Origin of the sequence: Bacillus sp. NPDC060175, from assembly GCF_042728695.1 — a bacterium.
Taxonomy (GTDB): Bacteria; Bacillota; Bacilli; order Bacillales; family Bacillaceae_G; genus Bacillus_A.
Window position 1 is genome coordinate 132,823 of record NZ_JBHWYR010000003.1, and the last position, 52,098, is coordinate 184,920.

A 52,098-nucleotide genomic window follows, 5' to 3' on the forward strand; every position below is an offset into this window, starting at 1 on the left:
GATTTGTCCGTAAGCACGTAAATGAATACCTTCACGAAGATGATCCATTGCATCGATATGATCTGTCCATTTCGTATCTACAACACGGAATACAACAACCTTTTCGAATTCACGCGTCTGCTCTTCAGGTAGAAGTTTCTCTCTTTCGTTATAACGCTCTACTAATTTCGCGATAATTGATTCGCTCATTTCTTCTGGAGCAAGGCGACGTAACTCTTCTTCTTTTACATCTCCTTCTTCAAGAAGGTTTGTATTTAAGTAATCGACAAGACCTTTAATGTTCCAATCTTCTTCGATTTCTTCTTGCGTATGAAGTGCAACAGCACGTTCTATCGTAGATTTCATCATACCTTCAATAATACTGCGTAAGTTCTCTGAATCCATTACTTCTTGACGCTGTTTATAAATTACTTCACGTTGTTGACGAAGTACATCGTCGTATTGCAATAGCTGCTTACGTGCATCATAGTTATTTCCTTCCACACGTTTTTGTGCAGATTCTACCGCACGAGAAACCATTTTACTTTCGATTGGTTGTGAATCATCCATACCAAGGCGATCCATCATCGCTTTCATATTGTCAGAACCGAAGCGGCGCATTAGTTCATCTTCCATTGATAAGTAGAACTGTGTTACACCAGGGTCCCCTTGACGACCAGAACGACCACGTAACTGATTATCAATACGACGACTTTCGTGACGCTCTGTACCGATAACTGCTAGGCCAACGTTTCTAATATCGTCGCCTAACTTAATATCCGTACCACGACCAGCCATATTCGTCGCAATTGTTACAGCGCCTTTCATACCAGCTTCTGCAATGATATCTGCTTCACGCGCATGGTTTTTTGCGTTTAAGATATTATGACGTACACCTTTACGTGTTAACATTTTTGAAATAAGCTCTGACGTTTCAATTGCAACTGTACCAACAAGAATAGGTTGCCCTTGTTTATGACGAGTTACAATATCCTCAACAACTGCATTGAATTTACCTTCCATTGATTTGAAGATTAAATCAGCACGGTCATCACGAATAATATCTTTATTCGTTGGAATTACGATAACATTCATATTGTAAATACTACGGAATTCTTCTTCTTCCGTTTTCGCTGTACCAGTCATACCAGATAATTTTTCGTACATACGGAAGTAGTTCTGGAACGTAATTGTTGCAAGCGTCATACTTTCATTTTGAATTTCTACGCCTTCTTTTGCTTCAATAGCTTGGTGTAAACCTTCGCTATAACGACGACCTTTCATAAGACGACCAGTGAATTGGTCTACGATTACGATTTCGCCTTCTTGTACAACATAATCTGTATCAAGGTGCATAACAACGTGTGCACGAAGCCCCTGATTAATATGGTGAAGAAGTGCTACATGTTTTAAATCAAATAAGTTTTCAATGTGGAAAGCTTTCTCTGCTTTCGTAATACCATCTTCAGTTAACATTACATTTTTCGTTTTCACATCAAATGAATACTCTTTTTCATTTTCTAATGTACGAACGAATGCATTTGCAAACATGTATAGCTCTGTTGATTTTTGAGCTTGTCCAGAAATAATAAGCGGCGTACGTGCTTCATCGACTAAAATAGAATCGACTTCATCGATGATAGCAAAATTAAGTGGACGCTGAACGCACTGCTCTCTATATAACACCATATTGTCACGTAAGTAATCGAATCCAAGCTCGTTATTTGTGCTATACGTAATATCAGCAGCATAAGCAGCTTGTTTCTCTTCACGTGACATACTATTTAAGTTAATCCCTACAGTTAGGCCAAGGAACTCATGAAGTTGTCCCATTTCACTTGCATCACGTTGTGCTAAGTATTCATTGACTGTAACAACGTGAACACCTTTTCCTGTTAATGCGTTTAAATATACAGGTAAAGTAGATGTTAACGTTTTACCTTCACCTGTTTTCATCTCAGAGATATTTCCTTCATGTAAGGCGATACCACCCATTAGCTGTACGCCATATGGACGCATTCCAAGAACACGATTTGCTGCTTCACGAACAACAGCAAAAGCTTCAGGAAGTAGATCATCTACTGTCTCACCTTTTGTCAGACGTTCTTTAAATTCAATCGTCTTTCCTTTTAATTGTTCATCAGTTAGCGGCTTAATAGATGATTCTAATGCATCAATTTGCTCCACTGTCTTCTGCATACGTTTAATTTGGCGTTGGTTGACATCAAATACCTTTTTTAAAATACCGATCATAGGAAATACGCTCCTCTTTTATTAAAATAAAACTTCCGATTGCTTTCTTTTTCTCTTTACAATCAGTCGTTATAAAAATCAAATTTATGTTATGCCAATTTTTCTCCTAATTAAAAAAACTAAAATGTATAAACCTAATGATAATTGTAACACTTGTCTTATAACTATGACAACAATCGTCCAAATCTCGAGCCGTAGATTCAGAAAAATTTTTCATTTAATTTGTTCCAACAAACTAATATTTCAAATTCATATTACAAATTTTGTATTAAATCTAAGTAGTGTTCTTTCAAGTTCTCTTTTAAAGAAGATGGCTCAATTATTTTTATAGTTTTACCAAAACTAGCTAGATACGAGATGATAAAGTTGATTTCAGCAGGCTCATAAGTTCCTATTAAGTATGTATCTTCGTGTTCTTCCCATAATTTCATCGAAGGATATTGTTGTTGCTTGAATATCTCTATCCCCCTCGCAGTAATTGAGCATTTAAATTGAATAGCTTGTTCAGTTGCCTTCCAAAGACTATGTGCGTTATGTATATTTATGTTTTCCAAATCCAGACTATCCTGAGCACCTACCATTTCTAACGACCTAATACGATCACAGCGAAACACTCGATAAGCCGATTTATCTAAATCGTAAGCCTGGCAATACCAATAACCTTTCATTGCATAAATCGAAATCGGCTGAATACGGCGCATTGTCGTTTGTTTCGGCGTTACATAGTTTATAGTTAAAGCCCTATTTTGAACAGCAGCTAACAAAATCTCTTCTAGATAACCACATTCATGTGCTTGTTCCAAATGAAAAAAGGACACTCTTTTTTGCAAGTTTTCAATTTGCTCACGTTGTTTTGACGAAACACTATCTAAAAATTTCTTATTAATGGAACGAAACGAGATTTGAAAGGGAATACTTACAAAACTACTTAGTGCTTGCATTGCAAAATAAAGTGCAAAAACTTCATGATTTGTAAATGAAATCGGTGGTAATGTCATCGTTTTGATTAAACGATAACCTCCATACCGACCATACTCTGCAAAAAGAGGGACACCCATTTCCTCTAATGATGTAATATCACGTAAAGCTGTCCTTTTTGAAATTTGAAATTCATCCATTAAATCTTTCAATGTGAATATTTGTTTTTGATTAATAAAACGTAGCATCTGATTTAAACGTTCAACTTTTTTCATAAATTCTCCCTATAGGTGCCATATGCTGGCACCTTATATTTGTATAATAATAAGTGTAAACATATATGAAGGAGGCAATACAATGAACTTTGAAGTAATCCCTTTTTTATCATTAAATGGGCAAGGTGCTAAAGCAATTGCATTTTACGAACAGTATTTAGGCGCAAAAGTTTTATTTAAAAAGAATTATAAAGAAATGAAAGAAATAGATCCGAATTTCACGTATAAAGAAAGCCAAGAACATTATATTACCCATTCTGTTTTACAAATTGGCGCTAATAAAATTATGATTGCAGAACAGGCAGTGGATTCCACACGTCCTTGGCAATTAAGTAATAGCTCATCATTATGCATTCAATCTAAAGATTTCCAAACCATTGAAGCACTCTATCACAATCTAATTCAACATGAAGAAGTTCATATTTTAACAACTTTTGAAAAAAACTCCTTCAGCCCTGGTTATGCCATTGTTCGAGATCCTTTTGGAATTGTAATACAATTGACAGTAACAAGACATGACTTCTAAATCCCATTAAGAAATACAAAAATAAAAATATATAAAAAAGCGCAGCCTCTTCCGGCTGCGCTTTCGAATTATTATTTTGTTTCGATTAAACCATATTTCCCGTCTTTACGGCCATATACAACATTAGTTTCATTTGTATCAGCATTTGTGAAGACGAAGAAACTATGTCCTAGCATATCCATTTGTAAGATCGCTTCTTCAACGTCCATCGGTTTTAAATCGAATCGTTTTGTACGTACAAGTTCTAATTCATCCTCTTCTACCGCATCCAGAACAGCTACTGCTTCTGGAAGGATAAAGTTAGTTTTCACAGAACCCTTTTCACGTAATTTACGGTTTACTTTTGTTTTATGTTTACGAATTTGTCGCTCAATTTTATCAACTACTAAATCAATCGCAGCGTACATATCGCTATTTGTTTCTTCTGCACGAAGTAATAAATCTGTAAATGGAATTGTCACCTCGATACGTTGCTTGTCAGAGTATACCTTTAAATTAACTTTAATCTCTGGGAATGTATCAAAATAACGCTCTAATTTACTTAGTTTTTTCTCTACATATTCCTTTAATGCTGGAGTTACTTCAATATTTTCACCACGAATGTTGAATTTCATAGATGAATTCCTCCTTTCAAGCCTATGTACTATAATTTCGACATTGGCTTAAAAACTCCTTCTAACTTTTTTAAAAAAATTAGTGGAATTGCGATTTTTTTATCGTTTTTTGTTGAAATGAAAAGATGCATCGTTTCTATCTTTATTTTATCCTATTACCATCGTGAATAACGACTGTAACTGTGGACAATTAGTTACAGAAAAGAAACAACTTTTTGACAACTCCTCCAAAACAAAAAAGCCCTTGTTACGAGCAAGAGCTTTCGCCATCTATATAATGCTGCTAAAAATACAGCTCTATCTTTTCCAAAAACTTAATTTTTACAGTTTCACAACATTAGCCGCTTGTGGCCCACGTGCTCCATCAACAATATCAAACTCCACTTGTTGACCTTCTTCTAACGACCTATACCCATCTTGTTGAATAGCAGAAAAATGAACAAACACATCGTCACCATCTTCACGCTCAATAAACCCAAATCCCTTTTCTGCATTGAACCATTTTACTCGTCCTTGCATGTTCATTCCATTCCCTTCACTCTTAAAATCTGGGCATTCACCCCATATTCTGACTATAGCGAATGACAAGACTGTAAGTCAAAGAAGACCTGTCGTCTTTTTATTACTCCTTTCGACATTCACATATTAACCTCTACAAAGCGTCAAACAAGAAACATCTCTCGCTCCTCGATCATACAAAAGGCTTCCAATTTGCCTAACAGTAATTCCTGTCGTATACACATCATCCACGATTAAAACATGTTGCTCATGAAACATCTCTTCTCCCTGAAAATAAAAAGGATTAACTCCCGATATCCTTTCTTTACGCTTCTTCTTACTTTGTTTTTCTGTTTCTATTCTTCTTAATGATGTACAAAACATTTTGATAGGCAAACAAGAAGCTAGTAACTCCGCTTGATTAAAACCACGCTCGTATTCTCGCTCTTCACTAAGAGGAACCGGAATGGCAACTGAAACATTCGCAAAATATTTTTGAAAAAGACTTCGAAAAGGCTGATGAAAAATATGCACTAATTCAGCATCTCCTCGAAATTTAAACTGTGCTAATATTTCTTTCATCCCTTCATCATACACATGCAACGAACGATTTATGAGAGACGGAAACCCCTGCTCGTTCGTCCACCTTATGCAGTCCATACAAATATCCCCGTTTTTATATTCAGCTGGTACAAGTTCTAAAGGCCGACCACACTCCTTGCAAATATCTCCTATAATATAGGAAAGTTTTTGTTCACATCTATCACATATATACTTTTTATGAAGCTTAACAAAAAAAGTGTACCAACTAATCGCATATGAAATATACTCATCACAAAGTAGACAATGCATCAATCTATCAATCCTTGTTCTTTAGCATTCTTATTCATACTTTGAATATGTTTTTTCGCACGCACCATCGCCTCTGTCTTTCCATAATGAAAATAGATAACATCTCCATGCGGTTCATCAGAGCTTCTGCCAGCACGCCCTGCAATTTGAACGAGAGCACTTTCTGAAAATATTTCTTCCTCAGCTCCTAAAACTGCAACTTGTAAATTTTTCACAGTTACTCCTCGTTCCAAAATCGTCGTTGTAACTAATAAAGGGATTTCTCCTTTTCTAAAAGCTGCTACCTTCTCTTTCCTCGCTGGATCTTCTGCATGCACACCGTCAATTTGATTGTTTAATGATTTTAATAACTGGCTAATTTCTTCTACATATCGCACATGAGGAACAAATAGAAAAATGGGGTATCGTTTCGATAAGTACAGATTTAACCATTGTAATAAAGCACGAGGAATTTTTTTACGTATAAGACCCTTTTTCCAATTTCCGCACCACCGAAATATCGGAACTGGCAATGGATGACGATGGTATCGCCCTGAAATAATAACCCCTTTTTGCTTACCACTTCGCAACTTACGCTTCCACTTTTCATCTGGAGTTGCAGTTAAATAAATACGTGCTGCCTTCTCTTTCATCGCTTCGTTTACTGCATACTGCAACATCTTATCTGCATGATACGGAAAAGCATCTATCTCATCTACAATCATGACATGGAACGCCCTATAATAACGTAACAATTGATGTGTAGTTGCAACGATTAACGCCGCATCTTTTTCTCGGTCTAAACTCCCTCCGTATAAAGCAGCTACATTTATATTTGGAAACACTTCTTGTAATCTTGGTGCTAATTCAAGTACAACGTCCGTTCTCGGCGTTGCAATACAAACTCTCTCTCCCTTTTGTAGTGCCTCTGCAATTCCGCGAAACAACATTTCTGTTTTTCCAGCCCCGCACACCGCCCAAATAAAAAATGATTCTTTCTGCTTAACAGCATCAACGACACTTTGCGCAGCTAACTCCTGACCAGCAGACAAAACGCCTTCCCACTGTAACGGATTCCAATAATTTTCTCCGCTTATTTCAGCAATCCCGCGAACAAGTACAGCACATTCACTTACCCTGCCCATCGTTATACATTTCCGGCAATACGTACATACTTTATTGCACCTTTTGCATAGAAATGATGCAAATAGTCGCTGCTCTATATTTCCGCAGCGCTGGCACATATATTTTGAAGCTTTCTTACTTATCCCTTGTACACAAATGACGTCTCGATTCTTTTTCAAATGATCCAAATTATCCTGCAAATCTGAAGAAAGTTCTTCTAACAGTAACTGTCTACCAGCTAACATCATCAATAGCCACCTCCAGCACTACTATAAATCCTTCTCTTTATCTCGTAAAAACTCAAAAAAGCCGATAACCTACTTATAAAATAGTAAGCTATCGACTTTATACACATTTTTTATTCAATTATAAATCCTAGAATCTACCGTATCCTAAGAAATGTTTTTGGTTGTACGAACTGTTAATATCACCGTACGCAATCCCTTTATCACTCGCATGAATCATTTGTCCATTCCCAACATAAATACCGATGTGAGACGGACCTGCTTTATAAGTACCTTGGAAGAATACTAAATCTCCAGGCTGTGGGCTACTTACTTTAGAAACTGAATTCCAATATCCATTAACATCTTGACGTCCTACACCAAAGATGTAAGAAATGAATCCACTACAGTCAAAACCACCGTTTGATGGAGATGCACTTGCCCAAACATAAGGCATACCTAAGTATTGTTTTGCTTTACCAATTACGCCAATATCCGGAGTTGGAGTTGGAGCTGGTGCTGGCTTTTCTTTTTTAGGTTCTTCTTTTTTAGGCTCTTCTTTTTGAGCTTGTCCAGCATTGTTTGCTGGAGCAGCTTGCTCTGCAGGCGCTTGCGCTGGTGCAGCTTGTTGTGCCTGTACTTCTTTAGCAGCTTGTTCTGCTTGTTTTTGAGCAGCAGCTTCTTGTGCTGCTTTTGCTTGCGCCTCTTCTTCCGCAATACGTTGTAATTGCAGTGCTTGTTTCTCAAGATCCTTCAATTGACCTTCCGTACTTGTCATTGTAGTTACAACTGTATCCATTTTACCGCTTAAATCGTTTACTGCTGTTGCTTTTTTCTCTTTTTCAACGTCAAGTTCTTTCTTAGCAGTTTCAATTTGAGATTGTGCTTCTTTTAATTCTTTTTGTTTTTCTTTTACTGTCTCAACATCTTTTTTCACGTTCGTTTGATCTTCTTGTTGAGTTTTCATGATATCTTCGTCAGATTCCATAATTTTAGACACAGAAGCTAAACGATCAACTAAATCTGCAACGTTTTTAGAGTTTACAAGAACTTCTGTTACAATGTTCGTGTTCGGTTGTTCTTGTAGTGCAACTAAACGTTTTCTTAATAACTCTTCACGTTTTGCGATCTTTGTTTGTAGTTCTGCAATATCTTTATTTTTATTTTCGATTAATTGCTCAGTATCAGAAACTTTTTTTGTTGTTTCATCAAGTTTTGAAGCGTTCTCTTGAACAGACTTATCCAAACCTTGGATTGTTTTGTTTAAGTCATTCATTTGTTTTTGTAATTCATCACGTTCTTGTTGTTGTTTATGTAAAGTATCATTTTGTGTGTTAATTTGTGATTTCACGTCAGAAATTTTATCTTCTGCAAATACATTTGGTGTTAGCCCTGAAAACATTAACCCTGCAACTAATGCGCAAGATGCCATTTTTAGCTTTTTCATTTTATTTTTTACACCGCTTTCTTTTTTCATTTTCCGTATATAACCTATTAAAATTTATACCATAATTCGGGAGTTTTTTTGCTAATGTTACGGTTTTGTAAAATAAATGTAATATTACATTTATCTCTATAGCAAAGTATATCTAAATTTGTATATATATGTAGAATTTCAAGAGCCTTATGCCGTTTTTTATAGAATTGAAAAAAACGTAAGGGAATCCCTTACGTTTTGAAAATACTCCAATATGAATGAGATAGAAACGTTACTTCATCCATTTCTCAGCCCAATTTTGGACCTCATCCATAACACTTTCTAACGCTTTCCCTTTATCAGTTACACCGTACTCGATTCTAACTGGTACTTCTGGGTAAACACTACGAGTTACAATGCCTTCACCTTCTAATTCCTTTAAACGTTCTGACAACATACGATCGCTCATATTCGGTATAATATCTGCGATTTCTCTAAAACGTTTCGGCTCTTCAAGCAAAGATTTAATAATTAAGCCAGTCCATTTCTTACTAAGCATTGTAAAAGCTGACTCAAACTTTGGACATAAACAAGAATTATGCTCCATATGTTTCACCTCTCTTCTATTATAAAATAGTTTCTTGTAAAAAGTAAGTAATAAAACTTTCCTCATTATTTAATTTTACGTACATTTTACCATTCCCAAATATTAACTTGTCAAATCTACGTAAAATATCCGTAAAAAAACCCTCTTCAAGTAAGAGAGCTTTTATATCTTTATCACTTCGTATACCAGCCTAAACCAAGCGCACCTTCACCTAAATGCGTCCCAATTACAGCTCCGAAATAACTCGTGCGAATTGTAACATGAGGGTATATCTCTTCTAATTCTTGTTTCCATTCATTAGCTTCCTCTTCACGATTCGCATGAATAATAACAGCTTCCATAGGCACACCTTTATTTGCCTGCTCATCAAAGATTTCAACGATACGCTTTAACGCTTTTTTACGCGTACGAATTTTTTCGAATGGAATAATTACCTTATCTCTAAAGTATAATACTGGTTTTACTTGTAACAAACTACCGATGAAAGCTTGCGCGCTATTTAATCTTCCACCACGTTGTAAATGATGTAAATCATCCACTACAAAATAAGCATCCATCGTTTGCTTCATTTCATCAAAGCGAGCGATAATCTCTTCTGGGGCTTTCCCTTCACTTACTAATTTCGCCCCTTCACGCACGTAAAATCCTTGTACTTCACAACTAATTTCAGAGTCGTACGTATATACATCAATACCATCTACCATCTGTCCAGCTGTCGTCGCTGTTTGGTATGTACCACTAATTCCACTGGAAAGGTGAATACTAATAACTGCATCATATTCTTTAGATAACTCTTCATATAGCTCTAAAAACTTTCCAATTGCTGGTTGCGAAGTTTTCGGAAGATCTTCTTGTTCACGTACTTTTACATAAAAATCATTTGCTGAAACTTCAGCCTCTTCTTGATAAGATTCCGTTCCAAACACAACGTTTAATGGAATCATATATATATTGAGTTCATCACGAATATGCTTCGGTATATATGCTGTACTATCGGTAACAATAGCTGTTTTCATTTTCGTACCTGCCTTATAAAAAATTTTTATCCCCTAATTTTACACGAAAACTAGAAAAGGTGCATCCATACATAAAAATGCCGGTTAGAAACTACAATCACCCGCTCGACAAATTACAACAAAAAGATCAAATACTCACCAAAAATTTCAACATATTTGTAAAAAATGTTTGAATATAAAAACGCTCGCTTTTAAAATGTAAAGTACTAGTCATTTTGAAAGATAGGGGCGTATACCATTGTTATTACAATATTTAACAATTAAAGGCTACGGCGAGCACGAAATTGTCATTCAAAAATCAAGATTCATTTGCTATGTGAGTCGCGCCACAACGGAAGAGGAAGCTCAAGCATTTATACAAAAAATAAAAAAACAGCATTGGAATGCAACACATAATTGTTCCGCATATTTAATCGGCGAACAAGATCAAATTCAAAAAGCAAACGATGACGGTGAACCAAGTGGCACAGCTGGTGTACCTATGTTAGAGGTATTAAAAAAACGAGGTCTAAAAGATACTGTCGTTGTCGTTACGCGCTATTTTGGCGGCATTAAACTTGGTGCTGGCGGATTAATTCGTGCATATGGAAAATGTACAAGTGAAGGTCTTAACCATGTAGGCGTTGTTGAACGAAAACTAATGCGCGTTATGCAAACAGAAATTGATTACACTTTACTTGGCAAAGTTGAAAATGAATTACGTAATTCAGAATATGCCATTAAAGATATACATTATTTAGAAAATGTCACATTTGATACGTATGTAGAAGAGGACAAAAAACAACCATTCATAAATTGGATGATTGAATTAACAAACGGGAAATGTACAATTAAAGAAGGGGATATGTTGTACTTAGAACAAGACGTTATCTAAGAATAGCTAACTTATCGCCTTTAAAGATTAATGTAGTGAATTAATTCCCTACAAATGAATAAGGAGATTATATATGGAAGAACGTTATTATCATCTCCAAAATAGCAGAATAAAAAAGAAACGTAGAAGAAAGTTTTTCTTCTTTCTTATTTTCGCATTTTTATTTGGTAGCGTAGGACTTTATATGTTAAATTCCTACACTTCTCTCATGGGGATGTACAGTGGATTTAGCCGTGAAAAATCTAAATTACGAGCAGAAGATGTGGAAATCACAAAAAAACCTTTCACAATACTCATTATGGGTATTGAAGATTATGCAACTGACGGTCAAAACGGTCGAACAGATTCACTTATGTTCGCGACAGTTAATCCAAACTCAAAAAAGGTTTCACTTATGAGTATCCCGCGCGATTCTCGTGTTAAGATTGTTGGCAAAAATAAAGAAGACAAAATTAACGCTGCTCATGCTTACGGTGGAGAAAAAATGACAATCGACACCGTCGAAGAGTTTTTAAAAGTTCCTGTTGATCATTATATTAAAATTGATTTCCAAGGCTTTAAAGGTATCGTTGATGCTGTTGACGGTATTACCGTTGATGTCCCCTTCGATTTCTGGGAACGCTCTGACGTGGATTACTATAAAAAAATCCAATTTAAACAAGGTCAACAGAAATTAAATGGTGAAGAAGCACTCGCATACGTCCGTATGCGAAAGCAAGATCCTAACGGTGATTATGGTAGAGCTGCTAGACAAAGACAAGTACTGGCTGCTGTTGCCCAAAAGCTAAACTCTGCTTCTACCGTATTTAAAATTAAAGATTTAACAAAGGTAGTTGGAAAATATATAAAAACCGATATTCCTATTTCAGACGGACTTGCTCTTTACAATAAAATCTCTGGATTCGATCCTTCTACAATACAAACGTTAAAACTTGAAGGAGAAGACAGAAAAATTGGTGGTATTTATTACTTCCTTCCAGATCCAATCAGTGTAGAGACTGTACGTAACGAAATTGAAAAGGAAATAGGAGAAAAAGCAAAAGTTCCAACAGAGACTACGAAAAATGAGAATACAAATTCCGATTCAAATTCTAACTCCAGCGCAAAAGCAAAGAAGGAACCGAGTGAGAACAAACCTCCTCCTCCTCCCCCTTCTACAAATGCTCATGCAGAGTGGATTATGAGGAATCATGAATAAAAAAAGAGCCAAATCGTATACGATTTGGCTCTTTTTATTTCCCGCAATTGTTGTGGACCAATAATAAACAGAAGATGAAAACCCCATTTATTAAAGTTTCACTCTACTTGTTGAAGTGTTGTAAAATCGCTTCTACAATACGCTCTGATGCACGACCATCGCCGTAAGGGTTAGATGCTTTCGTCATCTTATCATGAGCTTCTTTATCAGATAACAACTCATCAGCAAGACCAAAGATTGTCTCTTCATCTGTTCCTGCTAATTTCAACGTACCTGCTTCGATACCTTCTGGGCGTTCTGTCGTATCACGAAGGACAAGAACTGGCACACCTAGTGATGGTGCTTCCTCTTGTACACCACCAGAATCAGTTAACATTAAGTATGAACGAGCTGCAACGTTATGGAAATCGATTACATCTAGCGGCTCAATTAAATGAATGCGGCTATGCTCGCCTAAAATATCATTCGCTATTTCGCGAACAACAGGATTCATATGAACAGGGTATACAACTTGTACATCTTCGTGTTTATCAACAAGACGCTTAATTGCACGGAACATATTGCGCATTGGTTCTCCTAAATTTTCACGACGGTGTGCTGTCATAAGTACAAGACGATCATTTCCAAGTTTCTCTAACACCGAATGGCTATAAGTTTCTTTTACAGTTGTCTTCAGTGCATCGATCGCTGTATTTCCTGTTACGAAAATGCGTGACTCATCTTTATTTTCTTTTTGTAAGTTCGTTGCTGATTTTGTTGTAGGTGAGAAATGAAGATCCGCCATTACACCTGTTAGTTGGCGATTCATCTCTTCTGGATATGGAGAATACTTATCCCATGTACGAAGTCCTGCTTCCACATGTCCTACTGGAATTTGATTATAGAAAGCAGCTAAGCTTGCAATAAATGTCGTCGTTGTATCACCATGCACAAGTACGATATCAGGCTTAGCTTCTTTCATTACTTTATCTAAACCTTCTAAACCACGTGTTGTAATATCAATTAAAGTTTGACGATCTTTCATGATATTCAAATCGAAATCTGGCGTAATTCCAAAGATATTTAATACTTGATCTAACATTTGACGGTGTTGTGCTGTTACAGTCACAATTGATTCAATCTTTTCTGGGTGCTTTTGCAACTCTAATACAAGAGGTGCCATTTTAATTGCTTCTGGTCGTGTCCCGAAAATTGTCATTACTTTTAAACGTTCAGTCATTTCATTGCCTCTTTTCTTTCACTAGTTAAAACTTCTATTATCGCATATAAAAATATGCATGTAGACATACACTTTTTTAACGCACCTGAGAAACATTACTATTACAGACGCCTTTTCGCCCAACTGAGTAATAATTTAATCCATGCTTCTCGGCATCCTCATTAGTATAACAATTTCTCCCATCGAATAGAATAGGTTCCCTCATAAGCTGTGCATACTTTTCTAGCGGGTAATTTCGAATTGATTCCCATTCTGTTACGATAAAAACTGCATGCGCCTCTCTAATCGATTCATCTATACACTCAGCGTATCGTATCGTATTCCCAAATAAACTTCTTACATTTTGAATAGCTTGCGGGTCATATAAAACCACATCCGCACCTACATTAATTAATTCTTCTATTATAATAAGAGATGGTGCTTCCCTAATATCGTCAGTATTCGGTTTGAATGCTGCACCAAGAACCGCAATTCGCTTCTTCTTCATATCTATAATTTTCTTCGCTTTTTCAACTAACAACAACTGTTGTTTATTATTCACTTCAATGACTGCTTTCAACAAGCGAAAATCATGAGAAACATTCCCTGCAATTTGCACAAGTGCTTTCGTATCTTTTGGAAAACAAGATCCTCCATATCCGATACCTGCATTTAAAAAAGATGCACCAATTCTCTTATCCATCCCCATCCCTGTAGCTACATCTACTATATCTGCACCCACTTGCTCACATATATTAGAAATTTCATTAATAAAACTAATCTTCGTGGCTAAAAAAGCATTAGATGCATATTTAATCATCTCAGCACTTCGAATATCTGTAATATACGTTTCTAAGCTTAATTTGCTGTACAAATTCTCTACTTTCCTTGCCGCTTCTTCACTACATGATCCAATTACGATACGATCACCCTGAAAAAAATCATAAATACCAGAACCTTCCCTTAAAAATTCTGGATTCGATACAATATATAATTCATGTCTACCTTGTAGTTTCTCCTCAATCCATTTTCTCATTACATCATTTGTCCCTACAGGAACCGTACTTTTCGTAACAATAATAATATCGTTATTCACATATGTTCCAATATCATCACAAGCACTACGAATATACGTTAAATCTGCTGTTCCATCTAATAAAGATGGCGTTCCAACTGCAATAAATATAAACTCTACATCATTAAATGCCGCTAATTTACTTGCTGTAAAAGTTAAATGATTATTTTCGTATGCTTCATTTATTAATTCATTTAATCCATATTCATAAATAGGTAACTCGCCTTGTTTAATCCGTTCAATTTTTTCACTATTTATATCGAAACATGTGACTGAATGTCCCAATCTCGCCAATCCTACTCCTGTAATCAATCCAACATATCCGGTACCTATTATCGTAATTTTCATTTTCCTTTTGCACAGGAATATATATAAGAAAATATACGAATACATAGAATTCTCCCTGTGCTTCCCCCTCTCACACTAAGAATGAGAAAACTCTTTCACTTCTTTATTATATGAATTGTTTTTTTATTATTTTTTAAGATTTTGTAAAGTTAAATGATGCAATATATACAAAATGTAAATTCCCACATTTTAACACGGAACTTACTCATTTTTACGTGCAACACTTATAATACTGAAACAAAAGTCATCGCTATATGAGAGGGAAGTACAATGTCACATTACAAGCCACAATATGAGATCAACCTTCTCAAAGGACACAACATTCCATATCCAATTGTCATATATTCTATTCGCTCCCCTTTACAGCCAAAAGAAAAAAAGATTGAATTCTAATCTTTTTGTGATACCATATGTTATGAGCCTGTAAATAAACATCATAATTTTCAGATAAATACACTTAGAAAAATTACGTTAAACTATAAAGGGTGGGGTATTAATGGACTCACAAGTGATTTATGCCATTTTGGCATCTTTCATCACTGTACTCGTCGTTACTCCTTTAGTTATTAAATTAGCTTTCAAAATAGGAGCAACAGACAAGCCAAATGCGCGTAAAGTACACCAAAAAATTATGCCTCGTCTTGGCGGGTTAGCAATTTTCATCGGTGTAGCCGTAGGATTTGTTGTCGGTGGATTGTACGAACAAAGAATGTTATCGATAACTTTAGGTGCTATCATCATTGTTATCATCGGGATTTTAGATGATATGTACGAACTATCTGCGAGGGTAAAATTCGGTGGACAACTATTAGTTGCCATCATGATTGTCAAAAGTGGATTATTAGTGCAAGTATTATATATTCCAATTCTTGGAGATACTGAACTCGGATGGCTTGCTTATCCAATTACTGTATTTTGGATTGTAGGTATTACAAATGCCATCAACTTAATTGATGGATTAGATGGATTATCCGCAGGGATTTCATCTATCGTACTTGCAACGCTAGCATATATGGCCTTCACTAGCCCATGGGGTACTGGAGCAGCTATTATATTACCTCTAGCACTGATTACATTAGCAAGTACAATTGGATTTTTATTCTACAACTTCCATCCAGCAAAAATTTTCATGGGAGATACAGGAGCACTATTTTTAGGATACTGTATTTCTGTTATATCGTTACTTGGATTATACAAAAGCGTAACGTTATTCAGTTTTATCGTTCCAATCATTATTTTAGGTGTACCTATATTTGATACGACATTTGCAATTATCCGCCGTATCGTAAATAAAAAGCCTATTTCAGCACCTGATAAATCGCATTTACATCACCGTTTGCTTGCAATGGGATTCTCTCATCGTAAAACGGTACTAATTATTTACGCATTGGGTATTTTCTTTAGTGTAAATGCAATTATTTTCAGTAGTGCAACATTATGGTTATCCATTATTCTTCTTTTCATTTTAATCTTCTTTACAGAAATCATTGCTGAAGTAATCGGTCTTGTACACGAACGTTACAAACCAATTATTTCCTTCTATAAAAAAGTGAAAAAACGCGAAGACTAATTGTAGTATAGCCTTTACTATTATGAAATATTCAAATAGCATTCTCTTCCTTAGAAGAGGATGCTATTTTTTTGTTTTTTATTCCTTATTTCCTATTTCCAAAATATAGATTGTTTGAGAGTGCCTCTATTGGAGAAAGATATACGTATATCGAAGGTAACGAAAAAAGTATCAAATTTTCATTTTTACATCTTGATTGTCAAACTGAGGGTGAATGTTATGATCAAGCGATTACTTCAATGTATAATTTTATTTTTAACTATTACTATGTACGCATCATCTAATACAAAAGCAACTACAGACATTCAAGCAGAAGATTACCAAAGCACTCAAACTACCTCTTCTACAACAAAAATTGCGTACTTAACATTTGATGACGGACCAAATAAATACACACCACAAATTTTAAATATTTTAAAAGAGAAGAACGGAAAAGCAACTTTCTTCGTTATTGGTGGAAAAGTGCCACATTATAAAAAAACGATGGAGCGATTGATTAAAGATGGACATTATATCGGTCTCCATAGTATGTCACATGATGTAAAACGTCTTTATACTGGCGATCCATCTGTTTTAATCGCAGAAATGGAGCAAACCCAAAACATCGTCCAGCAAGTTACACATTTAAATACACATCTCGTTCGTGTCCCATACGGTAGCATGCCTTACTTAAAAAAGAATTACCGTGACGCACTCGTATCCGCCCAGTATAAAATGTGGGATTGGACAATTGATACATATGACTGGAAAAGCTATGATAATCCTTCCGCAATACTAGAAAGAGTACGAAATCAAAGCGATGAACAAGTAGAGGTTATTTTAATGCATGATTCTAGTGTCACAGTGCAAATACTACCAAAAGTAATTGATTATTTGCACTCACAAGGATATAAACTACTTCCCTACAATCCATCTTCCCATCTCGAAGTGAATTTTTGGAAAGACACAAGATTGTAACAGCTTTAGTACCTATGTACTAAAGCTGTTTTATTTTTCTCTTCCCACACTTCTCATTTTTGTGTAAAATTTTAAATAGTGATGAAGTTTCGAGGTGAATAGAAATGAAACGAATAGATCTCATTTTTAACGCAATACAAAAAGGGAATTATACAGAAGGTGTAACAGCATCAGAACTCGCTACACTTCTACAGTTAGACCGTGCGAATGTTAGTAGCGATTTAAACAAGCTTGTGAAAGATAATCGTTTATTAAAAACGAGTACACGCCCTGTCCGTTTTTATATAGAAACGAACACTTCATTGGAAACGCATTCAACAAAGGGCACTTCATTAGATACATTTGCTATTGAAAATACAAGCCTAAAAATTGCAATTGAAAAAGCCAAAGCTTCTATTCTCTATCCTCCAAACGGTATGCATACTTTACTACTTGGAGAAACAGGTGTCGGAAAATCGATGTTCGCTTCTTTAATGCACGAATACGCAATTGAAGTGGATCAACTTCCAAAAGATGCACCTTTTATCGTCTTTAACTGTGCTGATTATGCAAACAATCCACAACTACTACTTGGACAGTTATTTGGGATAAAAAAAGGAGCTTACACAGGTGCCAGTGATCAAAAAGGGTTAATTGAAAAAGCACATGAAGGAATCCTTTTCTTAGATGAAGTACATCGCCTTCCTCCAGAAGGACAAGAGATGCTCTTCACATTTATTGATCGCGGAGTATACCGCCGCCTTGGAGAAACAGAAAATGAACGTAAGGCACGAGTGTTGATTATTACTGCCACAACCGAAGAACCAAATTCATTTTTATTAAAAACATTTACAAGACGTATTCCGATGACCGTTACGCTTCCACCACTTCGTGAGCGAACACATAAAGAACGGTTTGCCTTACTACAGCTATTTTTCACAAATGAAGCAATTCGTCTAAGGAAAGAGATTCATGTTAGTCCAAATGCAATGCGTGCTTTCGTCTTTTACAATTGTCCAAATAACATCGGCCAATTGAAAACGGACGTACAAATTGCCTGTGCGAAAGCTTATTCTGATCTCGTAACAAAAAAACGTGATTCTGTCTGTGTTTCAAGTACAGATTTACCTTGGTATATGAAAGAGGGATTATTTATTGAAAGAAAGAGCCGTCATCTATATCAAATACCAAATGAAACATTTGTATTTACAGGTGATGAAGGTTGGAGTAAACATACAATAAAACCCGAAGGAAGTCGCTCTTCTATTTACGATTATATTGATTATAAATATGAAGAACTTCAAGCACGCGGCATTGAAGAGGAAGAATTAGAATTACTAATAGAAAATGATGTTCAAAGCTTTTTCGTCCAATACTTTAACCAAATATCTAAAAAAACAAGTCATGAAAATGTTTTTAAAATTGTGGATCGTAATATCGTTTCCGTATGTGAAAAAATTGCGGAACTAGCTGAAAAATATTTATCTAAAACTTTCGATGAAAAAGTGTTTCTCGCTTTAAGTTTACATGTACAGACAACTCTACAACGTTTACAGGGCGGGAAACAAATTCACCACCCACAATTAAATCAAATTCGTACGAAATATAAAGAAGCTTTTTCCGTAGCTATGCAATGTATTCAGCTATTAGAAGAAGAATTACAACTAACAATGCCTATTGATGAAGCTGGCTTTTTAACAATGTTCTTCGTTGTTGATCCAATTCCTGCCTCACAAACAGAAGTAAAAGTATTAATATTAGCACACGGTAATGGCATCGCAACAGAAATGGCAAACGTTGCAAACGAACTTCTCGGTATTGATGAAGTAACTGGTATCGATATGCCCTTGCATGAATCACCGAAAGACTTCTTAGAGCGTGTTAAAGTGTATATGAAAACACTTCAAAATGTAAACGGGCTTCTCTTACTTGTTGATATGGGATCTCTCGCTTATATTGGTGATATATTAGAAACTGAATTCAAAATCCCTGTCCGTGTTCTTTCAATGACGAGTACACCACACGCACTAGAAGCAGCTCGAAAAGCTCAGCTTGGCTACTCATTAGATGCACTATACGAAACAGTGAAGAACTTAACGCCGTTCTATTTAAACGTACAGGAAGAAAAGAAAAAGCCGCTATCGCCAATGAAATCCGTGATTTTAACAGCTTGTTTAACTGGCGAAGGAAGTGCTTTAGCAATTCAAAAAATGTTAGAGAACTATTTACGCTTTGATAAAGACTTAATTGAAATTATTCCGATTAGCATCGTTCATGAAAAAGATTTAACGAAAATGATCGAGAACATAAAAAAAGAGCGTAATATCATTTGTATCGTCACGAATTTCGATATGCAAATACCTTGCTTAACATATCATTTCCAAGACATTGTGAACTACACAGCTATTCAACCAATTCAAGAATTGATTACGTATGAAGAAACATATGCGAAAATGGCTGATATTCTTGAACAACAAATGCAGCGTAACGATGGGGCATTACTTATTAAAACAATTCGCTATGCATTAAATACAATTCAGGAATTGATTTCTTTACAGCTAACTCCCGACAGTTTAATGGGTGTGATTTTGCATATGAGCTGCATGGTTGACCGTCTTCAAAAAGGCGAAAGTCTCCTCCCTCATCCTGATAAAGAGAAACGAAGACAAGATGAGTACTGGATGTATATGAAAGTGAAAAAAGCACTGCAACCTATCGAAAATACATTTGAAATACAAATACCAGATGACGAAGTATTTTATGTAATGGACTTCTTCATCAAAAATCAACCTGTAAAAAGTTAAACTAGGCAATATTTTAGAGTAGTACCTAATACGTAGTAAGTGAAATTATATCGGCGATTCGACATAGGATATCGACTTACCGACAATAATTGATAAACATGGCACCCATTATAATTAGAAAAGGCTGTTCCAAAATGTTTTTTTGGACAGCCTTTTCGCTTACTTCTTTACTTCCCTTATTCTCCCTCTTATTTCTCCCTTTTTATTAGATTTCGTATTAACATTTACATATACATTTGCTTGCATTATCTCTTGAAACAAGCTGTCAAGTGCTCTCCCCTGTAAAGGCCCTTCAAAATCCTCCACTTTAGCTACACCAGTAACGACTCCTTCATTCACACTAATTCCTTGCTCTAACGGACCAAACAAACTTAAAATAACTGGACCAATTTGATTCGCTTTTCCTAAATGAATTTGGCATGACGTGATTTTTTTTATGTTTTTTAATATGACCCGATATTGCAACTTCTTTAAATCTTCACTAAAAATGAGCTCTGTTACACCGTAAGCTTCTGTATTTACAGGAGGTACTTCCCTCTTCCCTGTTAACCTAGCAAAGAAATGTGTTGTCATACGGGCATTCTCCTCATATAAATTTCCCAGCACTACTTCTACTACTTTATGGTTTAGACATAATCATTTATGACTTTTTCAAATTTTAATTACAACTAAAAGATTCACAAAATCTTTACATAGAAATCATTTCATTCACTTTACTGCCTCTTGTATAATGCACTTAGAAAAACATTCTGGGAGGGTATCTTGAAAAATAACAACTATTCTTTTCAATCATTATTAGAGATTTTTCTCGTCTCATTTAAATTAGGACTTACTTCATTTGGTGGTCCTGTCGCCCATCTCGGCTATTTCCACCATGAATACGTGCAAAAAAAAAAATGGATGGATGAACGAAGTTACGGAGACTTAGTAGCACTATGCCAATTCCTTCCTGGCCCTGCTAGCAGCCAAGTCGGGATGGGAGTTGGATTATTACGAGGTGGACTATTAGGAGCAATTATTTCATGGATTGGATTCACTCTCCCGTCTGTTCTCGTTTTAGTTTTCTTCGCTTCATTCCTTAACCAATTCGAGCTTGGAAGTACAGGCTGGATTCATGGACTGAAACTTGTAGCGGTCGCAATTGTCGCTCATGCAATATGGGGAATGGCTCAAAAGTTAACACCGGACCGAAACCGTGCAACAATCGCAATTGCGACTGCCGCAATCGCCCTATTATGGCCAAGTAGCTGGACACAAGTAATTCTCATTATAGTATCTGGCTTTATCGGCTGGTTTTTATATCGCGACCAACCCGTTAGCCAAGCAAATAAAATAAACGTACCTATTTCAAAAATGGTAGCCATGTCTTGTCTCATCTTATTCTTCGGACTATTAATACTGCTACCAATGTTACGACCGTACTCTTATTTCATCTCTTTATTTGACAGTTTCTATCGCTCTGGTGCACTTGTATTCGGAGGAGGGCACGTCGTACTTCCTCTTCTTGAAAGTGAGTTTGTACAAAACGGGATGATGACAAAAGAACAATTTCTAGCTGGATACGGATTAACACAGGCAGTGCCAGGGCCACTATTTACATTCGCTTCTTATATAGGAGCAGTGCTAAATGGAACCACCGGAGCAGTTATTGCAACGATCGCTATCTTTCTTCCTGCTTTCCTGCTTGTTGTTGGTGTTTTACCATTTTGGGACAGTGTAAGGAGAGTATCTTACATACAAGGTGCACTACTTGGAGTAAACGCGGCCGTTGTCGGTATTTTACTTGCAGCTTTTTATGATCCAATTTGGACGAGTACAATTATGAATTCTGTAGATTTCGTTTTTGCTTCTCTTCTATTTTGCTTACTCGCTTTTTGGAAAACACCACCTTGGGTTATCGTTATACTCGGAGCCTTTGGCGGATATGTTCTATCCATTTTGTAAGCACAAAAAACGACGGCCCCATTTAGCCGTCGTTTTCCTATCAAAACTTCACAAGCTCCATTCCCTCAGGCAGCTCACTCTCCGTTAAAATGCGCAACTCTTTCACGCGATCCATTACGTAAGAAGAACGTTTCACAAGCTCTGGGTCAATATAAGCTGGATGCACCATAATTTCTACCGTTTGCTCGTCCTGTACTCTTTCCTTTAACTTCACAAAATAATCTTCCGTCACACCGTCAGCGTAAAAATCACTGTAAAACACATCAGAAAATGGGCGCACCGCTCGCTCTTCCTCACACCGACGAATCGGAACATTATATTTACTTGCTAAGCTCTCAAGAACGTCGTGTAAAAGCGTTAATCCATGCACATGATGATGACTATCTAAATGAGTTGGTGTTAAACCGTAAGACAAAAATTTCTCAATTTGAGCCGTCCACTCTCTTTCAACCTCTTCTGGATTTATATTGCCTTCCCATACAACACTTTGTTTATGAAACAATCCATCGCTACTCACAAGTGATGGAACGTCTTTAAGAAGCGGTTCTCCTGCCGTTAATACGAGATGCACTCCTACTCCTAACGTTTTATACTCTTTCGCCAAACGTACGGCATGCTCTGTCCCTGGCATATTCATCATCATCGTCGTTGAATTTACAAGCCCGTTTTTATGTCCATCAATAATTCCGTAATTTGTACCTTCCGTAAGACCGAAATCATCTGCATTTACAATTAACTTAATCATCGCAATACCTCCTACTAGAATAAAAAAAAGCGGGCTAAATAGCGCCGCTTTTATTTCTCTACCTTTTTGAAGAACTGTGGAAGATGTTCTTTATGTGCTTCCAACATTTCATCTAAAATTTGTTTTGCAACTTTATCAGATGGTACAAGTGGATTAATTGTCATAGCAAGCAGCGCCTTATGATAATCCCCTGTAATAGCAGCTTCAATTGTTGTGCGCTCAAATGATTTAATTTGCTGTACTAAACCGCGAACTGGTACCGGTAAGTCTCCAACCGCAATTGGTTTTGGACCTTCCTTCGTAATAATACAGTTCACTTCAACAGCCGAATCATGTGGCAAGCTTGCAATTGTTCCGTTGTTTCGTGTATTAACAGGCTGGATATCACCTTTATTATTGTAAATAGACGTAATTAAGCTACATGCTGCGTCACTATAATAAGCTCCGCCGCGTTTTTCTAATTGTGGTGGCTTAATATCTAAATTCGGGTCTTTATATAACTCGAATAAATCATCTTCTAATTGTTTTACTACTTCTGCACGTGTACCTTTTTCAATCGAAGCTTCTTTCTCTTCTTCTAACATTTCACGTGTTTTATAGTAGTAACGATGGTATGGACATGGAATTGCACGAAGACCGCGAATAAAGTCTGGCTCCCAGTTAAGTGCAGCAATGTTTTCCATCGTAATTTGCTTTTCTGGATCTGTTACAAGTTCTAGTACACGGTCCATTACGCTTACTCCATCTAAGTATACATCTAATCCGTATACCATATGATTTAAACCAGCGAAATCAACGTGGACACGGCTTGCATCTACTTCAAGTAATCTTGCAAGACCCATACGAATTCCGATTGGAACGTTACATAGACCAACTACTCTTTGAATATTTGTATAACGAAGGACAGCTTCTGTTACCATACCAGCTGGATTCGCAAAGTTAATTAACCATGCATTTGGACAAAGTTCCTCCATGTCCTTACAAATATCTAAAATAACAGGAATCGTTCTCAGTGCTTTGAATAAACCACCAGGACCATTCGTTTCCTGACCAATTACATCATATTTTAACGGGATCGCTTCATCTTTTGCACGTGCTTCTAATAAACCTACGCGAAGCTGTGTTGTTACGAAGTCAGCATCCTTTAATGCCTCACGGCGATCAAGTGTTAAATGAATATCAATTGGTAAACCTGATTTTTTCACCATACGTTTCGCTAAGTTACCAACGATTTCTAACTTCTCTTTTCCTGCCTCAATATCTACTAACCAAATTTCACGAACAGGAAGCTCATCATAACGTTTAATAAATCCTTCAATTAACTCTGGTGTATAACTAGATCCACCGCCGATTGTAGCAATTTTAATTCCAGTCATGCTTTATTCCCCTTTCACTTCTAGCTTTTTATAAAGGTCAATAAATTCTGCTGCTAATTCTTTTACTGTAATAGAATTCATTAAATGATCTTGTGCATGAATTAAAAGAACACTAATCTCTGTTTTTTCCCCTCTTGCTTCTGATTGTATGAGCTCTGTTTGGAAATGATGCGCTTCATTAATCGCTTCTTTCGCCTTTACCATCGCTTCGTCTGCTTCCGCCATTTTCCCCTGTTTTGCAAATTGAAGCGCCTCCATTGCAAAGCTTCGTGCATTACCACTATTTAAAATCAATTGGAATGGAATTTGTTCTGCTGTAGTCATCATAATTACCGCCCTCTCTATAAGGTTCAACCGATTTAAATACCCCTTCAGTTTGAACATGTCTATTAAATTATTATTTTATTAATGATAGTTTGGTGTTCTTGTAGATGTATTCCATCTTTTTGAACATGATGTAAAGGTAATTGTTCTGACGAGCTATACAAACTCGTCAGAACAACACTTTTTAAAGTGATACTGAATTGTCGTTTCCTTTTGTTTCAGCTTTCGCAGCTTGTACATACGTACGGTCACACATTAATACGAATGGATAGTAAATAACTACCGCGATTGCAAAGTTTACTAGCTGCAATGCAGCACCAGCAATGCTTCCACCTGCTACAAGATAACCACTAAAGATTGGTGGCATTGTCCATGGAACTAAAGCAACTGTTTTTGGCACCCATCCTAAGGAAATTGCTGTATAAGAAGTAATAACTAATACAACTGGTGTAAGTACGAATGGAATGATTAACGCTGGGTTTAATACAATTGGTGTACCGAAAATAACTGGTTCGTTAATATTGAAGAAACCAGGACCGATAGATACGCGACCTACACCACGAAGTTGCGCACTCTTTGCAACAAGCATTACTGCTACTAAGAATGCTAATGTTGCACCTGATCCACCGATGTATACGTATACATCAAAGAATGGCTTTGTGAAAATGTGTGGTACATCATATGCAGACATACCATCGTTAAATAATTTAATGTTCTTTTCTAGTGCTGGTAAATAGATTGGGTCGATAATACCACCAATAATATTAGGGCCATGTAATCCGAAGAACCATAATACGTGAATAAGTAGAGCTACAATAATTGCACTTGGTAATGTACCTGCTAAACCTTGTAATGGTAATTGAATTGTTTCAAATACGATTTTATGAATACTTGTTCCCGCTAATTTCACAGCTAATTGAATACTTGCTGTTGCGATTAAAATAACAAATGCTGGTACTAATGCTGCAAAGGATTTCATTACTGCTGGTGGAACACCATCTGGCATCTTAATTGTAATATCCCTTTGAACAAAGAACCTGAATACCTCGGTTACAAGAAGAGCTACAATGATAGAAACGAATAAACCTTGTGATCCTGTCCAAGCTAAATCGATACCGCCTTCTTTTGGCGTTGTCGGAGATATAATAATTAATGCACCGAATGTAATAATTGCTGCTGACAACGCGTCTACACCGTAAGATTTCGCTAAATTATAACTTATCCCAACTGCGGCTATGAGGGCTAATATTGCAAAGGACCCTGTCCACATACCACCGCCGATATCTTTCCAAACATCCCCAAATGCACCCTTCATAAGTTTTTGGAATGCATCAACCGGTAGATTATTTATAAGTACTGCAAACGATCCAACTAAAATAAGAGGCATAACTGCGATAAAACCATCACGGATTGCAACTAAATGACGCTGCGATCCGATTCTTCCTGCGACTGGAACTAAATATTTCTCCATAAATGCAATAAATTTTTGCATTTCGCTTCCCCCCTAATTATTTTTTAAGTGTTAGTGCGTGATCTAAAACTGCTTCTCCATTCATCATGCCGTAGTGCATTGGATTAATAACATCAATTCCAACGTTTTTCTCATCAGCAAGCGTTTTCATTGAAGAAAGCATGTAACGAACTTGTGGTCCTAATAATAGTACATCTGCTTGATCGATATTGTTTTTTACTGCATCCCCAGATACAGCCCAAATCTTTCCTTCTAAACCGCGAGCTTTTGCAGCCGCTTCCATTTTTGTAACTAGTAAACTTGTAGACATCCCTGCTGAGCAACATAATAAAATATTCATTTGAAAATCCCCCTTGTGTAGTATAAAAAATTTATGTTTATTTATTTTTCTTTACGCTATTTATTAATGCAATTAGCGTGCCAACTTTTAAAAATGCCTAAAATCAGCCTTTTTTCGAGTGATTTCTTTGTGTGTTACCGCTTTCAAATAGTGTGTCACCCGAAAAACACACAGTGTGTTATAAAACAACACGCTTTTAACACATAACTGTATGAAAATAGATTAGTGTTTGGTTGTCTAGTTGTGTTTAAAACAAAAAAACGCTAAAAAAACTTTTTTCAGTAAAAAATAATTTATTATTTTAACCCACTATTATTTAATAAAATAAAAAAACCTTGCATACGCAAGGTTCATTCAGTCACTGACATCTTCCTATATAATTCTACAAACTCACTCGCTAATTCCTTTACCGTAATTGCATTCATTAAATGATCTTGCGCATGCACCATCAGAAGGGTAACTTCTGTCTTTTCCCCGCCAGCTTCTTTCTGTATAAGCTCCGTTTGTAAGCGGTGCGCCTCTTTTAATTCATCTAGCGCTTCTTGTAATTTAGCCTCTGCTTCTGTAAACTCCCCGCGCTTTGCGCAATCAATTGCCTCCATTGAACAACTTCTCGCATTTCCCCCATGCAAAATTAAATGAAAAGCCTTCGTTTCTATCGTATCCATTTTAGTTCTTTACTCCCCCTTTTCTTCTGCCAACTTTTGTTTATCCCATATTTTTAAGAACGGTAAGTAAATAAAGAATGCTAATGCAAAGTTAACAAGTTGCAAAATAACACCTGAAATTTTACCACCCGATCCTAAATATCCACTAAATAGAATTGGTGTAGTCCATGTTACAGTAGCACCACTTGGTCGAGCCACCCATCCCCATTCCATTGCGAAATAAGAAACAATTGTTAACACAACTGGAACCAATATAAATGGAATAAGTAAAAGCGGATTCATTACAATCGGCATACCGAAAGTCACCATTTCATTAATATTAAAAATACCAGGTGCAATCGACAACCGTCCTAAACTTTTTAATTGCTGGCTTCGTGCAAATAGTAGCATTCCTACAACTAAAGCTAGAGTCGCACCTGAACCACCCATATAAATCCATAAGTCAAAGAACTGTGCCGTAATTGTATTCGGTACATCTTGACCAGCTTGAAAAGCAATTCGATTCTGATCCATTAATGATAACCAAATTGGACTCATAACACCGCCTACAATTGTAGCTCCATGAATTCCGCACGCCCAAAGGACATGAACGAGAATAACGGCTATAACTGCTCCCCAAAGACTAGCACCAAGTACACTAAGTGGTTCTTGCAACAGCTTCCCTACAACATTATGAATACTTCCGAAAGTTGTTTGTTCAAAAATTAATCTAATGATCCAAACAACTGTCACAACAATAAATCCTGGAATAAGTGCTGCAAATGAACGCGTTACTGCTGGTGGAACTGTCTCAGGCATCTTTATAATCATCTTTTTCTGCACAAGAAATCGGTATATTTCAGTAGATATAATTGCAATAATCATCGCTACAAATAAACCTTGGCTTCCCATTAATGCCGCTGGAATTACTCCATCTACCAGTATACTTTCTTTCGTACCTGGAACAATATATGCAACTTGAAATGGAGTTGCGAGTAAAAAGGTTACAAGCGATAATGCACCAGATGCTAAAGCATCCACTTTATAATACTCACCCAACCTGTAAGCGATTCCAAAAACAGCTATTAAAGCCATTATATTAAAAGTTGCACTAACTGGATACCCTAATGCTATGTTCCAATTTTCCCCGAACAAACTCGCCATAAATTCATGATACCCTGGAATTGGTAATGTACTAATAATAAGAAAAATTGATCCGATAATTAAGAACGGCATCGTCAAGACAAGTCCATCACGGATTGCTAGCAAATGCCTCTGCTCTGCAACCTTCCCTGCCACTGGCATCACATATTTCTCTAAAAGCCGTATCATCTATCTCACTCTCCTCATGGTTTCATTGACAATGCTGCCTGCAAGATAGCTTCTCCATTACAAAGTCCGTAATGGACGGATTGAATGACATCAACAGGTATCCCCTTCTCCTTACATAATTCTTTCATCTTCGGTAATAAATAACGTACTTGTGGGCCAAGTAAAAGTACATCTGCATTATCAATATGATTTCGCACTTCTGAACCTGATACAGCCCAAATTTTCACCTCTATCCCCATTCCCTGTGCCGCTTTCTCCATTTTTGTAACAATCAAGCTGGAAGACATTCCCGCTGCACAGCAAAGCAAAATATTCATCCTGTTTCCCTCCCCCTTTTCTAAACCTAAGTTATGGCCCATCCCTTACCACCACTAGGTTACAAATATATATGTCTAGATTTCTTGCTGTATGCCGAGCTTAAACACAAAAATTTCTCGGTTTTCACGCTATTCCATCTATCCGTATTTTCCTAGTAAAGAAGTCTCTAACTCGCTATAATGATTCAGTATGATTTTTTATAATCGATAGGAGGGTATATTTATGAAGGCATATCGCTTTCCGCTTATTTTATTATCTTCTATCCTAATTGGTGGTTTCATTGGTTATTTCATGGGTGCCGATGCAGTTGCTTTAAAGCCGCTTGGTGACATTTTCTTAAACTTAATGTTTACGATTGTTGTACCGTTAGTGTTCTTTAGCATCGCATCATCTATTGCTAATATGGATGGATTAAAACGTTTCGGTAAAATTATGTCTAGTATGGCTGGAACTTTCTTATTTACAAGTATTTTAGCTGCTATTTTTATGATTATTATCGTGAAAGTATTCCCGCCAGCACAAGGTGTTGTATTAGAACTAACGCAGCCTGATAAAGCTGAAAAAGCAGTTAGCGTTGCTGATCAAATTGTTGGTATCATAACAGTATCAGACTTTTCAAAGTTACTATCTCGTGAGAACATGTTAGCTCTTATTTTCTTCTCTATCTTAATGGGGGTTGCAACTTCAGCAGTTGGTGAAAAAGGAAAACCATTCGCTACATTCCTACAAGCTGGTGCAGAAATTTCAATGAAAGTTGTATCTTTCATTATGTACTACGCTCCAATCGGACTAGCTGCCTACTTCGCAGCATTAGTTGGTGAATTCGGACCACAACTTCTTGGAACTTACTTCCGAGCAGCAATGGTATACTATCCAGCTTCTTTTATTTACTTCTTTGTATTCTTTACATTCTATGCGTACCTTGCAGGTCGCAAACAAGGTGTACAAGTATTTTGGAAGAACATGGTCTCTCCTACAGTTACATCACTTGCAACTTGTAGTAGTGCCGCAAGTATTCCAGCGAACTTAGAAGCAACGAAGAAAATGGGTATTTCTTCTGACGTTCGTGAAACAGTTGTCCTTCTTGGATCTACACTTCATAAAGACGGATCTGTTTTAGGCGGGGTATTAAAAATTGCTTTCTTATTCGGTATTTTCAACATGGAATTCGAAGGACCGAAAACATTAGCAATTGCACTTGTTGTTTCTCTATTAGTAGGAACAGTAATGGGTGCTATTCCGGGCGGAGGTATGATTGGTGAAATGTTAATCGTTTCTCTATATGGATTCCCACCAGAAGCATTGCCAATTATCGCAGCAATTAGTACAATCATCGATCCTCCTGCAACAGTGTTAAACGTAACAGGAGATAACGCTTGTGCCGTAATGACAGCTCGTCTTGTAGAAGGTAAAAACTGGATCAAAAATAAATTTGCTTAATAAATAGAAAGAGGATGCTCGTTTAGAGCATCCTCTTTCTATTTATATCAATCACTACTGCCACAAATTTGTTAAAATCTTCACAAATATTCCACACCTCTTATCCTTACTCCGTACTATAATCATGTATGGAGAAGGGGATGGACACGATGACACAAAGCGCACCAGAATTTAAAGTTTTGCAAAGCATTGCATTTCTTGCTGTCGTTTTGCAAAGTTCCTTATTATATACAATGAATCAAGGAAATGTCTTACTTGAGCAATCCCTCATTATGGGCATGCTATTTAATCTTGCAAAATTTTCAGCACCTGCATTCATATTTATCGTTGGATTTCACTTAATTCGTCACTATACAAAGCAATTGGTATATAAAGAATATATTTCTGAAAAAGCGACACACTTACTCATTCCTTATTTCTTTTGGTCTATTCTTTACTTATTAACAACAAACGATCTTATTACATTACAAAGCGGAATAAAAAGCTTATTACTCGGAACAGCTGCTCCTCACCTTTGGTATGTTATTATGATGTTCCAAATTCACTTATTGTTCCCTTTACTATGCACACTATTTTATTGGTTTCAAAAACGAATAGAAAATAAAAAAGACATATATAAATATATGACCATTTTCGCTTGTCTATATTTCTTCTTAATGTGGTACTCTTCTCACTACATTTTTAATGGAGAGAAACTGACTAGTTCAACCATTTTACATTATACAGATCGTTCCTTCTTCTTCTACTCATTCTATTTCGTCATGGGAGGAATAGCTGCTGTATCATTAAAAACTTGGCGTATATTTGTCATGAAACATATTCCGCTTATCACAATACTATTTTTCATCTTATTTTTATTCATCAATTATGAGTTATTTAGTTTTTACGGCGCCAATTCTATTCATTTAACAGTTTCTACTTATTTAAAACCGTCCATGTTTTTATATATTGTTTGTGAAATTATGATACTGTACGTGTTATCTATTACAATTGTACAGCGACGCGGTTTCTTATATAAAGCTTTACGATTTATCGGGAATTACACGTATGGCGCTTATTTAGCTCATTTTTTCTTCTTGCAACTATGTACAAAATTTCTTTCCTTATTCGCACTGCAAGAAAACACAATATTATATAGCCTATTACTATTTATATTAACGACCACAATCTCTATTTCAGCAATGGTCATTGGCAGCATACTACCATTTCATACGTGGATTACAGGGCCTTCCCCTACGACAAATATGAAATGGGCGAAGATTGCCATTCGGAAAAATCATGAAAAAGTATTTAAACCATATATTTGATATAATAGTATTTCATATAAGAAAAGAAAGTAGGACACACCTATGATTAATCAAGTTGGACAAATTATGCTATATGTAAATAACCAAGATGAATCAGTACAGTTTTGGACAGAAACAGTAGGATTCCAAATCATTGCGGAAGAAAATAACGGCCAAGGATTTCGCTGGATTGAAATTGCGCCGGCAAAAGATGCTGGAACAAGCATTGTCCTTCACGATAAAGCGTTAATCGCGAAGATGCAACCTGAACTAAATCTTAATACACCTTCACTTATGTTCTTCTCAAATGACTTAGACCGTCTATATAAAGACCTTTCTGAGAAAAATGTTACAGTTGGACAAGTTGTAGATTTACCTACTGGTAGAGCATTCAACTTTGCTGATAATGAAAATAATTACTTTGCGGTAATGGAACGTAAATAAAAAAGAAGCTATCCGAAAAAATCGGCTAGCTTCTTTCATTTTAAGACACTTGTTCTGTATTCGTTTCTCTATGCTGTATATGACTCGTTATCCAAGCAATTCCGCCGGCAACAACGAGATAGCATAATAAAATTAAAATTTGCATTCGTAATTGCGACCAATCTCCTAAAGTGATAACATCCTGTAATCCTCTAAGAGAATGAGACATTGGGAGAAACTGTCCAATTTTGCTAAGCACAGCTATATTTAACTCTCCTGGGAAAGTACCTCCGCTCGTCGCTAATTGAAGAACGAGAAGCGTTACCGCTGCGAACTTCCCAACAATGCCGAATACCGTTACTAACATAAGAATAAATGTCATGAACGTAAAGGAAATAATAATACTTGATAAAACGAACAGTGGTACACTTACAACTTCTAATTTCATAATCCCAAGCACAGCTACATCTACAATCAACGCTTGAATTAATCCAATTAAATATACTAAGCCTAACTTATTGATAAAATGTACCGTTCCGCTTACCTTCATATTTTGTCTACGACCAAGAGGTAAAATATTTGATGCCATAATTCCGCCGACATAGAATGCCAGTGATAAGAAATATGGTGCAATTCCTGAACCGTAGTTAGGTACGTCAGAAACTGTTGACTTCACTAATTGAACTGGCTCTGAGAACATCGCATTGCGCGCATCATCATTACGAACATCAGCTATCTTCTCTGCACCCTCTTCCAATTTCGTAGAAAGTTCCTTCGCACCACCATCGAGTTTAATAAGTCCATCAGTTAACTTCCCAGTACCATTATTTAGTTCCGTTCCACCACTTGCAAGATGATTTACACCTTCTTGTAATGATGTAAATCCATTTCCCCACTTCGTAAATCCATCAGCTAAATTCGAAGTACCATCTGCTATTTTTTTCGTTCCAGCCGTAGCTTCACTTAACTTAACACCAAATGTATTCATACCTTCTTCGATTTTATGTTGACCATCAGCTAATTTCTTCGTACCTTGCGTCAATTGTTGTTGGCTCGTGTTTAATGTATTTGTTGCTTTAGCCAATCCGTTAGAAGTAGCAATGATTTTCTGTAACTCAAGGTCTTGCTGTACTTCTGGATGATTTTTCGCGTACTCTTCTAATTGTTTTTTTACACTATTGGCTGCGTTATCTACTTTTGCTTGTCCTTCAGCAAGTTTCTCACTTCCGCTCACCCACTCATTAGTGCCAGCACTTAATTCACTAACTCCTGATTGTAAAGACTTCTCACCCTGCGCTAGCAGCTCCATACCATTATGAAGTGATGTCGCTCCCTGACTAAGCTCATTTGCTCCCCCAGTTAAAGCCGATTGACTAGAGGCAAGCTTATCACTTCCTTCTTTTAACTTCACTGTTCCATCATTTAAACGATGAATACCATCTGCAAGCTGATTCGCCCCATTTTTTGCATCCGTCGTTCCTTCATGTAACTTCTCAGCACCGTTACTTGCATCACTCAACCCTTGTGCCAAATCTTGAAACTTTGAAAAGACACCTTCTGTATAAGATTTCGTAATACTATTTGAGATTTTTGTTTTCATATTTTCAACAGCTGTCGTTCCAATTTGAGCTGCTACAAAGTTTTTCCCTGGATTTACTTTGTACTGCAGCCTCGCCGGTTCCGGTTTCTCATCCATTAGTGTACTTACCTTTTTAGAGAAATCTTCCGGAATCGTAACAACCATATAATACTTATCTTCTTTTAGCCCTTCATCAGCATTTTTTTCTGATACAAAATGAAAAGCTAGTTCCTTATTTTCTTTTAAATTTTTAACAAAATCGTCTCCAGCCTGGATTGTTTTTTCATCCATTACAGCACCTTTATCTAAATTAACAACTGCAACAGGTAATTTATCTAATCGTCCATACGGATCCCAATATCCAGCTAAAAAGAACCCTGCATAAATTAAAGGAACAATTAGTAAAAAAATTAAAGCGATACGCCCATGCTTATGGTTCCACATCGCCTTCCAATCTTTAAATATAAGTTGAATTCCCTTCATGAAAAATACTCCCTCTTCTAATTTAACAACCTTCGAATGGTTTAACAGATTTACTATACACGTCACTTTCCATACTGTATAATACATCTTTAATTATTAATTCATTCCTTATGGTCTATATAAAGGAGATTTATGATGGAACTTCTTCAATTAAAATATTTCCAAGTAGTTGCACGGTTAGAACATATGACGAAAGCAGCTGAAGAATTACGTATCGCACAACCTTCTCTCAGCAAAACAATTGCGAGACTAGAAAAGGACTTAGGTGTCCCTTTATTTGATCGACAAGGTCGAAAAATCACATTAAACTCTTTCGGAAAAGCATTTCTAAAACGAGTGGATTGTATTTTTCAAGAGTTAAGCGAAGGAGAACGAGAAATTAAAGATTTAGCTGCATTACAACAAGGCTCTATTACATTAGCCGTTTCTATTCCGAGAATATTACCGGAACTCCTCGGTTCTTTTTTATTAGAACATCCTAACGTGCGATTCCAACAATTTCTCGCATCTACTCCCTCTATGAAACGACAACTAGATGATAGGGAAATCGATTTTTGCATTTCCTCCGTACCAATTGAAGGAGAAGAAGTTGTTTGGGAGCCACTTATTACAGAAGAAATTTTCTTAGTCATTCCTTCAGGACATCGGTTATCAAGCCGAGAAAGTATTCATCTGCATGAAGTAAAAGACGAAGCGTTCATTAGTATGAACACTGGTTACGGCTTCCGACACTTAACAGATGAATTTTGTAAAGAAGCTGGTTTCACTCCGCATATTTCTTTTGAAGTAGATGAACCAACTGTTATTAGCGATTTAATAAAACAAGGACTTGGCATTGCTTTTGTTCCAAGCTTAACGCTATTAAAAAACTCTACTTTAGCATCAAACAAGCTGCGTATTATTGCACCCGCTTGTAAGCGAACAATTGGCCTAAGTTGGTCAAAGAAACGTTACTTATCAAAAACCGCCCAGCAATTTCGTGAGTTTGTGATTGATTACTTCTCCAATATTAGGACGTAAAGTTATATAAACGATTTTTTCAATATATCAATCTATCAACAAATAACGAAAACATAAAAAGGCGCCACCTCTTAGGATGGCACCTTCTATTTTTTACTCTTCTCCAATTCCATTTCAGCCAAAAGCGGTAGTACGTTATCGAAAATATGTGTATTATTATTCTCACCTGTTACATATCCACCATAATATCTACTAAATACATTATCATTTCGGAATGTAGTCATTCGCTCATACAATTCCTTCGCAAACTTTGTATCACCTGTTTGTAGTACGTACAAAATTGTTAATCCGTAAGATGCTGGTGATTCATAGTTCACAGCTTGTTTTCCCGTTTTTAAGTTATAACGACCGTATAACTTTCCGTCTTCGCGAAATTTCTTCTTTATAAATTCCAAATAAGCATCTGATGAAAGACCACCTAAACTACGATGATAAGCAACGTATGATTGATCAATAAGATTCACTTCTTTATCATACGTGAATGTCCCATCATCTTTATACTCTTTCGGGAATGCCCAGCCCTGCCTTGGATAATTAGCTAAAAACTGAACCACTTCCTGATATTGCTCAGCAGACACTTTCCCGTATTTTTTCATATAAGAGAATGCATGAGGATTTATGTAAGATGTTGTTGTAAACTTATTTTGTTTACCTGCATCTGCATCATAATAATCCACGTAATAATTATCTTTTTTATTATAACGAAGTACAGCATTGCTCAATTGATCAGCAAGGTTTTTATAGCGCTCTTCCTTATATATTTCATAAGCACGATATAATTGTTCAATAATACGAAGATCATCTATAAGTGCATTTGTGGCTGACTGCATTTCTCCCTTTTCAGAGATTTTCCATATAACGATGTGATCCTTATGTACAAAATTATTTTGAATAACCTTCACTTGTTCATCAAATAAAGCTTGATCATCTTTATCAAGCGTATATTGTAGCCATAACCCTGCAGATTCTGATAAAGCTTCACGGCCCTTCGCTTCACCCGTTCCTACCTTTGTATCTGCTAAACGGTACGTTGCAAGTGTTCCATTTTCATTCACCATATGTCGTAAAATAAAATGCTCGGTACGATTTCCTTGTAAAGCTGACCAAAATACAACTCCACCTAAAGCGATTAAGAGAATAACCCCAATCCCTATATATAAACGTTTTCGCAAACTCTTCACCTCCCTAGTAAGACTAACCTTAATTTTACCAGAACATACGCAAATATAAAAAAGACAATCCTTTAGATTGTCTCTCCCACCTTATCCTTCGCAGCCTCTTTAGAAGGTCTATATAGCGATTCCACAAGTCGATCATATTCACGACGCGTAATTTCTTTATTATATAACTTTAATAATAAATCTCTATGCTCTCTTGAAAATGCCATCTTTTTAATGACTTCAGGATACATAAAACACCCTCTCCATTTCACATAAACTTCTTCATCCCGGAAACAGAACTTACGTTCGCATAAAAGATTATAAAAGATTCAGCCATAAAAAACAAACAAAATATTATCAAATTTTAATTTCTTTCTTTTCAGAATATTCAAACATTATATTACCATACTCATTTTTTAAATACATATATATTTTTGGCAGTTTTTTGAATAAATCTTCCAATTCAATCAGAAAATAATGGCAAAAAAGAAGAGGAGTATACATATGGATACCGTAACATTAGCAAGGGCATTTTTTGGTTCTTCATTAGCATTCCACATTATCTTTGCAACGCTTGGAGTCGGGCTTTCTTTAATGATTTTTATAAGTGAAATACTCTATCACTGGAAGAAAGATTCCGACTATGCCATTATGGCAAAAAGATGGACAAAGGCTTTTGCTATCCTTCTCGGCGTAGCAATTCCAACTGGAACAATTGTTGGTGTACAAATTTCACTTCTTTGGCCTGGTTTCGCCAAAATTGTTGGTCAAGTTATTTCCGTTCCATTTCAAATTGAGATTTTCGCCTTCTTTTTAGAGGCTTTATTCATGTCTATTTATGTATATGCAGCTGATAAATTACCTCCAGTTATGAGATTAATCTCGCTATTTTTCGTTATGATTGGTGCCACTGCATCCGCCGTGCTTATTACATCAGCAAATACATGGATGAATACACCTGCGGGCTTTTCAATGGGTCCAGATGGCTCAGTTTTTAACGTTGATCCGTGGAAAGCTTTCTTTAATCCGAGCTTTGGCACAAGTGCATTCCACGTCGTTATTACAGCCTATACAACTGGAGCAGCTGTTATCGCTTCTATCGCTGGATTTAAATTATTAAAGAAAAATTTGAGTGCGCGTGAAATTGCTTACCATAAAAAAGGATTACTGTTAGGGCTTGTCGTTACATTTATCACTGGTGCTACGATGTGGCTTTCAGGACACGAATCTGCTATTGCCTTACATAAACATTCACCTGAAAAACTAGCATCTGCTGAAGCTTTGTTTGAAACGACATCCCACGCTCCATTATCGCTTGGCGGAGTTGTGGATCCTAACACACTTGAACTAAACTATGCCCTTGAAATTCCGAACATGCTTAGCTTATTAGTGGGACTAGACCCTAGCACCGTTGTAAAAGGTCTAAAGGAATTCCCGCAAGAAACGTGGCCACCATTTTACACACATACACTGTTCAACTTAATGGTCGGCACTGCTGCCTTTACCTTTGCAGTTGCAGCTATTGCCCTCTTATATTGGCACTTTGTTTACCGAAAAAAAGGAGTAGAGTTACCGAAGTGGCTTCTTTGGGGAGCTGCCGCATGTGGACCCGTTATGTTGCTCGGTATTGAATTCGGATGGATTTTTAGTTGTAGTGGTCGTCAGCCATGGACAATTTATGGCATGCAACGCACGGTCGATGCTTCTACACGCGCTGATTTCGTCGGTCCTTTATTTGTTTTATTCATCATTTTATATATTGGACTCGGTATTTTAACAGTCTTTGTACTACGGACATTCTTTAAGAAACATCCGTTAAAGAATGATTTACATCACGAAGGAGGCGATTCTCGTGCATGAGGAAAGCATTGCAATCATCATCTTATGGGCTCTTATTTTCGTATATAGCATACTAGGGTCTATTGATTTTGGAGCTGGTTTTTGGGGCATGGTATACGCTAAACACCCGACGCTTGCTGCCAAGCTTGCTAATCGGTACTTATCACCAACTTGGGAAGTAACAAATACGTTTCTTGTCTTTGTCGTTGTCGCTTTTCTCGGTTTCTTTCCGAAAGCAGCCTTTACCCTGGCAACGGTTATGTTTGTACCAGTTATGTTAATTTTAGTACTCGTTGCGATTCGCAGTACATTTATGGTATTCGCTTACTCCCTGCCAAAGTACCAACACCTTCTTCGGATTATTTCAGGTATTACAGGGCTCTTAATCCCAGCTCTATTAATTACCGTTCTACCCGTTACAGAAGGTGCCTATATTACGATGTCTGAAGGAAAAGAAGTGCTCCTTTACGGAAAACTTCTTTCTAGTCCCGTTATTTATTGTTATATGCTCTTCGGACTAACTTCGGAACTATTTCTATCATCTCTCTTTCTTGCTGATTTTGCTAGGGAACAAGGTTCTGAAGATACGTACCGAATTTATAGGAGAAATGCCATCATACTTGGTCCTGCAACGCTCGTGACTGCTATTATCGCTCTCGTTGTAATGGACCCTGAAACACACTGGCTTATGCAAGGACTAATAAAGCAATTCCCATGGTTTACAGTCTCTATCATTTTATTTGTTATCGGATATTCCTCCCTTTGGTGGACAAATAAGAAGTACAGCACACTAGGCTTTCCTCGCATTGCAGTTTTAGCTGTCGTCGCTCAATATGCATTTGCAAGCTACGCTTACGGCGTCGCCCATTTACCGTATATCATTTACCCGGACGTAACTGTATTTACAAGCTTTACGACGGTCGAAACATTCTATGCGCTTCTTATTCTTTACGCAATCGGGATTGCAATTTTACTACCAGGATTCATTTTCTTCTGGAATTTATTCTTGAAGGATCGAACTTTTTTGAAGGGAAAATAATAAAGTGAAACTTTAATCAGTGGGGGGGTTTGTTCATCCCCCACTGATTATTAGCCTTCACCAATCGGGCGTTTACGGGCAGTTGATCTCCCACCTAACTTCTTTGCTCCAGCCGAATTTTGAGGTGGGAGTTTTACTGCCCACAAATAGCGGGATAAACAACAGAAGCCCCCTTTGCTACCGTCTTAGCAAAGGGGGCTTCTTCTATATTTAAGTTAGGTACAGTGTGATCAATCAAGTAAAGAGGTGTAACGTGTTATTGATATAAGTGACTACCAGTTTCTTTGAATTCTACCGCTTTCTCTTTCATTCCTTTTTCAATTGCTTCTGTCGTTTCTAAGTCATTTTCTTTCGCATATTCACGAATATCATGCGAAATTCTCATACTACAAAACTTCGGTCCACACATTGAACAGAAATGCGCTGTTTTCGCCCCTTCTGCTGGCAACGTTTCATCATGGTACTCCATCGCGCGTTCAGGATCTAAAGATAAATTAAATTGATCGCGCCAACGGAATTCAAATCGTGCTTTTGAAAGTGCATCATCACGCTGATGAGCCGTTTTATGCCCTTTCGCAAGATCGGCTGCATGCGCAGCGATTTTGTACGTAATAACACCCGCACGTACATCATCTTTATTTGGCAAACCTAAATGTTCTTTCGGTGTTACATAACAAAGCATCGCCGTTCCAAACCAGCCAATCATCGCAGCACCAATCGCTGATGTAATATGGTCATAACCTGGTGCAATATCTGTCGTTAACGGCCCAAGTGTATAGAACGGCGCACCCTGACAAATATCAAGTTCTTTCTCCATATTTTCTTTAATTAAATGCATCGGTACATGCCCAGGTCCTTCAATCATAACTTGCACATCATGTTTCCAAGCGATTTTTGTTAATTCACCAAGTGTTTCAAGCTCAGAAAACTGCGCTTCGTCATTTGCATCTGCAATAGAACCTGGACGTAATCCATCTCCAAGAGAGAAAGAAACATCGTACTGCTTCATAATTTCACAAATCTCTTCAAAGTGAGTATATAGGAAGTTTTCTTTATGATGGAATAAACACCACTGCGCCATAATCGAACCACCGCGCGAAACAATACCTGTCATACGCTTTGCAGTAATTGGAATGTAACGAAGTAATACACCCGCGTGAATCGTGAAGTAATCAACGCCTTGCTCCGCCTGCTCAATTAACGTATCGCGGTACACTTCCCACGTTAAATCCTCTGCAATTCCGTTTACTTTTTCAAGCGCTTGATAAATTGGCACAGTTCCAACTGGTACCGGGGCATTACGAATAATCCACTCACGTGTTGTATGAATGTTTTTACCTGTAGATAAATCCATAATCGTATCTGCACCCCAGCGAGTCGCCCACGTCATCTTCTCTACTTCTTCTGCAATAGAAGACGATACAGCAGAGTTTCCGATATTTGCATTTACCTTTACGTGAAAATTACGTCCAATTATCATCGGTTCCGCTTCAGGATGGTTAATGTTCGCCGGCAAAATCGCACGACCTTCTGCAATCTCCTTACGAACAAATTCAGGCTCTACCCCTTCACGAATCGCAACATATTCCATCTCAGACGTAATAATGCCATTACGCGCATAATGCATTTGCGAAACATTTGCACCTTGCTTCGCTCTAAGCGGCTTACGGTCCATTTGCGGGAAAACAGGTGTATGTTTTGAAGCCACTTTCACACCGTCATCCTCTGGTTTTACTTCGCGCCCTTCGTATCCTTCTACATCACCACGCCCCAGGGTCCAAGAGTGGCGCGGCGTTGGAATCCCCTTTTCCAGCTCAACTTTATACTCTGGATCTGTATAAGGTCCACTCGTATCATACACACGGATTGGCAGATTTTGAACACCATTCGTATCGCTTTGTTCAATCTCGCGCATCGGCACTTTCATACCCGCGCGAGGCCCATCCACATACACTTTCTTACTTCCTGGTAAACTCGATTTCAATTCAATTTGCTCTGCAGAAACAGACTGTTTCATAACCTTTATTGCCCCCCTGTTCGTGACAAGGACGAGATATGGCCAGCGTATGCCAAAATAAAAAGAGCCAGGTCCATAAAAAAATAAGGACCTGGCTCATAAAGACATAATTATGTAAAGCCGTTAACTTCCCTACGCTGGTACGAGCCAGATCAGGTCCAAAGGGTTAAGAAGTTCACACGCTTCTCTCTCAGCCTACGCATACGTTAGGCACCCCTAGTTTATCACTGATTTAATTTTCAATACTTTCCCATCATACCCTATAATCTGAAAAATGCAAAGGTTATTTATTTTTCGTTTACGGGATCATCCACGTTAAATAATAAGCCTGCACATACGTCATAATCCCAACAATAGTAACGAAAAATAAACTATGCTTCAATGTAAAGCGGAACAAATCTGACTCTTTCCCAGCAAGTCCAACTGCCGCACAAGCAATCGCAATTGATTGTGGAGAAATCATTTTACCTGTTACACCGCCCGTTGTATTTGCTGCAACGAGAAGCACTTCAGATACACCGACTTGCTGCGCTGTAATTGCTTGCAAATTCGAGAACAGTGCGTTCGCTGACGTATCTGATCCTGTTAAGAATACCCCAATCCAGCCTAAGAATGGTGAGAAGAACGGGAATAATCCGCCAGTTCCTGCAAGTGCTAACGCTAATGTAGAAGATAAACCAGAATAGTTTGCGATAAATGCGAATCCTAATACGAATCCAATAGATAGAATTGGCATTTTTAGTTCGTTTAACGTTTCTTTAAATGTTGCTACTGCATCTTTTGCACTCATTTTCAAAATAAAGATAGAAATGATACAAGCAATTAAAATTGCTGTTCCAGTCGCTGATAAAACATCTAATTTCAAGATTGCTTCATAAGGTGTTGGTTTATTTACAATTGGCTCTGCTTTCATTACTAAATTGTGCAAGCCTGGAACTTCAAATTTAAATACGAGACTTTCTAAAGCACCACCTGGAGCGAATAATGCTTTAAAGAAACTTTGGCTCCAAATGACTACCATCACAGTTAAAATAATGAACGGAGACCATGCTTTTACTACTTTTCCTACTGTTAGTTTCGGCATAGATGTCGTCGTTGCTGCTACTTCACTATTTGCTTCTTTAGACTGATAAATTTCTTTCGGCTGCCAAACTTTTAAGAATAGCGATAAACTTACTAAACTTACAAGCGCTGACGTAATATCAGGAAGTTCTGGTCCTAAAAACGTCGCTGTAATAAACTGTGTAATTGCAAATGAACTACCAGCTACAAATAAAGCAGGCCACGTTTGTCTTACTCCTTTAAAACCATCCATTAAAAATACGATAAAGAACGGAACAAATAAAGATAAGAACGGTAATTGATGCCCAGCCATTTGTCCAATTTTATGTGGATCAATGCCTGTTACTTGTCCAGCAACTGTAATCGGAATCCCCATCGCTCCGAACGCTACTGGTGCAGTATTTGCGATTAAACAAAGACCTGCTGCATATAAAGGATTTAGCCCAAGACCTGCAAGAAGCGCTGCCGTAATCGCTACTGGTGCACCAAATCCTGCTGCCCCTTCCAAAAATGCTCCAAATGAAAACCCGATTAAAATAACGAGTAAACGATGGTCATTCGTAATGGATAATACAGATGCACGAATGACATCAAATTGACCTGTTTTCACAGAAATTTTATATAAAAATACTGACATAATGATAATCCACGCAATTGGCCATAATCCGTATAAGAAACCGTATCCAGTCGCTGCCATTGCCATTGTGAATGGCATTTTATACGCAAATAACGCCACCAAAATCGTTAATACAACTGTAATAAATCCTGCCACATACCCCTTCATGCGGAAAACTGCTAAAGCTAAGAAAAAAAAGATGATTGGAATAAGTGCGACTGCTGCCGAAATCCAAATGTTACCGAACGGATCGTAAACTTGTGTCCATGTGTTCATTGTTCTCTCCCCCTAAAGAATCCCCTTTTAAATAGATATAACCTTATCAATAGACTATCAGGTCATCATACCTTTAAGTCTAAAAAATATAAACGCCTACGAAAACGTTTTCATTAATTTTATCACACCAATTTTCATTTAAAAAGATTTTTTTGAAAATTTTATCATTTAAACGGAAAATCTTACAAAAACGTCACGTTCTTGTAATGTTAATCGATAGGAAGCTTACCAAATTTACTGCATACTAAAGGTATAACAACGGACATTACTTATGAGGTGATATATATGAACGGAAACAAAATATTAGCAGCTTTATCATACTTTAGTGTACTATTCGCGCCTATCTTATTCCCTATTATCGTGTGGATTGTGGGCGATTCTGAAACGAAACCACATGCAAAACGTGCTCTATGGACACATATCATTCCAAGCATCGCTTCATTTATTGGATTAGTTATTTTAGGAATTATGGGCATCGGATCTGATCAACCAGACGTAACACTTGGAATTGGAGCAATCATCGTCTTATGCATTTGCGGAATCATTAGCTTATACTACTTCGTTTGGAATATCGTGAAAGGTATTAAGGTACTGAAAGCTTAGTTTTAAACAAACGTTTGATTAAAACTAAACTGTCGCATGATCGTAAATGAAATTTTATCGGCGATTCGACAAGAGTAACCTACCTATTAATAAGAAAAAAACCGTCCCAAAATACCTTTTGGGACGGTTTTTTTATCTTCTGCGTTTCTTCTTTTTTCTCATCATTTTCTTTCGGCGCGTATTCACTTTATCCGCTATAATGTGGAGCGTACTCGCCACAACAATTCCCATTACAAACGTTACAATTTCAACCTCGTATTCCTTCGCAATTTCTATTAAATTTCCGTCCAATGCAATTACATTTAATAGGAATAAAAACGGAGAAAACACGATTAACATGTATGCGATACGAATAATATCACCAATTATAATCGTATGTGTGAAGAAGGAACGATGAGGCATTACGCTCCTATATGGATACCAAAAAATGCGCAGGAATCCCCATTTATTATACGCATTACTGTACGTATCTAAATCCGGTGTTAAAAATGAAGTACCTACTAAAAAGCCGATTGCAAAAGTTAATAAAAAATCAAAATTTGTTAATCCATACGAAAAGAGCATAAACAAAACAACCGGAAGGGATATTAAGTTTATTTTCGTATGCGTTCTTCCTGATGGCATAATGCACTTCCTCGCTTACGTTCGCCCTGTCATCCGACAGGTCTCACCTATTGATCTAATTTTTGATCGATAAATGATGTGTCTATATCCGAAACAAACCACTCTGCCAACTTCACTCGTGCCTTATCTTTCACTTCTTCATTTACGTATATCGATGCTTGTAATAGTGCGGCCATTAACGCACCTAAATCATCCGTATAACCAACTCCAGCAATGAAATCTGGGATTGCATCAATCGGTGCAATGAAATAAGCAAGTGCTCCGATGACAATAATTTTCACTCGTTTTGGAACATCCGGTCTTTGCAAAACGTAAAACAACAATAAACTCGCATAGATTACCGACTGCCCTGCCTGCTTCGCAACATGTTTTATTTTCTTCCAAAACGCTTCAACTGAAAATTTTTGTTTCATTCAAAAGCCTCCCTATTTTCAAAAGAAATAAGCTACAATATGTTATGTTATCAGTAAAAGTTCATCAAAATTACACATAATCTATCAATGAAATTTCATTGTAACAAACAAAACCGAAAAGAACAAGTGTTCGTTAATTTTTTCGTATTTTCCTTCATATAATAGTTTTCTAGACAACCACTTAAAGATTTCTATTCCATATTTCTCAACCAAAAAACTTTCAATTCCCCTTAACATTCTTTTCTATTTTTGTTATATTTTCTAGTTGACGAGCATATAAACGAATGTTAAAGTTTTCTCTGGTAGTGACAAATCACATACAAAAAATGTAAAATGTTATAGTGTTTCTCAGAAATGAATTTTGTTGTATAATACAGAAATGACGTTATGCTTATGAGCAGCACAAGAAACCAAAAAGGGTATGCATAGTTAAAGTCGTATATGGGTGAATATAGAAACTCTAATTATGGACAAGAAAACTATGTATTTTTTATTTTAGCATTTTTCGCTCCAAAATCGACCAAGCCTGATAGAGAAAGGGTGGAAATGAATGAAAGAAACCATGAAATCACAATTTCAAAATGTGCGTTTCACTTTATTCGTAGCTTTGGCCGTATGGCTAAAAACCTACATCATTACACGCACTAGCTTCGATTTAAAACTTGAATCTTTCATGCAAGAATTCATTTTATTCATTAGTCCATTAGCAGCATCATTACTGTTTGTGGGTCTTGCATTATTTGCAAAAGGGAAAAAACGTAACTATATAGCACTAGGAATTAACTTTATCTTAACGTTCATTCTTGTTGGTAACGTAATGTTCTACGGATTCTACAATGACTTCGTTACTTTACCAGTACTAGGACAAACATCTAATTTTGGGAGCTTAGGTTCTAGTGTGAAAGAATTATTTAACTTCAAAATCATCCTTGCATTTGCGGATATTATCGTATTCTTCGTTCTATTGAAAAAGAAGAAAGATTTTGCACCGACAGAGCGTGTAGCACGTCCGATGCGTTCCCTATACTTCGTGTCAACAGTTGCTATTTTCTGCGTAAACCTAGGATTTGCAGAAGCTGAGCGTCCAGAACTATTAACACGTTCATTTGACCGCGTTATGCTTGTTAAAAACTTAGGATTATATGTACACCAAGCATACGATCTTGGCCTACAAGCAAAATCAAGTTCACAAAAAGCGTTTGCTGATAGTAGTAAATTACAAGAAGCAGAAAACTATGTGAAAACAACACAAAGTAAACCAGATCCAAATATGTATGGTACTGCAAAAGGGAAAAACGTAATTGTTGTCTCTCTTGAATCATTACAAACATTCTTAATTGGTGCGCAAGTTAACGGACAAGAAGTTACACCATTCCTAAACCAATTTGCGAAAGAAAGTTATTACTTCGATAACTTCTTCCATCAAACTGGGCAAGGTAAAACATCTGATGCTGAATTCTTAGTAGATACTTCGTTATATCCACTAGACCGTGGTGCTGTATTCTTCACACACGGTAACAACGAATATACAGCAACTCCAGAAATTTTGCGTGAGCAAGGGTATCACACATCAGTATTCCATGCAAACAACGCAACATTCTGGAACCGTAATATTATGTATCCGGCACTTGGTTATGATCGTTACTACAACGAACTTGACTACAAGATTACGCCAGAAACAAAATTAAACTGGGGACTAAAAGATATCGAATACTTCGATCAGTCTATCGATATGTTAAAACAAGTGAAGCAACCGTTCTATACTCGCTTCCTTACTTTAACAAACCATTACCCCTTCACTTATGATGACAGTACGAAATTAATCGACGAGTACAATTCTGGTGATGGAGTATTTGACCGCTATATGGTAACAGCTCGCTACTTAGACGAAGCAATGAAGCACTTTATTGAGCGTCTAAAAGCTGAAGGTATTTACGACAACTCTGTTATCGTATTCTACGGTGACCATTATGGTATTTCTGAAAACCATAACCGTGCAATGGCACAGTTCTTAGGAAAAGAAGAAATTACTACATTTGACCATATGAACTTACAAAAAACACCGATGTTTATTCATGTTCCAGGTCAAAAAGAGGGTAAAACAATTTCAAAACCAACTGGTGAAATTGACATTAAACCAACAATTCTAAACCTACTTGGTGTAGATTCTTCGAATCAAATCCAATTCGGTCATGATGTATTCTCACCAGACAATAAAGGATTCGTTGTTCTTCGTGACGGTAGCTTCATTACAGATAAGTACATGTACACAAACAGTACATTCTACGACCGTAACACAGGTGAAGTTGTACAATTACCGAAAGAGGAAGCTCAACCACTTATTGATCGTGCACAAAATGAATTGCACATGTCAGACAAAATCATTGAAGGCGACTTACTTCGCTTCTCTGAAAGCAATAAGACCAAAACTGGTGAAGTAAAAACGGCTATTAAAGAAGAAAAGAAGAGCGCTGAGTAATCTCAGCCTCTTTTTTATTTTCCTCTCTACAAATTCTTCTATACATTAACTTTAAAATTACATAACCTTCACCTAATATTTACACCACATTAACGAAACATCTTTATAATAAAATATGTAAACAAGGTTCCACATATTTCTTATCTCTCATCTTCAATAAGATCCCTTAGAGAAATATGCGCATCATTTGTTTTCAACTTTCTTATAATTGTCTTTCCAAGTGTTTTGTTTGCATAAATGAAACCTTTAAAGACGATGTCCCTATGAAAGATAGCTACCCTCCTTTTGCAGCATTCCATAAGAATGTTGCTTTTTTTTTTTCAAAAAGCAGGATTCTTATTTCTCATTTTCGAATTTGTATATACAAAATGCTATAAATCACCACTACTTCTCTATGATTTACAAATACATATACGTCATATGCGGAGAATTACTTACATAAAAATAACTAGAGTGCTTTTTATTCATGTACTAACGAAAGGATGGGACGAAAATTGGCATACGAAAGATTTGTACTATGGAATGATGCAGTTATTGATACAACGAAACATCGCGCGTACATAGAACTTGAAGAAAGAGGTTTACAATTTGGCGATGGCGTCTATGAAGTTATTCGCCTTTATAACGGAAACTTTCACTTATTAGACCCACATTTAACAAGATTATATCGATCCATGGAAGAAATAGAATTATCACTCCCTTTCTCAAAAGCCGAACTCATCATCTTACTCTACAAATTAATTGAAAACAATAATTTCCACGAAGACGGAACAATTTACTTACAAGTATCTCGTGGTGTACAAGCTCGAGCACATGCATTCTCATATGACACATCTCCGACAATCTATGCTTATATTTCAAAAAAAGAAAGACCATCTTTATGGATTGAATACGGTGTACGTGCTATATCAGAACCTGATACACGCTGGCTCCGCTGTGATATTAAATCGTTAAATTTATTACCAAATGTATTAGCTTATACGAAAGCTGAACGCAAAGGTTGTAAAGAAGCACTTCTCGTACGGAATGGTATTGTAACTGAAGGTAGCCACTCTAACTTTTTTCTCATAAAAAACGGAACACTGTATACGCATCCAGCCAATCACCTTATTTTAAACGGCATTATTCGTCAGTACGTCCTTTCTTTAGCTAACACTCTTCAACTTCCTGTACAAGAAGAGCTTTTCAGCGTTCGCGATGTTTATCAAGCAGATGAATGCTTCTTTACGGGAACGACTATTGAAATTTTGCCGATGACACATCTCGATGGAACTGCGATTCAAGATGGTCAAGTTGGCCCTATCACCAAATTACTACAAAGGTCATTTTCTCAAAGCCTTTTAAAATCCAACAGCACATCTTCCTAAATACGAATAATCTCCTCTCTTTCTACAACAAATATATGTATTTAAATGGAAATCAAGGTATGAATTTATGCCTTGATTTTTTCTTGTAATCTTTTTGTCATATTCAGATTACCGCATAAGTCTTGACAGTAATCGACATGCTCTTTAGAATTTTTAACAGTTGGTAAATATTTCTTCACTACATTACAGACAGAAAGGAATCGACAAATTATGAAAAAATACCTTGCCGGTCTTGCGGCAGTGTCTGTAGCAGGAGGAGCAGCACCTACACTTGATAGTGTTCAAGCTGCCCCTGAACAAAATACACAAAAAGCTGCTACACAAGCTGTCCAAGCTTCCGCATCAAACAGTTCATCTTATACGGTGAATACTAGCGTATTACATGTTCGTGCAGGATCAAGTACTTCTCACGACATCATCTCTCGCGTTTATAATGGTCAGTCATTAAACGTAATTGGAGAAGAAAATGGTTGGTTCAAAATTAACCAGAATGGTCAAACAGGCTATGTTAGTGGCGAATTTGTATCAAAAAATGGTGCAAAAACAAATAACAATGTAAGTACAGGTGGAAACAATAAAGTTACTGCTGATGTATTACGTGTACGTACAGCTCCTAACACTTCTAGTTCTGTTTCAGGACGTGTATATGAAGGACAAACTTTAAACGTAATTGGAGAAGAAAATGGTTGGGTGAAAATCAACCATAACGGACAAACTGGTTATGTTAGTAGCCAATTTGTATCAGGTGCTTCTTCAAATACTGGCTCTACAAACAGTAACAACAATAGTAACAATGAAGCAACTGTTCAACCAGCAAGCGGAAACTATACAGTAAATGTATCTTCCCTTCGCGTTCGTACAGGTCCTAGCACTTCTCATCCAACTGTAGGTTCTGTTAAACAAGGACAAGTAGTACAAGTTGTAGGCGAAGTTCAAGATTGGTTCAAAATCAATTACGCAGGACAAACAGCTTACTTAAGCAAAGACTACGTAACAAAAGGCGGCTCTAACGAAAACGTTACTCAAGGTAACAACCAAGAGCAAAATAATAATGGAACTGTTCAAACTGGTGGTACTTACGTCGTTAACGCAACATCTCTACGTGTTCGTACAGGCCCTGCTGCTTACCATAGTGTAATTGGCGGCGTGTTAAATGGTACAACATTAAACGTAGTTGGATCTGAAAACGGATGGTTTAAAGTAAACTACCAAGGAAAAACAGGCTATGTTAGTAGCGAATTTGTAAAATTCGTTAAAGGTGGCACTGCTACTCCTGAACAACCGAAACAACCTGATCAGCCAAAACAACCTGATCAAGGTGCAATTGGCGACTACTACATTAATGCTTCTGCACTAAATGTACGTAGCGGCGAAGGTACAAATTATAGAATCATAGGCGCACTTCCACAAGGACAGAAGGTTCAAGTAATCTCTGAAAACTCTGGATGGAGCAAAATTAACTACAACGGTCAAACTGGTTACATCGGAACACGTTTCCTATCTAAAACACCAGTTGGCGGCGCAGTAGATAATAAGCCTAACGAAAACCAAAATAACAATCAAAATAATAACAACAATAACAATAATACTAATAATAGCGGTGACAGTTCTTCTCTACTTGCATACGCGAAATCTATGCAAGGCGTACCATACGTTTGGGGCGGTACTTCTGCTAACGGTGTTGACTGCAGTGGTTACATCTACCACGTATTTAAGAAATTTGGTCATAACATTAGCCGTCAAAGTGTTGCTGGATATTGGAGCAGCTTACCACAAACTTCAAGTCCACAACCTGGAGACTTAATTTATTTCAAAGACACTTATAAAGCAGGTCCTTCTCACATGGGTATCTACCTTGGCGGGGGATCATTTATCCAATCTGGAGATAAAGGTGTAGCAATCGCTTCATTAAGCAACTCTTATTGGAAAAGCCATTTCTTAGGGTATACGAAAGCACCTTAAGTTATAGTTTCAGAGCCTTCTAGTTTACTAGAAGGCTCTTTTTTAAATAACTATATATATGAATACCCTTTTATTCTCTCCACGAAAAAATTATGCGTTCATTCTCCTATTTCATACACTATATTCTACAAAAATTGCCCATAACGTTATCATAATGAATATATTCCCATAAAAAACATAACCTATTTCATGTCAATTCATTTTATATGTGTTTTTTCAAAGAATTTTCTTTTTATTTAAACTTTTCGACAGACGTTTGACCTCTGATGTCCATTATGATAAGTTACTTAAGATGTTATATTTGCAGAAGTATAGACAACTGTGTTATACACTTTTTTACTATGAGGAAGGAGCATACACTGCATGAATCTTTTATGGGGAATTGGCGGCGTGATTGGAGTATTAGCAATTGCTTTCTTACTATCTTCCAACCGCAAAGCTATTAATTGGCGCACAATTTTAATCGCGCTAGCATTACAAATGTCATTTTCATTTATTGTATTACGATGGGATGCTGGAAAAGCAGGCTTAAAGGTTGCTGCTGACGGCGTTCAAGGATTAATTAATTTTTCTTACGAGGGAATTAGGTTCGTTGCTGGGGATTTAGTCAACGCAAAAGGCCCTTGGGGATTTGTTTTCGTTATTCAAGCACTACTTCCAATCGTATTTATTAGTTCATTAGTAGCAATCTTATATTACTTAGGTATTATGCAGAAATTTGTTAGTATCATTGGTGGTGCATTAAGCAAACTTCTTGGAACTTCTAAAGCAGAAAGCTTAAATGCAGTAACGACTGTATTTTTAGGACAAACAGAAGCACCAATTTTAATTAAACCATACTTAGCACGTTTAACTAACAGTGAGTTCTTCACTATTATGGTAAGTGGTATGACAGCTGTTGCCGGATCAGTTCTTGTCGGCTATGCAGCGATGGGCATTCCATTAGAACATTTATTAGCAGCAGCAATTATGGCAGCTCCATCAAGTTTATTAATTGCAAAACTAATTATGCCAGAAACAGAAAAAGTAGATAATAACGTTGAACTTTCTACAGAACGTGAAGACGCAAACGTTATCGATGCAGCTGCACGCGGTGCATCTGAAGGTATACAACTTGTTATTAACGTAGCAGCAATGTTAATGGCTTTCATCGCATTAATCGCTTTATTAAATGGCCTATTAGGATGGGTTGGTTCTTGGTTCGATATTAAACTTAGCCTTGATTTAATCTTCGGTTACTTACTATCACCATTTGCAATCTTAATCGGTGTTTCACCGGGCGAAGCCGTGCAAGCAGCTAGTTTCATCGGTCAAAAACTTGCAATCAACGAATTCGTTGCATATGCAAACTTAGGACCACACATGGCAGATTTCTCTGAAAAAACAAATCTAATTTTAACATTCGCAATCTGTGGTTTCGCAAACTTCTCTTCTATCGCAATTCAATTAGGTGTAACAGGAACGTTAGCTCCTACTCGCCGTAAACAAATTGCACAATTAGGGATCAAAGCAGTTATCGCTGGTACACTAGCGAACTTCTTAAACGCAGCAGTTGCAGGTATGATGTTCCTATAAATTCATGAAAGCCTCCTTTTTAAAAAGGAGGCTTTTTTATATAGTATAAACA

The 52,098-nt window shown here is 36.9% G+C and carries 45 protein-coding genes and 1 riboswitch (1 of these 46 only partly in view); of the genes, 18 read left to right on the forward strand and 27 right to left on the reverse strand.

The genetic code is table 11. The features are described from left to right. Positions 1–2,232, reverse strand: partial view of a preprotein translocase subunit SecA gene (gene secA, locus ACFWDE_RS02940; RefSeq protein WP_377889902.1) — the 5' portion only. 276 nt of this gene lie to the left of the window's left edge; only the first 2,232 of its 2,508 coding nucleotides appear in the window; its start codon is at positions 2,230–2,232; the stop codon falls past the left edge of the window. A 254-nt stretch (positions 2,233–2,486) separates the two neighbouring features. Beyond that, entirely contained in the window at positions 2,487–3,425 is a 939-nt protein-coding gene (locus ACFWDE_RS02945; protein ID WP_377889904.1) for a helix-turn-helix transcriptional regulator, read from the reverse strand. Positions 3,426–3,507: 82 nt separating this feature from the next. On the opposite strand from ACFWDE_RS02945, the gene ACFWDE_RS02950 reads away from it, so the two are divergent. Next, complete coding sequence (locus ACFWDE_RS02950; RefSeq protein WP_377889906.1) at positions 3,508–3,951, forward strand: VOC family protein; 444 nt, start codon at positions 3,508–3,510, stop codon at positions 3,949–3,951. Positions 3,952–4,022: 71 nt separating this feature from the next. Here ACFWDE_RS02950 and hpf read toward each other — a convergent pair whose 3' ends face one another. The 7 genes from hpf to ACFWDE_RS02985 all read right to left on the reverse strand — a co-directional run bounded on the left by hpf (position 4,023) and on the right by ACFWDE_RS02985 (position 10,283). After that, positions 4,023–4,565: a ribosome hibernation-promoting factor, HPF/YfiA family gene (hpf, locus tag ACFWDE_RS02955; RefSeq protein ID WP_002034758.1), complete on the reverse strand. Its 543-nt coding sequence runs from the start codon at positions 4,563–4,565 to the stop codon at positions 4,023–4,025. A 321-nt stretch (positions 4,566–4,886) separates the two neighbouring features. Continuing rightward, on the reverse strand, positions 4,887–5,084 hold the full coding sequence (gene cspC, locus ACFWDE_RS02960; protein WP_377889974.1) for a cold shock protein CspC: 198 nt from the start codon (positions 5,082–5,084) through the stop codon (positions 4,887–4,889). A 126-nt stretch (positions 5,085–5,210) separates the two neighbouring features. Further along, a complete protein-coding gene (locus ACFWDE_RS02965) occupies positions 5,211–5,915 on the reverse strand; it encodes a ComFC family protein (RefSeq protein WP_002166458.1) in 705 nt (234 codons plus the stop codon). Beyond that, complete coding sequence (comFA, locus tag ACFWDE_RS02970) at positions 5,915–7,264, reverse strand: ATP-dependent helicase ComFA (RefSeq protein ID WP_377889976.1); 1,350 nt, start codon at positions 7,262–7,264, stop codon at positions 5,915–5,917. Before comFA ends, ACFWDE_RS02965 begins: the two co-directional genes overlap by 1 nt. A 130-nt stretch (positions 7,265–7,394) precedes the next feature. Further along, entirely contained in the window at positions 7,395–8,720 is a 1,326-nt protein-coding gene (locus ACFWDE_RS02975; RefSeq protein ID WP_377889909.1) for a C40 family peptidase, read from the reverse strand. A gap of 232 nt (positions 8,721–8,952) precedes the next feature. Continuing rightward, on the reverse strand, positions 8,953–9,267 hold the full coding sequence (locus tag ACFWDE_RS02980; RefSeq protein ID WP_193646839.1) for a winged helix-turn-helix transcriptional regulator: 315 nt from the start codon (positions 9,265–9,267) through the stop codon (positions 8,953–8,955). Between the two features lie 173 nt (positions 9,268–9,440). Beyond that, the gene (locus ACFWDE_RS02985; protein WP_002112883.1) at positions 9,441–10,283 is read right to left on the reverse strand and encodes a DegV family protein; all 843 of its coding nucleotides are present in this window, start codon (positions 10,281–10,283) and stop codon (positions 9,441–9,443) included. Positions 10,284–10,521: 238 nt separating this feature from the next. Here ACFWDE_RS02985 and ACFWDE_RS02990 point away from each other — a divergent pair, with 238 nt between their 5' ends. Further along, a complete protein-coding gene (locus ACFWDE_RS02990) occupies positions 10,522–11,157 on the forward strand; it encodes a YigZ family protein (protein ID WP_377889912.1) in 636 nt (211 codons plus the stop codon). A 73-nt stretch (positions 11,158–11,230) separates the two neighbouring features. Next, positions 11,231–12,355 carry an LCP family protein gene (locus ACFWDE_RS02995; protein WP_377889914.1) on the forward strand — a complete coding sequence of 375 codons (1,125 nt, stop codon included), beginning with the start codon at positions 11,231–11,233 and terminating at the stop codon, positions 12,353–12,355. 103 nt (positions 12,356–12,458) lie between these two features. Here ACFWDE_RS02995 and wecB read toward each other — a convergent pair whose 3' ends face one another. Both wecB and ACFWDE_RS03005 read right to left on the reverse strand, forming a co-directional pair. Then, complete coding sequence (gene wecB / locus ACFWDE_RS03000; RefSeq protein WP_002112886.1) at positions 12,459–13,574, reverse strand: non-hydrolyzing UDP-N-acetylglucosamine 2-epimerase; 1,116 nt, start codon at positions 13,572–13,574, stop codon at positions 12,459–12,461. 76 nt (positions 13,575–13,650) lie between these two features. After that, positions 13,651–15,021, reverse strand: coding sequence for a UDP-glucose dehydrogenase family protein (locus ACFWDE_RS03005; RefSeq protein ID WP_377889917.1), 1,371 nt, complete (start codon positions 15,019–15,021; stop codon positions 13,651–13,653). Between the two features lie 451 nt (positions 15,022–15,472). Between ACFWDE_RS03005 and ACFWDE_RS03010 the strand changes: the two genes are divergently transcribed. The 3 genes from ACFWDE_RS03010 (at position 15,473) to ACFWDE_RS03020 (ending at position 20,286) form a co-directional block, all read left to right on the forward strand. Then, on the forward strand, positions 15,473–16,546 hold the full coding sequence (locus ACFWDE_RS03010; protein WP_002068377.1) for a glycosyltransferase family 4 protein: 1,074 nt from the start codon (positions 15,473–15,475) through the stop codon (positions 16,544–16,546). Between the two features lie 219 nt (positions 16,547–16,765). Further along, positions 16,766–17,503, forward strand: a complete 738-nt coding sequence (locus tag ACFWDE_RS03015) for a polysaccharide deacetylase family protein (protein WP_002144847.1) — start codon at positions 16,766–16,768, stop codon at positions 17,501–17,503. 104 nt (positions 17,504–17,607) lie between these two features. After that, the gene (locus ACFWDE_RS03020) at positions 17,608–20,286 is read left to right on the forward strand and encodes a sigma-54-dependent transcriptional regulator (protein WP_377889920.1); all 2,679 of its coding nucleotides are present in this window, start codon (positions 17,608–17,610) and stop codon (positions 20,284–20,286) included. 159 nt (positions 20,287–20,445) lie between these two features. On the opposite strand, the gene exsM is transcribed toward ACFWDE_RS03020, so the two are convergent. Then, complete coding sequence (exsM, locus tag ACFWDE_RS03025) at positions 20,446–20,859, reverse strand: exosporium regulatory protein ExsM (protein ID WP_002144845.1); 414 nt, start codon at positions 20,857–20,859, stop codon at positions 20,446–20,448. Between the two features lie 189 nt (positions 20,860–21,048). Here exsM and ACFWDE_RS03030 point away from each other — a divergent pair, with 189 nt between their 5' ends. Continuing rightward, entirely contained in the window at positions 21,049–22,230 is a 1,182-nt protein-coding gene (locus tag ACFWDE_RS03030) for a chromate transporter (RefSeq protein ID WP_377889922.1), read from the forward strand. A gap of 40 nt (positions 22,231–22,270) precedes the next feature. On the opposite strand, the gene chbG is transcribed toward ACFWDE_RS03030, so the two are convergent. From chbG to ACFWDE_RS03070, 8 genes are all read right to left on the reverse strand, one after another. Further along, positions 22,271–22,975: a chitin disaccharide deacetylase gene (gene chbG / locus ACFWDE_RS03035; protein WP_377889924.1), complete on the reverse strand. Its 705-nt coding sequence runs from the start codon at positions 22,973–22,975 to the stop codon at positions 22,271–22,273. Positions 22,976–23,025: 50 nt separating this feature from the next. Beyond that, the gene (gene celF, locus ACFWDE_RS03040) at positions 23,026–24,351 is read right to left on the reverse strand and encodes a 6-phospho-beta-glucosidase (protein ID WP_098477743.1); all 1,326 of its coding nucleotides are present in this window, start codon (positions 24,349–24,351) and stop codon (positions 23,026–23,028) included. A gap of 3 nt (positions 24,352–24,354) precedes the next feature. Next, positions 24,355–24,678 carry a PTS lactose/cellobiose transporter subunit IIA gene (locus tag ACFWDE_RS03045; RefSeq protein WP_215587075.1) on the reverse strand — a complete coding sequence of 108 codons (324 nt, stop codon included), beginning with the start codon at positions 24,676–24,678 and terminating at the stop codon, positions 24,355–24,357. 181 nt (positions 24,679–24,859) lie between these two features. Beyond that, positions 24,860–26,167 carry a PTS cellobiose transporter subunit IIC gene (gene celB, locus ACFWDE_RS03050; RefSeq protein WP_002129949.1) on the reverse strand — a complete coding sequence of 436 codons (1,308 nt, stop codon included), beginning with the start codon at positions 26,165–26,167 and terminating at the stop codon, positions 24,860–24,862. Between the two features lie 16 nt (positions 26,168–26,183). Then, entirely contained in the window at positions 26,184–26,486 is a 303-nt protein-coding gene (locus ACFWDE_RS03055; RefSeq protein WP_001023563.1) for a PTS sugar transporter subunit IIB, read from the reverse strand. 350 nt (positions 26,487–26,836) lie between these two features. Continuing rightward, positions 26,837–27,154 carry a PTS sugar transporter subunit IIA gene (locus tag ACFWDE_RS03060; protein ID WP_002068354.1) on the reverse strand — a complete coding sequence of 106 codons (318 nt, stop codon included), beginning with the start codon at positions 27,152–27,154 and terminating at the stop codon, positions 26,837–26,839. Positions 27,155–27,163: 9 nt separating this feature from the next. Next, a complete protein-coding gene (gene celB, locus ACFWDE_RS03065; protein WP_377889928.1) occupies positions 27,164–28,465 on the reverse strand; it encodes a PTS cellobiose transporter subunit IIC in 1,302 nt (433 codons plus the stop codon). Between the two features lie 14 nt (positions 28,466–28,479). Further along, the gene (locus ACFWDE_RS03070; protein ID WP_033707682.1) at positions 28,480–28,782 is read right to left on the reverse strand and encodes a PTS sugar transporter subunit IIB; all 303 of its coding nucleotides are present in this window, start codon (positions 28,780–28,782) and stop codon (positions 28,480–28,482) included. Between the two features lie 223 nt (positions 28,783–29,005). On the opposite strand from ACFWDE_RS03070, the gene ACFWDE_RS03075 reads away from it, so the two are divergent. The 3 genes from ACFWDE_RS03075 to ACFWDE_RS03085 all read left to right on the forward strand — a co-directional run bounded on the left by ACFWDE_RS03075 (position 29,006) and on the right by ACFWDE_RS03085 (position 31,953). Beyond that, on the forward strand, positions 29,006–30,223 hold the full coding sequence (locus ACFWDE_RS03075; protein ID WP_377889930.1) for a dicarboxylate/amino acid:cation symporter: 1,218 nt from the start codon (positions 29,006–29,008) through the stop codon (positions 30,221–30,223). Positions 30,224–30,372: 149 nt separating this feature from the next. Then, entirely contained in the window at positions 30,373–31,530 is a 1,158-nt protein-coding gene (locus ACFWDE_RS03080; protein ID WP_377889932.1) for an acyltransferase, read from the forward strand. Between the two features lie 42 nt (positions 31,531–31,572). Next, on the forward strand, positions 31,573–31,953 hold the full coding sequence (locus ACFWDE_RS03085) for a VOC family protein (protein WP_377889934.1): 381 nt from the start codon (positions 31,573–31,575) through the stop codon (positions 31,951–31,953). A 40-nt stretch (positions 31,954–31,993) separates the two neighbouring features. Here the strand turns inward: ACFWDE_RS03085 and ACFWDE_RS03090 are convergent, their stop codons facing one another. Further along, a complete protein-coding gene (locus ACFWDE_RS03090; protein ID WP_377889936.1) occupies positions 31,994–33,994 on the reverse strand; it encodes a YhgE/Pip family protein in 2,001 nt (666 codons plus the stop codon). 135 nt (positions 33,995–34,129) lie between these two features. Between ACFWDE_RS03090 and ACFWDE_RS03095 the strand changes: the two genes are divergently transcribed. Beyond that, the gene (locus ACFWDE_RS03095; RefSeq protein WP_377889938.1) at positions 34,130–35,014 is read left to right on the forward strand and encodes a LysR family transcriptional regulator; all 885 of its coding nucleotides are present in this window, start codon (positions 34,130–34,132) and stop codon (positions 35,012–35,014) included. Positions 35,015–35,100: 86 nt separating this feature from the next. Here the strand turns inward: ACFWDE_RS03095 and ACFWDE_RS03100 are convergent, their stop codons facing one another. Further along, on the reverse strand, positions 35,101–36,186 hold the full coding sequence (locus tag ACFWDE_RS03100; protein WP_377889940.1) for a transcriptional regulator: 1,086 nt from the start codon (positions 36,184–36,186) through the stop codon (positions 35,101–35,103). 71 nt (positions 36,187–36,257) lie between these two features. Continuing rightward, on the reverse strand, positions 36,258–36,425 hold the full coding sequence (locus ACFWDE_RS03105) for a hypothetical protein (RefSeq protein WP_377889942.1): 168 nt from the start codon (positions 36,423–36,425) through the stop codon (positions 36,258–36,260). Between the two features lie 253 nt (positions 36,426–36,678). On the opposite strand from ACFWDE_RS03105, the gene cydA reads away from it, so the two are divergent. Both cydA and ACFWDE_RS03115 read left to right on the forward strand, forming a co-directional pair. Next, positions 36,679–38,034: a cytochrome ubiquinol oxidase subunit I gene (gene cydA / locus ACFWDE_RS03110; protein WP_002144830.1), complete on the forward strand. Its 1,356-nt coding sequence runs from the start codon at positions 36,679–36,681 to the stop codon at positions 38,032–38,034. After that, positions 38,027–39,052: a cytochrome d ubiquinol oxidase subunit II gene (locus ACFWDE_RS03115; protein ID WP_377889945.1), complete on the forward strand. Its 1,026-nt coding sequence runs from the start codon at positions 38,027–38,029 to the stop codon at positions 39,050–39,052. Before cydA ends, ACFWDE_RS03115 begins: the two co-directional genes overlap by 8 nt. 256 nt (positions 39,053–39,308) lie before the next feature. Here ACFWDE_RS03115 and thiC read toward each other — a convergent pair whose 3' ends face one another. Together thiC and lldP are read right to left on the reverse strand one after the other, a co-directional pair. Next, positions 39,309–41,069, reverse strand: coding sequence for a phosphomethylpyrimidine synthase ThiC (gene thiC, locus ACFWDE_RS03120; protein ID WP_377889947.1), 1,761 nt, complete (start codon positions 41,067–41,069; stop codon positions 39,309–39,311). Between the two features lie 112 nt (positions 41,070–41,181). Beyond that, a riboswitch (TPP riboswitch) is annotated at positions 41,182–41,297 on the reverse strand. Positions 41,298–41,367: 70 nt separating this feature from the next. Further along, complete coding sequence (gene lldP, locus ACFWDE_RS03125) at positions 41,368–43,023, reverse strand: L-lactate permease (RefSeq protein WP_088060539.1); 1,656 nt, start codon at positions 43,021–43,023, stop codon at positions 41,368–41,370. Between the two features lie 285 nt (positions 43,024–43,308). Here lldP and ACFWDE_RS03130 point away from each other — a divergent pair, with 285 nt between their 5' ends. After that, on the forward strand, positions 43,309–43,626 hold the full coding sequence (locus ACFWDE_RS03130) for a magnetosome magnetite crystal formation protein family (RefSeq protein WP_002112931.1): 318 nt from the start codon (positions 43,309–43,311) through the stop codon (positions 43,624–43,626). A gap of 132 nt (positions 43,627–43,758) precedes the next feature. Here ACFWDE_RS03130 and ACFWDE_RS03135 read toward each other — a convergent pair whose 3' ends face one another. After that, entirely contained in the window at positions 43,759–44,250 is a 492-nt protein-coding gene (locus ACFWDE_RS03135; RefSeq protein WP_377889950.1) for a metal-binding protein, read from the reverse strand. Between the two features lie 47 nt (positions 44,251–44,297). Beyond that, complete coding sequence (locus ACFWDE_RS03140) at positions 44,298–44,663, reverse strand: YkvA family protein (RefSeq protein ID WP_377889952.1); 366 nt, start codon at positions 44,661–44,663, stop codon at positions 44,298–44,300. 550 nt (positions 44,664–45,213) lie between these two features. Between ACFWDE_RS03140 and ACFWDE_RS03145 the strand changes: the two genes are divergently transcribed. The 4 genes from ACFWDE_RS03145 (at position 45,214) to ACFWDE_RS03160 (ending at position 52,046) form a co-directional block, all read left to right on the forward strand. Further along, on the forward strand, positions 45,214–47,142 hold the full coding sequence (locus ACFWDE_RS03145) for an LTA synthase family protein (protein WP_002144821.1): 1,929 nt from the start codon (positions 45,214–45,216) through the stop codon (positions 47,140–47,142). Positions 47,143–47,624: 482 nt separating this feature from the next. Then, a complete protein-coding gene (locus ACFWDE_RS03150) occupies positions 47,625–48,509 on the forward strand; it encodes a D-amino-acid transaminase (protein ID WP_080019097.1) in 885 nt (294 codons plus the stop codon). Between the two features lie 210 nt (positions 48,510–48,719). Further along, the gene (locus ACFWDE_RS03155) at positions 48,720–50,471 is read left to right on the forward strand and encodes a C40 family peptidase (protein WP_377889955.1); all 1,752 of its coding nucleotides are present in this window, start codon (positions 48,720–48,722) and stop codon (positions 50,469–50,471) included. A 363-nt stretch (positions 50,472–50,834) separates the two neighbouring features. After that, positions 50,835–52,046 (forward strand): NupC/NupG family nucleoside CNT transporter, encoded by a 1,212-nt coding sequence (locus ACFWDE_RS03160; protein WP_377889957.1) that lies wholly within the window; start codon positions 50,835–50,837, stop codon positions 52,044–52,046. Positions 52,047–52,098: the final 52 nt, after the last annotated feature.

Excerpts from the sequence above, each read along its gene's own strand:
- ACFWDE_RS02945 (WP_377889904.1), bottom strand. The coding sequence starts at position 3,425 with ATGAAAAAAGTTGAACGTTTAAATCAGATGCTACGTTTTATTAATCAA.
- ACFWDE_RS02950 (WP_377889906.1), top strand. The coding sequence starts at position 3,508 with ATGAACTTTGAAGTAATCCCTTTTTTATCATTAAATGGGCAAGGTGCT.
- hpf (WP_002034758.1), bottom strand. The coding sequence starts at position 4,565 with ATGAAATTCAACATTCGTGGTGAAAATATTGAAGTAACTCCAGCATTA.
- cspC (WP_377889974.1), bottom strand. The coding sequence starts at position 5,084 with ATGCAAGGACGAGTAAAATGGTTCAATGCAGAAAAGGGATTTGGGTTT.
- ACFWDE_RS02965 (WP_002166458.1), bottom strand. The coding sequence starts at position 5,915 with ATGCATTGTCTACTTTGTGATGAGTATATTTCATATGCGATTAGTTGG.
- comFA (WP_377889976.1), bottom strand. The coding sequence starts at position 7,264 with ATGTTAGCTGGTAGACAGTTACTGTTAGAAGAACTTTCTTCAGATTTG.
- ACFWDE_RS02975 (WP_377889909.1), bottom strand. The coding sequence starts at position 8,720 with ATGAAAAAAGAAAGCGGTGTAAAAAATAAAATGAAAAAGCTAAAAATG.
- ACFWDE_RS02980 (WP_193646839.1), bottom strand. The coding sequence starts at position 9,267 with ATGGAGCATAATTCTTGTTTATGTCCAAAGTTTGAGTCAGCTTTTACA.
- ACFWDE_RS02985 (WP_002112883.1), bottom strand. The coding sequence starts at position 10,283 with ATGAAAACAGCTATTGTTACCGATAGTACAGCATATATACCGAAGCAT.
- ACFWDE_RS02995 (WP_377889914.1), top strand. The coding sequence starts at position 11,231 with ATGGAAGAACGTTATTATCATCTCCAAAATAGCAGAATAAAAAAGAAA.
- wecB (WP_002112886.1), bottom strand. The coding sequence starts at position 13,574 with ATGACTGAACGTTTAAAAGTAATGACAATTTTCGGGACACGACCAGAA.
- ACFWDE_RS03005 (WP_377889917.1), bottom strand. The coding sequence starts at position 15,021 with ATGTATTCGTATATTTTCTTATATATATTCCTGTGCAAAAGGAAAATG.
- ACFWDE_RS03010 (WP_002068377.1), top strand. The coding sequence starts at position 15,473 with ATGGACTCACAAGTGATTTATGCCATTTTGGCATCTTTCATCACTGTA.
- ACFWDE_RS03015 (WP_002144847.1), top strand. The coding sequence starts at position 16,766 with ATGATCAAGCGATTACTTCAATGTATAATTTTATTTTTAACTATTACT.
- ACFWDE_RS03020 (WP_377889920.1), top strand. The coding sequence starts at position 17,608 with ATGAAACGAATAGATCTCATTTTTAACGCAATACAAAAAGGGAATTAT.
- exsM (WP_002144845.1), bottom strand. The coding sequence starts at position 20,859 with ATGACAACACATTTCTTTGCTAGGTTAACAGGGAAGAGGGAAGTACCT.
- chbG (WP_377889924.1), bottom strand. The coding sequence starts at position 22,975 with ATGATTAAGTTAATTGTAAATGCAGATGATTTCGGTCTTACGGAAGGT.
- celF (WP_098477743.1), bottom strand. The coding sequence starts at position 24,351 with ATGACTGGAATTAAAATTGCTACAATCGGCGGTGGATCTAGTTATACA.
- ACFWDE_RS03045 (WP_215587075.1), bottom strand. The coding sequence starts at position 24,678 with ATGATGACTACAGCAGAACAAATTCCATTCCAATTGATTTTAAATAGT.
- celB (WP_002129949.1), bottom strand. The coding sequence starts at position 26,167 with ATGCAAAAATTTATTGCATTTATGGAGAAATATTTAGTTCCAGTCGCA.
- ACFWDE_RS03055 (WP_001023563.1), bottom strand. The coding sequence starts at position 26,486 with ATGAATATTTTATTATGTTGCTCAGCAGGGATGTCTACAAGTTTACTA.
- ACFWDE_RS03060 (WP_002068354.1), bottom strand. The coding sequence starts at position 27,154 with ATGGATACGATAGAAACGAAGGCTTTTCATTTAATTTTGCATGGGGGA.
- celB (WP_377889928.1), bottom strand. The coding sequence starts at position 28,465 with ATGATACGGCTTTTAGAGAAATATGTGATGCCAGTGGCAGGGAAGGTT.
- ACFWDE_RS03070 (WP_033707682.1), bottom strand. The coding sequence starts at position 28,782 with ATGAATATTTTGCTTTGCTGTGCAGCGGGAATGTCTTCCAGCTTGATT.
- ACFWDE_RS03075 (WP_377889930.1), top strand. The coding sequence starts at position 29,006 with ATGAAGGCATATCGCTTTCCGCTTATTTTATTATCTTCTATCCTAATT.
- ACFWDE_RS03080 (WP_377889932.1), top strand. The coding sequence starts at position 30,373 with ATGACACAAAGCGCACCAGAATTTAAAGTTTTGCAAAGCATTGCATTT.
- ACFWDE_RS03085 (WP_377889934.1), top strand. The coding sequence starts at position 31,573 with ATGATTAATCAAGTTGGACAAATTATGCTATATGTAAATAACCAAGAT.
- ACFWDE_RS03090 (WP_377889936.1), bottom strand. The coding sequence starts at position 33,994 with ATGAAGGGAATTCAACTTATATTTAAAGATTGGAAGGCGATGTGGAAC.
- ACFWDE_RS03095 (WP_377889938.1), top strand. The coding sequence starts at position 34,130 with ATGGAACTTCTTCAATTAAAATATTTCCAAGTAGTTGCACGGTTAGAA.
- ACFWDE_RS03105 (WP_377889942.1), bottom strand. The coding sequence starts at position 36,425 with ATGTATCCTGAAGTCATTAAAAAGATGGCATTTTCAAGAGAGCATAGA.
- cydA (WP_002144830.1), top strand. The coding sequence starts at position 36,679 with ATGGATACCGTAACATTAGCAAGGGCATTTTTTGGTTCTTCATTAGCA.
- thiC (WP_377889947.1), bottom strand. The coding sequence starts at position 41,069 with ATGAAACAGTCTGTTTCTGCAGAGCAAATTGAATTGAAATCGAGTTTA.
- lldP (WP_088060539.1), bottom strand. The coding sequence starts at position 43,023 with ATGAACACATGGACACAAGTTTACGATCCGTTCGGTAACATTTGGATT.
- ACFWDE_RS03130 (WP_002112931.1), top strand. The coding sequence starts at position 43,309 with ATGAACGGAAACAAAATATTAGCAGCTTTATCATACTTTAGTGTACTA.
- ACFWDE_RS03135 (WP_377889950.1), bottom strand. The coding sequence starts at position 44,250 with ATGCCATCAGGAAGAACGCATACGAAAATAAACTTAATATCCCTTCCG.
- ACFWDE_RS03140 (WP_377889952.1), bottom strand. The coding sequence starts at position 44,663 with ATGAAACAAAAATTTTCAGTTGAAGCGTTTTGGAAGAAAATAAAACAT.
- ACFWDE_RS03145 (WP_002144821.1), top strand. The coding sequence starts at position 45,214 with ATGAAAGAAACCATGAAATCACAATTTCAAAATGTGCGTTTCACTTTA.
- ACFWDE_RS03150 (WP_080019097.1), top strand. The coding sequence starts at position 47,625 with ATGGGACGAAAATTGGCATACGAAAGATTTGTACTATGGAATGATGCA.
- ACFWDE_RS03155 (WP_377889955.1), top strand. The coding sequence starts at position 48,720 with ATGAAAAAATACCTTGCCGGTCTTGCGGCAGTGTCTGTAGCAGGAGGA.
- ACFWDE_RS03160 (WP_377889957.1), top strand. The coding sequence starts at position 50,835 with ATGAATCTTTTATGGGGAATTGGCGGCGTGATTGGAGTATTAGCAATT.